This is a genomic window from Pseudomonas sp. NPDC090592 (genome assembly GCF_044769185.1).
GTDB lineage: Bacteria > Pseudomonadota > Gammaproteobacteria > Pseudomonadales > Pseudomonadaceae > Aquipseudomonas.
Genome location: NZ_JBIVXJ010000004.1, coordinates 134872 through 190335 on the forward strand (window position 1 = coordinate 134872; position 55464 = coordinate 190335).

60 protein-coding genes and 1 pseudogene (2 of these 61 cut by a window edge) are annotated in these 55464 nt (G+C 61.0%); 32 read left to right on the forward strand and 29 right to left on the reverse strand.

The window, feature by feature from the left end:
* The 4 genes from ACIQUI_RS04825 to choX form a co-directional block, all read left to right on the forward strand.
* A protein-coding gene (locus tag ACIQUI_RS04825) for a 3-hydroxyacyl-CoA dehydrogenase NAD-binding domain-containing protein (RefSeq protein ID WP_403195394.1) crosses the window boundary here: on the forward strand, nt 1–409 show its final stretch. The gene continues 524 nt to the left of window position 1, outside the view; only the last 409 of its 933 coding nucleotides appear in the window; the start codon falls outside the window, past its left edge; it ends in the stop codon at nt 407–409.
* 58 nt (nt 410–467) lie between these two features.
* A complete protein-coding gene (locus tag ACIQUI_RS04830; RefSeq protein WP_403195396.1) occupies nt 468–1421 on the forward strand; it encodes a PDR/VanB family oxidoreductase in 954 nt (317 codons plus the stop codon).
* A 32-nt stretch (nt 1422–1453) separates the two neighbouring features.
* Nucleotides 1454–1927: a thioesterase family protein gene (locus ACIQUI_RS04835; RefSeq protein ID WP_403195398.1), complete on the forward strand. Its 474-nt coding sequence runs from the start codon at nt 1454–1456 to the stop codon at nt 1925–1927.
* Nucleotides 1928–2025: 98 nt separating this feature from the next.
* Nucleotides 2026–2973, forward strand: coding sequence for a choline ABC transporter substrate-binding protein (choX, locus tag ACIQUI_RS04840; protein ID WP_403195400.1), 948 nt, complete (start codon nt 2026–2028; stop codon nt 2971–2973).
* Nucleotides 2974–3105: 132 nt separating this feature from the next.
* Here choX and ACIQUI_RS04845 read toward each other — a convergent pair whose 3' ends face one another.
* A complete protein-coding gene (locus ACIQUI_RS04845; RefSeq protein WP_403195402.1) occupies nt 3106–4224 on the reverse strand; it encodes a sensor histidine kinase in 1119 nt (372 codons plus the stop codon).
* Between the two features lie 176 nt (nt 4225–4400).
* Between ACIQUI_RS04845 and ACIQUI_RS04850 the strand changes: the two genes are divergently transcribed.
* Entirely contained in the window at nt 4401–5603 is a 1203-nt protein-coding gene (locus ACIQUI_RS04850) for a zinc-dependent alcohol dehydrogenase (protein WP_403195404.1), read from the forward strand.
* Between the two features lie 99 nt (nt 5604–5702).
* Here ACIQUI_RS04850 and ACIQUI_RS04855 read toward each other — a convergent pair whose 3' ends face one another.
* Entirely contained in the window at nt 5703–6227 is a 525-nt protein-coding gene (locus ACIQUI_RS04855; protein WP_403195406.1) for a cupin domain-containing protein, read from the reverse strand.
* A gap of 143 nt (nt 6228–6370) precedes the next feature.
* On the opposite strand from ACIQUI_RS04855, the gene ACIQUI_RS04860 reads away from it, so the two are divergent.
* Nucleotides 6371–8158, forward strand: a complete 1788-nt coding sequence (locus tag ACIQUI_RS04860) for a thiamine pyrophosphate-requiring protein (protein WP_403195408.1) — start codon at nt 6371–6373, stop codon at nt 8156–8158.
* A gap of 278 nt (nt 8159–8436) precedes the next feature.
* On the opposite strand, the gene ACIQUI_RS04865 is transcribed toward ACIQUI_RS04860, so the two are convergent.
* Together ACIQUI_RS04865 and ACIQUI_RS04870 are read right to left on the reverse strand one after the other, a co-directional pair.
* Nucleotides 8437–8727, reverse strand: coding sequence for a hypothetical protein (locus tag ACIQUI_RS04865; RefSeq protein WP_403195409.1), 291 nt, complete (start codon nt 8725–8727; stop codon nt 8437–8439).
* A 127-nt stretch (nt 8728–8854) separates the two neighbouring features.
* A complete protein-coding gene (locus tag ACIQUI_RS04870) occupies nt 8855–9235 on the reverse strand; it encodes an NUDIX domain-containing protein (RefSeq protein WP_403195411.1) in 381 nt (126 codons plus the stop codon).
* 227 nt (nt 9236–9462) lie between these two features.
* Here ACIQUI_RS04870 and ACIQUI_RS04875 point away from each other — a divergent pair, with 227 nt between their 5' ends.
* Entirely contained in the window at nt 9463–9843 is a 381-nt protein-coding gene (locus ACIQUI_RS04875) for an NUDIX domain-containing protein (RefSeq protein WP_403195412.1), read from the forward strand.
* 275 nt (nt 9844–10118) lie between these two features.
* On the opposite strand, the gene ACIQUI_RS04880 is transcribed toward ACIQUI_RS04875, so the two are convergent.
* Nucleotides 10119–10412 (reverse strand): DUF6555 family protein, encoded by a 294-nt coding sequence (locus tag ACIQUI_RS04880; protein WP_403195414.1) that lies wholly within the window; start codon nt 10410–10412, stop codon nt 10119–10121.
* 201 nt (nt 10413–10613) lie between these two features.
* On the opposite strand from ACIQUI_RS04880, the pseudogene ACIQUI_RS04885 reads away from it, so the two are divergent.
* Both ACIQUI_RS04885 and ACIQUI_RS04890 read left to right on the forward strand, forming a co-directional pair.
* Nucleotides 10614–10901: pseudogene (locus ACIQUI_RS04885) on the forward strand (short-chain dehydrogenase); the annotation flags it as partial.
* 246 nt (nt 10902–11147) lie between these two features.
* The gene (locus ACIQUI_RS04890; RefSeq protein ID WP_403195416.1) at nt 11148–11687 is read left to right on the forward strand and encodes a type 1 glutamine amidotransferase domain-containing protein; all 540 of its coding nucleotides are present in this window, start codon (nt 11148–11150) and stop codon (nt 11685–11687) included.
* A gap of 61 nt (nt 11688–11748) precedes the next feature.
* On the opposite strand, the gene ACIQUI_RS04895 is transcribed toward ACIQUI_RS04890, so the two are convergent.
* Nucleotides 11749–12273: a hypothetical protein gene (locus ACIQUI_RS04895; RefSeq protein ID WP_403195419.1), complete on the reverse strand. Its 525-nt coding sequence runs from the start codon at nt 12271–12273 to the stop codon at nt 11749–11751.
* Between the two features lie 196 nt (nt 12274–12469).
* Here ACIQUI_RS04895 and ACIQUI_RS04900 point away from each other — a divergent pair, with 196 nt between their 5' ends.
* Nucleotides 12470–13327, forward strand: coding sequence for an SDR family oxidoreductase (locus ACIQUI_RS04900; protein WP_403195421.1), 858 nt, complete (start codon nt 12470–12472; stop codon nt 13325–13327).
* Between the two features lie 459 nt (nt 13328–13786).
* Here ACIQUI_RS04900 and ACIQUI_RS04905 read toward each other — a convergent pair whose 3' ends face one another.
* Nucleotides 13787–13948: a hypothetical protein gene (locus ACIQUI_RS04905; protein ID WP_403195424.1), complete on the reverse strand. Its 162-nt coding sequence runs from the start codon at nt 13946–13948 to the stop codon at nt 13787–13789.
* Between the two features lie 9 nt (nt 13949–13957).
* Nucleotides 13958–14191 (reverse strand): PLD nuclease N-terminal domain-containing protein, encoded by a 234-nt coding sequence (locus ACIQUI_RS04910; protein ID WP_403195426.1) that lies wholly within the window; start codon nt 14189–14191, stop codon nt 13958–13960.
* A 196-nt stretch (nt 14192–14387) separates the two neighbouring features.
* Here ACIQUI_RS04910 and ACIQUI_RS04915 point away from each other — a divergent pair, with 196 nt between their 5' ends.
* Complete coding sequence (locus ACIQUI_RS04915; RefSeq protein WP_403195428.1) at nt 14388–14891, forward strand: CinA family protein; 504 nt, start codon at nt 14388–14390, stop codon at nt 14889–14891.
* A gap of 161 nt (nt 14892–15052) precedes the next feature.
* Here the strand turns inward: ACIQUI_RS04915 and ACIQUI_RS04920 are convergent, their stop codons facing one another.
* Nucleotides 15053–15304, reverse strand: a complete 252-nt coding sequence (locus ACIQUI_RS04920) for a hypothetical protein (RefSeq protein ID WP_403195431.1) — start codon at nt 15302–15304, stop codon at nt 15053–15055.
* An 88-nt stretch (nt 15305–15392) separates the two neighbouring features.
* Nucleotides 15393–16991: a histidine kinase famiy protein gene (locus tag ACIQUI_RS04925; RefSeq protein ID WP_403195433.1), complete on the reverse strand. Its 1599-nt coding sequence runs from the start codon at nt 16989–16991 to the stop codon at nt 15393–15395.
* A gap of 195 nt (nt 16992–17186) precedes the next feature.
* Here ACIQUI_RS04925 and ACIQUI_RS04930 point away from each other — a divergent pair, with 195 nt between their 5' ends.
* The 3 genes from ACIQUI_RS04930 to ACIQUI_RS04940 all read left to right on the forward strand — a co-directional run bounded on the left by ACIQUI_RS04930 (nt 17187) and on the right by ACIQUI_RS04940 (nt 19769).
* Entirely contained in the window at nt 17187–17999 is an 813-nt protein-coding gene (locus tag ACIQUI_RS04930; RefSeq protein ID WP_403195435.1) for an alpha/beta fold hydrolase, read from the forward strand.
* A complete protein-coding gene (locus tag ACIQUI_RS04935; protein ID WP_403195437.1) occupies nt 17992–19176 on the forward strand; it encodes an ATP-binding protein in 1185 nt (394 codons plus the stop codon). Before ACIQUI_RS04930 ends, ACIQUI_RS04935 begins: the two co-directional genes overlap by 8 nt.
* A 128-nt stretch (nt 19177–19304) precedes the next feature.
* Nucleotides 19305–19769: a hemerythrin domain-containing protein gene (locus ACIQUI_RS04940; protein ID WP_403195438.1), complete on the forward strand. Its 465-nt coding sequence runs from the start codon at nt 19305–19307 to the stop codon at nt 19767–19769.
* Between the two features lie 40 nt (nt 19770–19809).
* Here ACIQUI_RS04940 and ACIQUI_RS04945 read toward each other — a convergent pair whose 3' ends face one another.
* Nucleotides 19810–20919, reverse strand: a complete 1110-nt coding sequence (locus tag ACIQUI_RS04945) for a Gfo/Idh/MocA family protein (protein WP_403195441.1) — start codon at nt 20917–20919, stop codon at nt 19810–19812.
* Nucleotides 20920–21092: 173 nt separating this feature from the next.
* Between ACIQUI_RS04945 and ACIQUI_RS04950 the strand changes: the two genes are divergently transcribed.
* The gene (locus ACIQUI_RS04950; RefSeq protein ID WP_403195444.1) at nt 21093–21338 is read left to right on the forward strand and encodes a hypothetical protein; all 246 of its coding nucleotides are present in this window, start codon (nt 21093–21095) and stop codon (nt 21336–21338) included.
* 127 nt (nt 21339–21465) lie between these two features.
* Nucleotides 21466–21834, forward strand: a complete 369-nt coding sequence (locus ACIQUI_RS04955) for a hypothetical protein (RefSeq protein ID WP_403195447.1) — start codon at nt 21466–21468, stop codon at nt 21832–21834.
* A 144-nt stretch (nt 21835–21978) separates the two neighbouring features.
* Here the strand turns inward: ACIQUI_RS04955 and ACIQUI_RS04960 are convergent, their stop codons facing one another.
* The gene (locus tag ACIQUI_RS04960) at nt 21979–23307 is read right to left on the reverse strand and encodes an MFS transporter (RefSeq protein ID WP_403195449.1); all 1329 of its coding nucleotides are present in this window, start codon (nt 23305–23307) and stop codon (nt 21979–21981) included.
* Nucleotides 23308–23443: 136 nt separating this feature from the next.
* Nucleotides 23444–24343, reverse strand: coding sequence for a glycine betaine ABC transporter substrate-binding protein (locus tag ACIQUI_RS04965; RefSeq protein ID WP_403195452.1), 900 nt, complete (start codon nt 24341–24343; stop codon nt 23444–23446).
* Nucleotides 24344–24651: 308 nt separating this feature from the next.
* On the opposite strand from ACIQUI_RS04965, the gene ACIQUI_RS04970 reads away from it, so the two are divergent.
* Nucleotides 24652–25593 (forward strand): LysR substrate-binding domain-containing protein, encoded by a 942-nt coding sequence (locus ACIQUI_RS04970; protein WP_403195455.1) that lies wholly within the window; start codon nt 24652–24654, stop codon nt 25591–25593.
* Nucleotides 25594–25681: 88 nt separating this feature from the next.
* On the opposite strand, the gene betB is transcribed toward ACIQUI_RS04970, so the two are convergent.
* The 6 genes from betB to ACIQUI_RS05000 all read right to left on the reverse strand — a co-directional run bounded on the left by betB (nt 25682) and on the right by ACIQUI_RS05000 (nt 32019).
* Nucleotides 25682–27154: a betaine-aldehyde dehydrogenase gene (betB, locus tag ACIQUI_RS04975; RefSeq protein WP_403195458.1), complete on the reverse strand. Its 1473-nt coding sequence runs from the start codon at nt 27152–27154 to the stop codon at nt 25682–25684.
* A 68-nt stretch (nt 27155–27222) separates the two neighbouring features.
* Nucleotides 27223–28548, reverse strand: a complete 1326-nt coding sequence (locus ACIQUI_RS04980) for an MFS transporter (RefSeq protein WP_403195461.1) — start codon at nt 28546–28548, stop codon at nt 27223–27225.
* A 238-nt stretch (nt 28549–28786) separates the two neighbouring features.
* On the reverse strand, nt 28787–29056 hold the full coding sequence (locus ACIQUI_RS04985) for a hypothetical protein (protein WP_403195464.1): 270 nt from the start codon (nt 29054–29056) through the stop codon (nt 28787–28789).
* A 32-nt stretch (nt 29057–29088) separates the two neighbouring features.
* The gene (locus ACIQUI_RS04990) at nt 29089–30750 is read right to left on the reverse strand and encodes a choline dehydrogenase (RefSeq protein ID WP_403195466.1); all 1662 of its coding nucleotides are present in this window, start codon (nt 30748–30750) and stop codon (nt 29089–29091) included.
* Nucleotides 30751–30979: 229 nt separating this feature from the next.
* On the reverse strand, nt 30980–31780 hold the full coding sequence (gene xth / locus ACIQUI_RS04995; protein WP_403195468.1) for an exodeoxyribonuclease III: 801 nt from the start codon (nt 31778–31780) through the stop codon (nt 30980–30982).
* Nucleotides 31777–32019, reverse strand: a complete 243-nt coding sequence (locus tag ACIQUI_RS05000; RefSeq protein WP_016486338.1) for a hypothetical protein — start codon at nt 32017–32019, stop codon at nt 31777–31779. Before ACIQUI_RS05000 ends, xth begins: the two co-directional genes overlap by 4 nt.
* A gap of 222 nt (nt 32020–32241) precedes the next feature.
* Here ACIQUI_RS05000 and ACIQUI_RS05005 point away from each other — a divergent pair, with 222 nt between their 5' ends.
* The 3 genes from ACIQUI_RS05005 (at nt 32242) to ACIQUI_RS05015 (ending at nt 36284) form a co-directional block, all read left to right on the forward strand.
* Complete coding sequence (locus ACIQUI_RS05005) at nt 32242–32748, forward strand: sigma-70 family RNA polymerase sigma factor (RefSeq protein ID WP_403195470.1); 507 nt, start codon at nt 32242–32244, stop codon at nt 32746–32748.
* Complete coding sequence (locus ACIQUI_RS05010) at nt 32745–33701, forward strand: FecR domain-containing protein (protein WP_403195473.1); 957 nt, start codon at nt 32745–32747, stop codon at nt 33699–33701. The genes ACIQUI_RS05005 and ACIQUI_RS05010 overlap by 4 nt, the downstream gene beginning before the upstream one ends.
* Before the next feature lie 138 nt (nt 33702–33839).
* Nucleotides 33840–36284 (forward strand): TonB-dependent siderophore receptor, encoded by a 2445-nt coding sequence (locus ACIQUI_RS05015; RefSeq protein ID WP_403195475.1) that lies wholly within the window; start codon nt 33840–33842, stop codon nt 36282–36284.
* A gap of 85 nt (nt 36285–36369) precedes the next feature.
* Here ACIQUI_RS05015 and ACIQUI_RS05020 read toward each other — a convergent pair whose 3' ends face one another.
* Entirely contained in the window at nt 36370–36534 is a 165-nt protein-coding gene (locus ACIQUI_RS05020) for a DUF6021 family protein (RefSeq protein ID WP_403195714.1), read from the reverse strand.
* 82 nt (nt 36535–36616) lie between these two features.
* A complete protein-coding gene (locus tag ACIQUI_RS05025; protein ID WP_403195478.1) occupies nt 36617–36997 on the reverse strand; it encodes a low affinity iron permease family protein in 381 nt (126 codons plus the stop codon).
* A gap of 165 nt (nt 36998–37162) precedes the next feature.
* Here ACIQUI_RS05025 and ACIQUI_RS05030 point away from each other — a divergent pair, with 165 nt between their 5' ends.
* From ACIQUI_RS05030 to ACIQUI_RS05045, 4 genes are read left to right on the forward strand one after another with little or no spacing between them, the layout of a single operon-like run.
* Nucleotides 37163–38083, forward strand: a complete 921-nt coding sequence (locus ACIQUI_RS05030) for a DUF72 domain-containing protein (protein ID WP_403195480.1) — start codon at nt 37163–37165, stop codon at nt 38081–38083.
* Entirely contained in the window at nt 38080–38853 is a 774-nt protein-coding gene (locus ACIQUI_RS05035) for an endonuclease/exonuclease/phosphatase family protein (RefSeq protein ID WP_403195482.1), read from the forward strand. Before ACIQUI_RS05030 ends, ACIQUI_RS05035 begins: the two co-directional genes overlap by 4 nt.
* On the forward strand, nt 38850–40052 hold the full coding sequence (gene clsB / locus ACIQUI_RS05040; RefSeq protein ID WP_403195485.1) for a cardiolipin synthase ClsB: 1203 nt from the start codon (nt 38850–38852) through the stop codon (nt 40050–40052). The genes ACIQUI_RS05035 and clsB overlap by 4 nt, the downstream gene beginning before the upstream one ends.
* The gene (locus ACIQUI_RS05045) at nt 40052–41011 is read left to right on the forward strand and encodes a lysylphosphatidylglycerol synthase domain-containing protein (protein WP_403195487.1); all 960 of its coding nucleotides are present in this window, start codon (nt 40052–40054) and stop codon (nt 41009–41011) included. The genes clsB and ACIQUI_RS05045 overlap by 1 nt, the downstream gene beginning before the upstream one ends.
* 338 nt (nt 41012–41349) lie before the next feature.
* Here ACIQUI_RS05045 and ACIQUI_RS05050 read toward each other — a convergent pair whose 3' ends face one another.
* Together ACIQUI_RS05050 and ACIQUI_RS05055 are read right to left on the reverse strand one after the other, a co-directional pair.
* On the reverse strand, nt 41350–41580 hold the full coding sequence (locus ACIQUI_RS05050; RefSeq protein WP_403195490.1) for a metallothionein: 231 nt from the start codon (nt 41578–41580) through the stop codon (nt 41350–41352).
* Entirely contained in the window at nt 41580–42038 is a 459-nt protein-coding gene (locus ACIQUI_RS05055) for a phosphotransferase system, HPr-related protein (RefSeq protein WP_403195492.1), read from the reverse strand. The genes ACIQUI_RS05050 and ACIQUI_RS05055 overlap by 1 nt, the downstream gene beginning before the upstream one ends.
* A gap of 155 nt (nt 42039–42193) precedes the next feature.
* Here ACIQUI_RS05055 and ligD point away from each other — a divergent pair, with 155 nt between their 5' ends.
* From ligD to ACIQUI_RS05080, 5 genes are read left to right on the forward strand one after another with little or no spacing between them, the layout of a single operon-like run.
* Entirely contained in the window at nt 42194–44665 is a 2472-nt protein-coding gene (gene ligD / locus ACIQUI_RS05060; RefSeq protein WP_403195495.1) for a DNA ligase D, read from the forward strand.
* A complete protein-coding gene (locus ACIQUI_RS05065; RefSeq protein ID WP_403195498.1) occupies nt 44662–45687 on the forward strand; it encodes an acyl-CoA dehydrogenase in 1026 nt (341 codons plus the stop codon). Before ligD ends, ACIQUI_RS05065 begins: the two co-directional genes overlap by 4 nt.
* Nucleotides 45684–46454, forward strand: coding sequence for a PIG-L deacetylase family protein (locus ACIQUI_RS05070; protein ID WP_403195501.1), 771 nt, complete (start codon nt 45684–45686; stop codon nt 46452–46454). The genes ACIQUI_RS05065 and ACIQUI_RS05070 overlap by 4 nt, the downstream gene beginning before the upstream one ends.
* A complete protein-coding gene (locus tag ACIQUI_RS05075; protein ID WP_403195503.1) occupies nt 46451–47050 on the forward strand; it encodes a class I SAM-dependent methyltransferase in 600 nt (199 codons plus the stop codon). Before ACIQUI_RS05070 ends, ACIQUI_RS05075 begins: the two co-directional genes overlap by 4 nt.
* Nucleotides 47047–47709, forward strand: a complete 663-nt coding sequence (locus ACIQUI_RS05080) for a glycosyltransferase (RefSeq protein WP_403195505.1) — start codon at nt 47047–47049, stop codon at nt 47707–47709. The genes ACIQUI_RS05075 and ACIQUI_RS05080 overlap by 4 nt, the downstream gene beginning before the upstream one ends.
* Nucleotide 47710: 1 nt before the next feature.
* Here the strand turns inward: ACIQUI_RS05080 and ACIQUI_RS05085 are convergent, their stop codons facing one another.
* The 6 genes from ACIQUI_RS05085 to ACIQUI_RS05110 form a co-directional block, all read right to left on the reverse strand.
* Nucleotides 47711–48547 (reverse strand): Ku protein, encoded by an 837-nt coding sequence (locus ACIQUI_RS05085; protein WP_403195508.1) that lies wholly within the window; start codon nt 48545–48547, stop codon nt 47711–47713.
* A 9-nt stretch (nt 48548–48556) separates the two neighbouring features.
* Nucleotides 48557–48694 carry a PSPA7_2676 family Cys-rich small protein gene (locus ACIQUI_RS05090; protein ID WP_403195510.1) on the reverse strand — a complete coding sequence of 46 codons (138 nt, stop codon included), beginning with the start codon at nt 48692–48694 and terminating at the stop codon, nt 48557–48559.
* Between the two features lie 103 nt (nt 48695–48797).
* Entirely contained in the window at nt 48798–49904 is a 1107-nt protein-coding gene (locus ACIQUI_RS05095; protein ID WP_403195513.1) for a carboxylate-amine ligase, read from the reverse strand.
* Nucleotides 49905–49911: 7 nt separating this feature from the next.
* Complete coding sequence (locus ACIQUI_RS05100) at nt 49912–50865, reverse strand: methyltransferase (protein WP_403195516.1); 954 nt, start codon at nt 50863–50865, stop codon at nt 49912–49914.
* Nucleotides 50865–52190, reverse strand: coding sequence for an iron-containing redox enzyme family protein (locus ACIQUI_RS05105; RefSeq protein ID WP_403195517.1), 1326 nt, complete (start codon nt 52188–52190; stop codon nt 50865–50867). The genes ACIQUI_RS05100 and ACIQUI_RS05105 overlap by 1 nt, the downstream gene beginning before the upstream one ends.
* 14 nt (nt 52191–52204) lie before the next feature.
* Nucleotides 52205–52390 (reverse strand): hypothetical protein, encoded by a 186-nt coding sequence (locus ACIQUI_RS05110; RefSeq protein ID WP_403195518.1) that lies wholly within the window; start codon nt 52388–52390, stop codon nt 52205–52207.
* 214 nt (nt 52391–52604) lie between these two features.
* On the opposite strand from ACIQUI_RS05110, the gene ACIQUI_RS05115 reads away from it, so the two are divergent.
* The 3 genes from ACIQUI_RS05115 to ACIQUI_RS05125 all read left to right on the forward strand — a co-directional run.
* On the forward strand, nt 52605–53105 hold the full coding sequence (locus tag ACIQUI_RS05115; protein WP_403195520.1) for a DUF4142 domain-containing protein: 501 nt from the start codon (nt 52605–52607) through the stop codon (nt 53103–53105).
* 72 nt (nt 53106–53177) lie between these two features.
* Entirely contained in the window at nt 53178–54275 is a 1098-nt protein-coding gene (locus tag ACIQUI_RS05120; RefSeq protein WP_403195522.1) for a mechanosensitive ion channel family protein, read from the forward strand.
* Between the two features lie 121 nt (nt 54276–54396).
* Nucleotides 54397–55464: the start of a CheR family methyltransferase gene (locus tag ACIQUI_RS05125; protein ID WP_403195523.1), read on the forward strand. 3042 nt of this gene lie beyond the right edge of the window; the window shows 1068 of its 4110 coding nt (coding positions 1–1068); it begins with the start codon at nt 54397–54399; its stop codon lies beyond the right edge, outside the window.

Sequence of the window (55464 nt, forward strand, 5' to 3'; positions counted from 1 at the left end):
CATCCGAGTCAACCGTGAAGTGAAGGGGCATGTCGCCAACCGCCTTCAGGCCGCGCTGTGGCGAGAAGCCATTCACCTGGTCAAGAGCGGCGTCGCCAGCGTGGAAGACGTCGACAAGGCGGTATGGGCAGGCCCGGGCCTGCGTTGGGCTGCAATGGGCCCCACCCTGCTGTTCCACCTGGGTGGCGGACCGGACGGCCTGAGCGCTTTCTGCCAGAAATACACCGACAGTTTCAACGGTTGGTGGGACGACCTGGGTGATCCGCGTCTCGATGCCGATACAGCCAGCCTGTTGGTAGAGGGCGTTAACCAGCAGGCCGGTGCCAACAGCTGGGCATCGCTCGCAACTAATCGGGATGAATTGATTACGCACATGTTGAAGGCAACCGCACCACTGCGGCGCCGTTGAGTGTGGGCCCGGGACGCCTCCCCGTCCCGGACCGGTTTGCCGTTGCGTGAGGTGTGCCATGCCTGATGAAGTCTTGACCCTACAGATAACCGACCTGATAGCCGAAGCCAAAGGTGTCATGGTCATCGAGCTGCGCTCGCCGTCGGGTGAAGCGCTGCCGCCCTTCAAACCTGGCGCCCATACCGAGCTGCATTTGCCTGGCGATATCGTGCGCCAATACTCGCTGTGCAACGATGCACGCGAAAACCACCGCTACTGCGTGGGCGTTGGCTTGTCTGCGACCAGTCGTGGCGGGTCACGCCATGTACACCAGGCACTGCGTGTGGGTGACACGCTGAAAATCAGCCCGCCACGCAATCACTTCGCACTGCAAGAGGATGCACCAGGGTTCGTGTTCTTCGCCGGCGGTATCGGCATTACACCGGTGTGGTCGATGATCCAGTGGTGCGAAGCCAATCAGCGCCCCTGGCACCTGTTCTACCTGGTACGCAGCCGCCAGCGAGCAGCCTTCCTGGAGGAACTGCGTGGCTTTGGCGAGCGGGTCACCTTGCATGCCGATGATGAGGCAGGTGGCTTGTTCGATATTGCAGCAGCAGTCAGCCGGCAATCGCCCGATGTCCATTTCTATACCTGCGGCCCTACCCCGCTAATGCTTGCCGTCGAAGCAGCGGCGAGCAGCTTCCCCGATGAGCAGGTGCATTTCGAGTGGTTTACGCCCAAGGAACCGAAAAGCCAGGCAGTGGATAAACCTTTCACCGTGCAGCTGGCCAGGACCGGCAGGGCGTTTGAAGTGCCTGCGGACAAAAGCATTCTTCAGGTGCTCGAGGCGAACGGCCTTCGCGTTGAAAGCTCTTGCCGGGAGGGGACATGCGCCTCATGCGAAATTTGCGTCCTGGACGGTATCCCCGACCATCGCGACAGCGTGCTGACAGCAGCCGAACGCAAGAACAACGATGTGATGATGATCTGCGTTTCCCGGTCACTTTCAGAAAGCCTGGTTCTCGACCTCTGAAATGCCCCCACGACTTCTGCAAGGACATATTCGTGAATAATTTGCTGCTGATTCACCAGGCCACCATCGTCGAAGACTGGATCGACTACAACGGACATCTGCGCGATGCCTTCTACTTCCTGCTTTTCAGCCATGCCACCGATGCACTGATGGACCACATCGGTCTCGACGCGCAGGGCCGGGCAACCCATGGCCATACGTTGTACACGCTGGAAGCCCACATCAATTATCTGAGCGAAACCCGGCTGGGCGAGGACATCCAGGTGTTTACCCAAGTGATAGACCATGACAGCAAGCGGCTGCACATCGTCCATCACCTGTATCGCCCCCAGGACGGGGAGCTTTTGGCTGTGAGTGAACAAATGCTCATGAACATTGCCCGTGAAGCTGGGCGTGCGGCGAAATTCGCAACGTCTGTCGAAGCGCAGATCAGCGCTATCTACCAAGCCCATCGCTCACTGCCGCGCCCCGGTTACTGCGGGCGCGTGATCGGGATTCGTCGTTGAGCAGCCCGTTAGCGTACCGATAAAACAACAAGACTGCGTTGCCTCTGAATAACAAAAAACTGCCGCTTCCCGTAGCTGCTACAGAGAGGATTTGCGTCATGAAACATGTATTGCGCGCCGTGCTCTGCTCCGCCCTGGTTCTTTGTGCTGACACCTACGCAGCGGAACCTTCCCAGTGCCGTTTGGTGAGGATGTCCGATCCCGGCTGGACTGACATCCAGACCACAACAGCCATCGCCACAACCCTGTTGAAAAGCCTTGGCTATCAAACCAAGTCGACGCTCGTGGGTGTGCCCCTCACATTCAAAGCCTTGGCTGATGGCAAGAACATGGACGTCTTTCTAGGTACCTGGTTGCCCACCATGGAGCCAGATCTCAAACCTCATCGCGATGCCAACACCATCGATATCGTGCGGGTCAACCTGCAGCATGCAAAGTACACCTTGGCAGTACCACAGACGCTCTGGGACAGAGGGTTGAAAGACTTCGCCGACCTCGCCAGGTTCAAGGATGAGCTGGGCGGCAAGATATACGGCCTTGAGCCTGGTGATGGCGGCAACAACGCAGTGCTCAAGGCGATCAGCGAGAACGCCTTCGGCCTTGGAGATGCCGGGTTCTCTGTGGTCGCGTCGAGTGAGTCGGGCATGCTTGCCCAGGTCGAGCGGGCGAAGCGGCGTGATCAGGCGATCGTGTACCTCGGGTGGGAGCCACACCCGATGAACACGCGCTTCAAGATGAAGTTCCTGACCGGGGGCGACAAGTATTTCGGCCCCGACTTCGGCGATGCCACCGTCTATACCAGTACCCGCAAAGGTTATGCAGACGAGTGCCCGAACGTTGGGCAACTGCTGAAGAACTTGAGCTTCACCCTGGATATGGAGAACCACATCATGGGCTCCATCCTCTATGAAAAGATGGAGCCAGAGGCTGCGGCACGCGCCTGGTTGAAACAGAACCCCCAGGTGCTCGATGGCTGGCTCGCGGGCGTGACTACATGGGATGGCCAGCCTGGCCTTGAGACAGTGAAGGCGCAGGTGGCGCGATGAAAAAGCGCCTACATGCCGCGGGCTTCGTCGCCTGGTTAAAGGATAATAAAATGAAGATCGAAAAGCGCAGCATCGAGTTCGTACCGCACAGCGAGCGGTACGGCAGGCCCCGGCGGCTGTTTTCCGTCCGAATCAGGACAGGGTGACCAGGAAGGTCGTCCCCCGTTCAGCGCATGACTCGACCTCGATCCTGCCACCATGGCTGGCGACGATTTCCGCGGCGATGAACAGCCCCAGTCCCAGTCCGGCGGCTGAGCCCTTTTCTTCTGCCGCGTAGCTTGAATACCGCCCCTCAGGCTTGAACAGATAGGGCATGACTTCCTCGGGAATCGGCTCTCCTGAATTGTGCACGCTGAAGCGTGAAACGCCGGCTTCACTGAAGAGGGAAACATCGATGGGTAGCGTTGAGTCACCATGGCGCAGGGCATTGCCAATCAAGTTGGAGAAAACCTGAGCCATGCGATCAGGATCGTACTGACCACTGATACGCGCGGTTTCGTTGAAGATGATCGTCGCCTGTGGGGACGCCATGCGCAATTCCTCGATGACCGAGCTACAGATGAGGTTTAACTCCACGTGCTGCAGGTGCACCGGGATACCGGTGCCCAGATTACAGCGCGCCAGGTCCAGAAGATCGTTCACCATGTTGTTAGCCCGGCGTGCGCTGTTACACACCTGCGAGGCGAGCAGTTTTACCTTCTCACCCGGCGCTTCCTGCCGCAGTATGAGATCACCCGCCATGAGTACCGCCCCCAATGGGGAGCGCAAATCATGGCCAAGCACTGCCAGCACCATTTTTCGGGTTGATTCCACTGCTGCGCCATAAGCCGCTATGGATTCCACCAAGGCTTGGTCTATCGCCTCGTTAAAACGGATCATGTCCTGCACATGCTCTGCGTCCCGCAGGGTTTCTTTGGCCAGCCAGAGTGTCAGGACACTGGAGCGCAACGCCCGGTACTCAGAGACCATCTGGTCCATCGAAAAGCCCGCTATCAAGCGCGTAATCGCATGCGTCTGGGCCGCTGTATCACTGCTCTGTCGAGGGCCTCGGCCCTGCGCCTTCTCGGACTGCTGATACGCAGTCTGGGCAGTGCGCATATCAGCGGCAATGGTGCGCAGAATCTTCTCGGAGTGATTTCTAAGGCCGGCTGAATCCTGCGCGGGTAAGTCCGTCTCGACCGAACGAGCGAAATCCTCCCAAGCCTGGAGAATGCTCCCCATATCACACTCTATGAAGTCGTACAGTCTCATTGCGGCCCTCTTCCCGTCCCCAAGCGCCTAATCAGCCTAGCTCATTGAATGAAACGGGCAAAGAAACCACAGCCCCGCCTGCATCGCACCACCACTTGACCGGCTGGTCTAAACTTTGCCTGCCCAGAAGCCTTCCTTTGCATACCCCCACGTTTTTGTGATGCAGGAGCAAGACCATGAGAGCACTGACCTACCACGGCGCCAATGATGTCAGGGTCGACACTGTCCCTGACCCCACTCTCCAGGACGCAGACGACATCATTCTCCGGGTCACTGCGACCGCCATCTGCGGTTCGGACCTTCATCTGTATCGCGGCAAGATTCCGGAAACAGAACCCGGCGACATCTTCGGCCACGAGTTCATGGGCATCGTCGAAGACGTCGGCAGAGATGTAACGAACCTGCAGGTTGGCGACCGCGTCGTGATCCCGTTTGTGATTGCTTGTGGCAGCTGCTTCTTCTGCCAGCACGATCTGTTCGCTGCCTGCGAAACAACCAATACCGGTCGCGGATCGATCCTGAACAAAAAGCGCATCCCACCAGGCGCTGCCTTGTTCGGGTACAGCCATCTGTATGGCGGCATCCCTGGAGGCCAGGCTGATTACGTGAGGGTACCCAAAGGCAATGTCGGGCCATTCAAAGTGCCTACGACCCTCGCCGACGACAAAGTGCTGTTCCTCTCCGACATCCTGCCTACCGCTTGGCAAGCGGTCACCAATGCCCAGATCGGCCAAGGTTCATCGGTAGCGATCTACGGCGCGGGGCCAGTTGGCCTGCTGAGTGCCGCCTGCGCAACGATGTTGGGCGCTCACACCGTCTTCATGGTCGATGACAACGACTACCGGTTGGCCTACGCCCAGCAAGCCTACGGCGTGATCCCGATCAACTTTGAAAAGGATGATGATCCTGCCGACAGTATCATTCGCCATACACCGGGCATGCGTGGCGTAGACGCGGTCATCGATGCGGTCGGGTTCGAAGCCAAAGGCAGCACCACGGAAACCGTGATGACGGCCTTGAAACTGGAAGGCAGCAACGGCAAGGCCCTGCGCCAGAGCATCGCGGCTGTGCGACGTGGCGGCGTAGTCAGCGTGCCCGGCGTCTACGCAGGGTTCATGCATGGTTTCATGTTCGGTGATGCATTCGACAAAGGCCTGACCTTCAAGATGGGTCAAACCCATGTGCAGAAGTACCTGCCCGAGCTACTCGAACATATCGAAGCCGGGCGCCTGCAGCCCGAAATGATCGTGACCCACCGCCTTGCGTTGGAGGAGGCAGCGATGGGTTACAAGATGTTCGCTCAAAAAGAGGACAAGTGCCGCAAGGTGATCCTTGTTCCAGGGGCGGCATCCGGGACGATGGGCCCTGACAACGTATGAACCTCACAGGAGCTTGCACCCTGATGGATCAAGCGACAGGCATGAAGCCAGGCGAATGGTTTTGCGTTGAAAACCTTGAACGCGTCCATCAGTTGCTGATCACTGCCAGAGTCTCATCAGGGCACCGTAAGCTCCGCCTACCGGGTCCTGCTCAGGGTGTGGCACTCGGGCGATACGTGCCAACGCCTGCTGGTGAGCGGCAAGTTCTGGTCGCTGGATGTCGTAATCTTCCTGGCCTTGGGGATAGGCGCCCACGACCAGAAAGTCGTCGCTGGACGCCATGCAGCGATGCCCCGTCCCTGCTGGCAACACCAGAACATCACCCGCCTTGACCGTCAGCGCCTGGCCCGCTGCGCCACCCAGCATTATCCGGGCATGGCCGCGGGCAACGCCAAGCACCTCGTGCGCGTTGGGGTGGAAATGGTGGTAATCGAAAATCCCGGCACGCCACAGCGGGGTCCACTGGTGGGCGGCGAACAAGGCCTCGAACGCGCCGGCAATGTCATGCGCAGGCGCCAGTTGCAGGCGGTAGAGCAACACGGGAAAGCGGCTATTGGGCGTTGCGCCGTCATCCTCGAACCGCAAGGCCTGCAGGGGCTGGGTGTTGCTGTCGATGGCATACATGAAGGCATCCTGATCAGGTGGGCATGTCCTTGAGAAGCCATGCCTGTCCCGAGGTTCCTGCGGGCTGACCATGTACAACCTGTTGAAACTTTCCCCTTCGCGGCCCAGTCCAGACCCTATCGATCACAGACAGGGAAAAGACGATGACAACGACAGTAGGCGACTTCCTGGTCGAGCGTTTGTACCAGTGGGGCGTTCGACGCATCTTCGGCTACCCGGGGGATGGCATCAATGGCGTGTTTGGTGCATTGAGCCGAGCCAACGGCAAGATTGAATTCATCCAGGCCCGCCATGAAGAGATGGCCGCATTCATGGCCAGCGCTCACGCCAAGTTCACCGGAGAGCTCGGCGTGTGCATCGCCACTTCCGGCCCCGGCGCCTCGCACCTGCTGACCGGCCTGTACGATGCACGCATGGATCACCAACCGGTACTGGCCATAGTCGGCCAACAGGCGCGCGCGGCGCTGGGCGGGCATTACCAGCAAGAACTGGACCTGTTGTCGATGTTCAAGGATGTTGCCGGCGCCTTCGTACAGCAGGCGTCGACCCCGGAGCAGGTGCGGCACCTGCTCGACCGCGCAGTGCGTACTGCCGTCGGCGAACGCCGGGTCACCGCCATCATCCTGCCCAATGACTTACAGGACCTGCCCTACCAGGAGCCGGCAAGGGCACACGGCACGGTGCATTCGGGCATTGGCTACAGCAAGCCCAAGGTCGTGCCGTTCGACGCTGACCTGCAAAGGGCGGCCGAGGTACTCAATGCCGGGAAAAAGGTTGCGATTCTGGTCGGTGCCGGCGCCTTGCAGGCGACCGAGCAAGTCATCGCCGTGGCCGAAAAGCTCGGTGCCGGCGTGGCCAAGGCGCTGCTGGGCAAGGCCGTGCTGCCTGACGATTTGCCCTGGGTCACCGGTTCCATCGGCCTGCTCGGTACTGAACCGAGCTACCAGTTGATGAACGAGTGCGACACCTTGATGATGATCGGCTCCGGCTTCCCCTATGCCGAGTTCCTGCCCAAGGAAGGCCAGGCCCGTGGCGTGCAGATCGACCTGCAACCGGACATGCTCAGCCTGCGCTATCCAATGGAAGTCAACCTGGTCGGCGATGCCAGCGAAACCCTGCGCGCCCTGTTGCCGCTGCTCGAGCACAAAAGCGAGCGCCGCTGGCGCGACAAGGTCGAAAGCTGGCGCGCGCACTGGGACAAGACCCTGGAAAAACGCGCACTGGTCAAAGCCGACCCGATCAACCCGCAGCGCGTGGTGCATGAACTCTCCCCTCGCCTGCCTGACCAGGCCATCATCACCAGCGACTCGGGATCATGCGCCAACTGGTTTGCCCGCGATCTGCAGATCCGCCAGGGCATGCAGTGCTCGCTGTCCGGCGGCCTGGCCAGCATGGGCGCGGCGGTGCCCTATGCCATCGCCGCCAAATTCGCTCACCCGCAGCGCAGTGTGGTGGCACTGGTGGGCGACGGCGCAATGCAGATGAACAACCTGGCCGAGCTGATCACCGTTGCCAAGTACTGGCGCCAGTGGGAGAACCCGCAGTGGATCTGTGCGGTGTTCAACAACGAAGACCTCAACCAGGTAACCTGGGAGCAACGTGTGATGGAAGGCGACCCAAAGTTCGAGGCTTCACAGTCGATCCCTGACGTGCCCTATCACTTGTTCGCCATTTCCATCGGTTTGCAGGGCATCTATGTGGAGCGGGAAGAAGACATTGCCGGCGCCTGGGAGCGCGCGCTGGCGGCGGACAGGCCGGTGTTGATCGAATTCAAGACCGACCCGGATGTGCCTCCCCTTCCCCCGCACATCAAGCTGGAACAGGCTAAGAAATTCGCCAGCACCTTGATCAAGGGCGACCCGGATCAAGCCGGGGTCATCGTGCAGACCGCCAAGCAGGTCCTGAGCTCAGTACTGCCCGGCAAAAAATAGTGTTGGCTGGAACCCGCGCGCAGGCGCGGGTTGCGCTTATGAGAGAGGAGCAGCAGACATCTCCTGTACAGAACTGGAAAAACTCCGCATCCGGGCCGAGTTTCAGTTCAATGCGTTTAAAGCACTGGATGATTGTTTGCCGTTCAATGACCCTGACGATGCCAAGTGGGCCTGGCTTTTAGAAAAATCTCAGTAACGCCTAAGTGGTCACGTTTCGGGATGGGCGGTCGAGAGCAGTTTGGTGCAACGACCACCGGGTGAAGCGTCTAGCTGCGGTTCTACACAATCTGCTTCACGGCAAGCTGCTGGTCAGTTGCCAAACACCTTGCACGCTCCACTCCCCAGGCGAGCGCCCGAGTCATGGATTCGCCAGGTCGCGAGTCGAAGGCCTCTTCATGACGGGCCATTCCACAGCCGGCATAAATCCCGATGAACATCTGAGTCTGGCCAACCCGTGAAAGCCTGACTTGCACATCTATTGAAGTGCCGTCATCCATTTTTTCGCCGTGAGACCGATGATGAAGCACCGGATCCGCCCAATCCCAAAAAACACCACCGCGAATACGCATGCCGGCCTCCTACGACTTTAGTCTTATGGTTGTGAGACTTAACCATAGCTCATCAAAATGACTGTAGAAATTATTTTGCTGGCAGATTATGGGGCAGCGGCCAGGCCCGGACATGCCGAACCTGCTTTCAGGCGCAGCGCTTCAGGATGCTCCTGATCGGGCGACGCACACGGCGCTTCGAGACATCTGCGGCCTTGATCCAGCGGCAGGCGACGATTTCACTCCGGGCGCGAGGCTTGTCATCTGCTTTACGGGCTTCGAACAGATAGTGGATGACCTTATCCTCGCGGTACATCGTGAGGTAGCGCAGCTCATCGAACGCTAGCCCGGTTTCTTCGGCCATCTCGCGTATCGCCGCCTGTAGCGGTGTCTCGTCTCGCTCGACACGCCCCCCTGGCAGGTTCCATTTGGCGTTGCGTTTGCGCACAAAAAGGACTTCTCCGTTCTTGCGATAAATCACCGTGGCGCGCAGCTTGATGCCTTTGCGCCTGGCTGTAGCAGTATCCATTCCCTTCACGCGTTGACCCCTATTCCTGTCTGGACGGGATCCCGCAGGCTCCCACCGGGACTAAATCGTGCCTGTGTCGCTTATGATGACCATCGCGGCGCAGGAAGGGTTCAGGTCGGTCATCACACCGCGGCTTTGGGTAGGCGCTGGGCTAGTCAAGCCGTTCACCTTGCGACATGAACTTTTGCGTGTGGTTCTGGCCTTCCGTTCATATCGGAGGAACCGCCATGAGCCAATCGAGAGAGTTGCATTCGACTGTCATTTGCCTGCAAGCCGGAAAAATTCTGATGGTGCGTAAGGAAGCCCCTGAGTGGTCACTGCCCGGCGGGAAGATTGATCCCGGCGAGACCCAGCTCGAAGCGGCCTGTCGAGAGTTGCGTGAAGAAACCAGCCTCCAACTTACCGACGCTCAGTTTCTCGGGCACAGCGTGCTACCTGGAGAGGAGCACTGGCTCTATCGCATGAATGTTGCAGCGTCCATGCAGCCTCGACCATCACACGAGATCGTGGAATGCCGATGGTTTTCTGTCGCAGAACTCAGTCACGTGGCGGTAAAACCTACGAATGTGGAATTACTTAGGCGAGAAGGCTTCCTGGAGCTCAGATAAGTGAGGCCCTACCGTCATCAAGCCGCAATCCAGCTCACCCTCGGCCCTGAAAGCTCAGCACTGAGGGCTTGCTGCCAAGAGTTCAGGATGACGCGCTTTTACACAGCGACTCGATGGTACCCACCAGGTCGTCATACTGCACGGGTTGGGTGAGGTGTCGGTCGAACTGCATGTCCTTGCCTTTGTGAGGATCCGTCGCCACGCCCACTGGACTGGGCGACATCAAGCTGCAGGAAGCTCAGCCCGGGCGAGCCCAGCGCAATGCTGACAGGCCGCTAATCGCCCACACTCGTGCCGGAAAATGTTTCGACAGCGATAGGCGGCGCAATGAACTCTGGGCCATCGCCTGCCAATCGCCATTTCACATTCGCGATGCCGTAGCGCTCGGCCATGGGCCGGCTGACCCTCTTGATGTTCTGCTGACAGAATCTGGGAATGATGCCGACCCCTGCATCGCAGCTTGCCCAATGCCAGGCAACGGCGTTGTCCATTTTTTCCAAACGGATGATGAACGTTCGGCTTCTGCCATGGAGCGTGTAGTCGATTACATATAGTTGCTGTCCAGCCACGTGAGTCTCTCCCTTTAGTTCATGCGTCTGTGAGGGTAGATGGACGAGAAAAATTCAATCGAAAAGCCAGGCGGCAAAATACGACGTGAAATCAGCGAGTACACCCGCGAGTGTCTGGAAGGCTGCCCACTGGTCAGCCTGTCGGAACAGGCCAGTTTTATCCAACCTCCATCGCTTTACCAGCAAATGGAGGTCGTGCTCATGATTGATCCCATAACCGGCATGAAAGCCGGTGAGCGTTATTCCGTAGAGAACGTCGAACGCGCTCACCAGTTTCCAGGCTTCTTCCTTGACGGAAAATACTTCCTCGGCCCCGAGCTACTCACTGCCGTTGGCTGGCTGGAGGGCAAGCGCTTCATATACGACAACCTCGATGCTACAGGCGAACCGATATTCCCGGATCGGGCGGCAGGCGACATCGAAGACCTGACGCTGACCTTGGTGGATGGCACGGCATTGAAGTTGTCCAAACTGGACGTGAATGCCGTGGCCGACGACATCCATGCAGAGCATCAACCGCCTACGGGATTCAACCGTAAACCCGAGACGGTGGGCAGCCTCGCTTTAACCCGCAAAGACAGGATACCGCTCTTGCTGAGCGCGGCCGTCATCGGCTTCCTCGCCGGGTTTGTGATCACCCATGCGCAACGCAGACGCCACTGAGGCCTGATCTTTTGAACTTTGCGTCTGGCACTGGCCTCCCCTTTCATGTCTATCGAAAACGGAGATTCAACGATGAGTGAACAATTGAGCGGCAAGCGTGTGGCCTTCCTGGTCACCGATGGCTTTGAACAGATCGAGCTGACCGGCCCGCGTGAAGCCCTGGAAAAAAATGGCGCCGTGGTCGACATTCTGAGTGACAAGGAAGGGACGGTACGCGGCTGGAACCACGACAAGCCCGCCGACGAATTTGCCGTGGATGCAACGTTCGACAGTGCCCACCTGGATCTCTATGACGCCATCGTGCTGCCGGGCGGCGTGCAGAATTCCGACAGCATCCGCCTAATACCCGGCGCTCAGAAGCTGGTGAAAAGCCACAACTCGGCAAGCAAGCCATTGGCGGTCATCTGCCACGGTGCCTGGCTGCTGGTGTCGACCGGTCTGGCCCAGGGCAAGCGCATGACCAGTTACAAGACGTTGCAGGACGATATTCGCAACGCGGGCGGTAACTGGGTTGATGAAGAAGTAGTGGTGGATGGCAACCTGATCACCAGCCGCAAACCGGACGATATTCCGGCCTTCAATGAGCAGTTGATCAAGGCGCTGACTGGCTGACCCTTTTCTCTGCACATCGGCCCCCTTTCCAGGGGGCCATACTTTGCCGGGTGAGGCGTTATCACACCAATTGGATGTACACGGAATAGATCCCCAACAGCAACCAGAACACTAGAAAAATCCATGGTGTACGCAGCGAAAACAGCAGCGACTTTCGATGCCCTGCTCGGGAAGTCTCCGCTTCGCAGAACAGCGGCGATTCGTCGTAAGCCAACCCCATCATGGGCTCGCTCTGTAGCAAGTTGCTTTGCTTTAGCTGCCAGTGATCGATGATGTTGTACGCCGCCCGGATCCCAGGCCAAGCATTGAGCGAGCTCAGCACACCCAGCAAGGCGAGGAACGCTGGCACGATCAGCGTGAACATCTCTCCCCATCCTTGATTGAGGTTGCCCATGGAGGACACGAAGGCGATGACCAGAAAGGATTGGGCAGCCAGGTAGGCGTCGGTACGGTTGGCCAGAATGCTGGTTTCGTACTGGATCTCACGCCGGTAGAAGTCCAGACGCTCTTTGGGGGAGCCGAACATCCTGGCGTTGTGTTCGCTGATTTCATGCTCCGGGGTCGCGGGGGTAATGATTCGAGGCACTTGTTCCTCCTGCAATACGGCTCCCGGCGAGAAGAGCGCGAGGAGGTCAGCTCAGTAGAACAAACGATGCAACCTGAAATTCAATTCGCATTCGAGTAGGGCACCGCTCGTCGTGCCGGGTGCATATTCAACCCAACGCACAGGCATCCGATGCTTCGAAACGGTAAGAGCGTTCTCAACTGCAGGAGCTTCTATCATGCGCGATTTCCCTACTCCGCCCTTCCCGTCCCAGCCGCAAAGCGTTCCCGGTTCACAACGCAAGATGGAGCCTTACCCAGACTGTGGTGAGCAGTCGTATACCGGCCACAATCGCCTGGAAGGCAAGATTGCACTGATCACCGGTGCTGACAGCGGCATCGGGCGAGCGGTCGCCATCGCCTATGCCCGCGAGGGTGCTGACGTCGCCATCGCCTACCTCAATGAACATGAAGACGCTCGGGAGACTGCACGCTGGGTCGAAGCTGCAGGCCGACAATGTCTTCTGCTACCCGGTGACCTGGCCCAGAAACAGCACTGCCAAGATATCGTCGAAAAGACCGTAAAACAGTTTGGGCGCATCGATATCCTGGTCAACAACGCCGCCTTCCAGATGACCCATGAGACCCTGGAAGAAATCGACGATGATGAATGGGTGAAAACCTTCGACACCAACATCACGGCCATCTTCAGGATCTGCAAGGCAGCACTACCTTCCATGCCAAAGGGCAGCTCGATCATCAATACGAGCTCGGTGAACTCCGACGATCCCTCTCCAAGCCTGCTGGCCTATGCAACGACCAAAGGTGCCATTGCCAACTTCACGGCGGGTTTGGCCCAGTTGCTAGGGAAGAAGGGAGTCAGGGTCAATTGCGTTGCGCCTGGACCTATCTGGACGCCTTTGATCCCGGCCACCATGCCCGACGAGGCGGTAAAAAACTTCGGTTCCAGCTATCCCATGGGACGCCCAGGGCAGCCGGTGGAAGTCGCGCCAATCTATGTGCTGCTGGGCTCCGATGAGGCCAGTTACATCAGTGGGTCACGGTACGCCGTCACCGGCGGTAAACCCATCCTTTGACGAAAAAGCGGCTCGCCCAAAAAGGCGAGCCTCAGCCCTGATGCCAGTCAGTTAAGCAATTTGAGGCCGCGTTGCGGACCATCGCCGGCAAGCCAGCTCCCACAGAGAGCACATCAGGGCTGAGAGGTGTTGGCCACAAGGTATGCAGCGCCTGTGAGATCGAGCGCCGCCCGCGCGGCGCATCGCGAGCTGGCGCTGAAGATGCCGTGGCGAGCACCTGGCAACCCTGATGCCATTGCCAGAAACCATAGAATCTCCCACAGTGATCGCATCAAGGCTGACAGGTGTTGTGGGGTGCATCTGGCAGCCCTGCTGCCATAGAATCTCCCACAGGTACGGCGCTTGGCTTGAATTCAATGCAATCGGTGTGGGAGCTGGCTTGCCTGCGATGGGCTGCGCAGCAGCCCCGGGAGCCTTAACTGCCTGGCATGAGCCTCAGCCCTGATTGTCGAGAAGAAATCAGGGTTTTTGTTGCCCGTGCTCACGCGCTGTTTTTTGCGCCGTAGAGTCATGAGATGTACCGGACGAACCATCCGGACGATGAGCATCGTTATCGCGCTCCTCTTCGCCATCAGGCTTCGATCGTGAGCCTGCCTTTTGCTGTTGGACTTCTTTCCTCATGCTGCTCTCCTACCCTTTACTGTGTTCCGGTGAGGTCGGCCCGGTGCCGCGCTTGATGCCACGAGGCCCAGCCACGCCCCAGATGGCCAGCCCGACGATGGGCAGTACCACCAGTATCAACGACCACATCACTTTGGTTGCGTCAGACTTGTCGCTACGGAAAACGCTAACGATTGCCCATAAGTCAACCAACAAGATGATTGCCACTACAGCGATCCAGAAGTACGTGACAGGATCATTCATGATCGATTCTTCCTCTTCCCAGGTGAATGGGCCGCATCGCCGACACGATCACTCCTGGCCCTATACTCAAGGGAAGCCAGAGTGATGAGCAAAGTTCAGGCTAGGTTTACTGCATGGGATGGGCGGACAAAGATGCGCTGAACCAATCACTGCTCGATTGCGTCCACCGCACAAGAACAAGCGAGTCGACTCCCTAATGGCAAGCGAACCGGTACTGGCCGCCCTCGGTTATCTCAAAGACAACCAGTTGATCCTGACGACTGCGGAGTCGTGCACGGCAGGCTGCATGGTGGCTCTTCTGGCAGCGGTGCCCGGTACCGGAGAGGTGCTGGAAAGTGGCTATGTAGTCTACTCTCCCAGCGCCAAGAAACGCTTGCTTGGAGTCAGCGCCGAAACCATCGAACGCTACGGTCTGACCAGCGAGGCAGTAGCGTGGGAAATGGCCCTGGGAGCGTTGCGAGACAGCGATGCCAATGTCGTGATCGCTACCACTGGCGTAGCTGGGCCCGCGCCCGAGTCTGGTGTACCGCCAGGCACAATGTGCTTTGCCTGGGCTTTTGCCGGGGAGCCAGTAGCCGTCTTTACCCGTACCCAACGGTTCTTCGGTGAGCGGGCCGATGTCATGCGCCAAGGGGCGTTGTTCGGGCTGACGCGGCTTGCCCACTACCATCAACGCTGGCTTCGCGGCGAGCGTGCCTGAGGGGAAGTGATCATGCCGGAAGACGAATGGGCGTCCAGGCGCAACGGCCAATACCTGGGCAATCTTCCACAGGGCCTGACCCACCGGGCTGCCCTTCAGGCGGCGCTGGCCATTGGAGGTTGCCACCCTGATGCGAGCGTTGTCGTCGATATGGGAGGGCGTCAAACGCGATGGTAGTCCGCGCCGGCTATGGCTCTGAGAAAGCCGCGGTCGGCGAGCCGTCGCAGGTCTCGCCATTCCCTCCAGTCAATGAGCGCCAGGCGGTCCATCTCGTCGACCTGGCGAAGCAACTCTTCGTGGTGGCTACTGGGGCAATCACGCCTGCGTTCGAAATCGTCATACAGCGCAAACCAACGGTTCACAGCAGCCAGACGACGCTGCTCCTGGGTGATCTGCCGGGTGATCGCGTTCATGTCGCCAGCCCTCGCACTTTGACTGTCGAGCCCGCAGCCGTGGCTAGGTTCACTCGCAAAAGGTCAGCGGTAGGACAACCTCGCAGCCTCAACCCACACCGGTCGGGCCATCGAGAACTTGCCTCACCCTGCGAGCCAGGTCGTGGGGTTGGCAGGGTTTGGAAATGACCTCGAACTCAGAACCGCCGATATCCGTGCGTTCTATCGAGTTTTCCGCATAACCGGTGGTCAGCAGCACCTTGATCTGAGGTTGCAGGCGACGCACCTCTCGGGCAAGCATGACCCCATTCATCCCGCCTGGCATGATCAGGTCGGTGAACAACAGGTCGTAGCGCTCCCCTGCCTGTATCAGCTTCAAGGCCTCACGCGCGTTGAGCACCATGTCGGCGGCATAGCCGTAGTCCTCCAGTACCATCTTGGCCAGCTCCGCGACATCCGGTCGGTCTTCGACGATGAGGATGCGCTCGGTACCGGCGCTACGCTCAGCCACCTTCATGGGCTTCTGCTGGACGATGTTTGCCTCGTCTACCGGGAAGTACAGGCGCAGCGTCGTGCCCTCGCCTTCTTCGGTGTAGATGCGCGCAGCCCCTCCGGACTGCTTGGCAAAGCCGTACACCATCGACAAGCCCAGGCCGGAGCCTTTGCCCTCCTCCTTGGTGGTGAAGAAAGGATCCATTACCCGGTCACGGATACTGGCCGGCATGCCAATACCATTGTCGGTGACCGACAAGCTCACATAGCTCCCAGGCAGCAGACCATCGAAAGAAAGGTTGATGTCCTTGACCTGGACATTACGGGTTTGAAGGAACACGTGCGGGCGCTTGCGTCCGATGAGCGCGTCCCGCGCATTCATGAAAATATTGAGTAACGCCACTTCGGCCTGTGTTGCATCGATGCGGCAATTTCGCAGGCTTTTTTCAAGATCGAACTCCACTACCACCTCGGCACCAAAGGTGCGCTCCATCAACGGCCGCACATCATCGATCAGGTGATTAAGATTAAGGACCCGCCCATGCAGCTTCTGCTTGCGGGCAAAAGCCAGCAACTGCTTGGTCAAGGTACTGGCGCGCTCAACCGCTGCCTGGGCGTGGCCGACACTGCGCCGGACCCGGTTGAGATCGGGCTGGGTCTTGTCTGTTTCGCTCGCGATCAAACCCAGGTACCCGCCCATGACCTGCAGTAGATTGTTGAAATCGTGGGCAATCCCCCCCGTCAATTGCCCCAACGCTTCCATCTTCTGCGCCTGGCGCAGTGCGTCTTCGGCGTCACGCCGACGGCTGACGTCCAATTGCGAGGCGAAGTAGTAAACAAGGTCGCCCCGCTCGTTGAAAATGGGAGAGATGAACAGCGCATTCCAGAAACTGGAGCCGTCCTTGCGATAGTTTAGAATTTCGGTGGCAATATCGACACGTTGTGCGATGGAATCGCGTAGGGTGCCTACGATCGAAGCATCGGTCTCGGGGCCCTGCAAGAACCGACAATTGCGTCCGATGATCTCCGCAAGGTCATAGCCAGTCATTTCCAGGAACGCCCGATTGGCAAAAATGATAGGGTTGTCGTCACGGTTGGGGTCGGTGACGATCATTGGCATGCGGGTAGTTTCCACGGCTGCGAAAAACATGTCGTGCGGCAGCTGAGTGATGTCGCCTGATGCCTGGTTACTGACGCGCGCCTTCTTGCTGGTCACGCAGACCTCCTTGATAACTGTAATACTGACCGATCTGCACAGCGGTAACAGATAAAGGGCTCGCCCATCACCGTTGCGCTTGAAACTTTGATTGGCGCATTACTGTCGACTCGCTCTCGCTTCGCTTAGTTTCACCCTCTGTTAATTGCCTTTGATTTTTTGCCTGGCAGGCTGCTGCACACCAACGGGACGGGTATGGATATCGGAAAGCGCAACAACGTGAACCTTTCGGGCAACGGCAGTGCGACACTGATTTTTTCGCACGGTTTTGGCTGTGACCAATCCATGTGGAATTACCTGCTGCCCCATTTTCAAACGCGTTTCCGGCAGGTGACCTACGATCTTGTGGGTGCTGGCCGCTCGGACCTCACGGCCTATGATCGCGAAAAGTACGCTACGCTCTCAGGTTACGCTGCTGATCTGAACGAAGTCATCACCGCGTTCGCAGAAGGCGCCGTCATCCTGGTGAGCCACTCGGTCAGCGCCATGATCGGGGTACTGGCCGACCGTTTGCACCCTGGGCGCATCGCCGCGCACGTCATGGTCGGCCCCTCGCCGTGTTATATCGACTCGGGTGACTACCAGGGCGGCTTCAAGGAGCAAGACATCCACGCCCTGCTCGACACCCTCGACAGCAACTACCTGGGCTGGTCCAGCAGCATGGCCCCAGTCATCATGGGTTCCCCCGGGCAGCCAGCGCTCAGCGAGGAACTGACCAACAGCTTCTGCCGCACAGACCCGGAAATTGCCCGGCAATTCGCCCGGGTGACCTTTCTGTCGGACAACCGCCGGGACGTCAGCGGCCTGCAGACACCGACGTTGATCCTGCAATCCAGTGAAGACCTGATCGCACCCCTGGCGGTGGGCCAGTACCTGCACAGGGTGCTGCCGCACAGCCAGCTGTGCCTGATCGACAATATCGGCCACTGCCCGCACATGAGTGCGCCCAGCGCCTGCGCAGCCGCCATGGACGCGTTCCTGGCAACCTTGGTTGACAGCCATGAGTAAAGCGGCGCTGCCCGATGCCGACGCGCTGTTCGAGCAGGCGCCCTGCGGGCTGGTGATCACCACCGAAGAGGGGACCATCCTGCGCAGCAACCAGACGTTCGGCGACTGGCTCGGCCATGCACCGACACAACTGCTGGCAAGGCGCTTCCAGGACCTGCTCACCGTTGGCGGTCGGATCTTTCATCAGACGCACTGGGCGCCGCTGATGAAAATGCAAGGTTCGGTCGCGGAAGTTAAGCTTGATCTGCTGCACAGCCAAGGTCATGTCATCACCATGCTGCTCAATGGGGTTCGCCGCGAGCGACCTGAAGGCGTGTATTACGAGCTGGCACTGTTTGGCACGATCGAGCGGGATCGCTATGAACGCGAGTTGCTTGCCGCGCGCCGCCGTGCCGAAGAGCTGCTGACCCAGACAACCGCTGCCGAGGCCGCGTTGAAACAGGCCAAGGTCGAATTGGCAGTTGCTTACAAAGACGCCCAACGACGTGCGGCATTTGCCGAGCAAATGGTGGCCGTTGCCAGCCACGATCTGAAAAATCCGCTGACCGCGATCAGGATGGCCGCGCAGTTGCTGGAGCGCGGTGAGCGTAGTGACAAGGAGCGGCGCTTGCTGGGGAGTATCAACAGTTCCTCCGAACGCGCCCAACGCATGATCGCCGACCTGCTCGACTTTGCCTCGGTGCGCATCGGCCAGGGCATCGCCATTCGTCAGCGTTCGGTGGACCTGTTGAAGACAGTGGATCAATGCGTGAGTGAACTCCGGGTTGCCTTTCCCCACGCCCCTATTCGTCACTTGTCCCGATGCTCTGGCTCGGTCGAGGTCGATCCGGACCGTTTGCAACAGATGATCGGCAACCTGGTGGCCAATAGCGTCGCCTACGGCGATCTGCATCACCCCATCACGCTGACTACCGAGCGAGTAGATGGCGCGGCGCACATTGCCGTGCACAATCATGGCACTTGCATCCCCGAGTCGTTGATCCCCAAGCTGTTCGAGCCCATGATTCGCGCCAGCGACCGTGATGACCCGGTACGGTCGGTGGGGCTCGGCCTGTTCATAGTGCGGGAAATCACCGAGGCTCACGGAGGCACGATCACCGTCGTTTCAAATACGGCCTGCGGAACCACCTTCACACTGCGGCTACCTGACAACCAGGCCGACGATAGGTATCGGTAACAGCAGTCATCTTCGAAGCACCCTCCTCGTCACTGCAGAACACACATCATCTGCATTGAACCCTTGCGTTTGAAGCCTACTCCACACAGAGCAACCGTGATTTTCCCCAGCCCCTGAGGAGGTGTCCCATGAACGCAATCGAACTGCTGATCCAGGACCATCAACTGGTGAAGAAACTGCTCGAGGAACTGTCGTCTACTACCGAGCGCGCCGTGAAAAAACGCGCCGAACTGCTCGACCGCATCAAGCAGGAGGTGAGCATCCATACGACGCTGGAAGAACAGATCCTGTACCCCGCGATCAAGCAGGCCGGCGGTAAGGAAGAAGCGAAGATGTATTACGAGGCCAAGGAAGAGCATCGCACGGTGGACTCGCTGGTCATTCCCGACCTGCTGCACACCGAGACCGGCACCGTGGAGTTCGCCGGTCGGGTCAAGGTGATGAAGGAGTTGCTGGAGCACCATATCGAGGAAGAAGAAACCGAGCTGTTCCCCACTGCCCGCAAGTTGCTGGGCAAGCAGGAACTTGAAGACATGGGCAAGGCTATGGAAGCTCAGAAGAAACTGCTCAAGGGCGAGCAGCGCGCCGCTTGATAAGTGCCAGCGCGCCCATCCGGGCGCGCTGGACCAGGCGTTACCAGGTAGGCGACTCGGTGTTGACCATCGGCGGCACTGCCGCCAGCGGGAATGCCCTGCGCTGCTCGCGGCGCCGGGCAAAAGGCCTTGCCGCCAGTGGCTCCAGGCGCTGCGGTTGGCCGGTTTCCAACGCCCGCTGGATCGCCACTATGACCCGCACATCACGCCAACCCTCCTCGCCATCCGGCTCCGGTGCCTCGTTGCGCATTATGCAGTCGGAAAAGTAAGCCGTTTCTCCGGCGAACTGATCGACCACCGGGTTCACGTGCACGCGGGTTTCGCCGTCAATGGTCGCCCGGTAACTGACCGCCACCCCTTCCCCGTAACCGAAGCAGGGAGAGGCTTCGATCTCGCCCTTGCTCCCCAGCAACTGGAAGCGCTCGGTATCTGGCAGGGTATAGCTGACGGTGAACTGTGCCAGGCGCTCATCGGGGAAGCGCAGGCTGACGGTGACCGTGTCCCAGGTGTCTATGCTGCTACCCGGCGAGCGCACGCCCACTGCTACCACCTCGACAGGCTCGGCATTGAACAGCTGGCGCACCATGTTCAGCGGGTACGGCCCCATGTCTGCGACCGGGCCTGCGCCGAAGCCGCTCTGCGCCCGGTGGTTGCCGGGCTTGACCCGCTGGGTGAAGATCGAAGTGAATAGCCGCGGCTCACCGAAATTGCCGGCATGCACCCGCTCGATCATGTCCAGGGTGCCGGGTTCGGAGTGAAGGCGGTAGGCGATCATCAGCCTGGCGCCTGTTCGCCGTGAAGCCTCGATCATCGCTTGGCAGTCGGTTTCGTTGGTGGCCATGGGTTTTTCCAACAACACATGGATGCCGGCCTCCAGCGCCGGGATCACGAACTCGCGGTGGCGAAAGTTCGGCGTGGCAACGTACACCGCATCCACCTCGCCCGAGCCGAGCAGCTTCGCGTAATCTTCGTAAGCATAGGCCTTGAGCCCGTACCGATCGGCCAGTGCCGCCGCCTTCTGCGGGTCGCCCGTGACCAGCGCGGTCATCACCGAATTGTCGGTCTGGCCGATACCGGGCATGAACGCGCCCTGGGAAATCGAGCCGCCGGCCACTACGCCATAGCGGATCTTGCCTGCTGCATTGGGCATGAAACCCCTCCTTGTGGTGACGATGATTGGTCATGTCGGTTACAAGAGTGGGCAGGTCTTACTGCCGTGAGGTTCCATAAATCTGGCCACCGTAAGTGTCGGCCAAGCGTTGTGAACCCGGGTGTGCGCTCGCCAGTCCCACATCGAAACGCAATCAGTTTGGGAATCGCTGGATGAAAGACTGGATCGACTTTCTCGAATGGCCCGCCATGGTCCTGACCGTATTGGCCGCCTGGTGCATCGGTTCCAGGCGCCCGGGCAGACGCAAGCTGGGCTTCTGCTGCTTCATCGCCAGCAATGTGCTGTGGGGGGTGTGGGGATGGCAGGCACAAGCGTGGGCGTTGATCATCCTGCAGGTGTGTCTTTGCGTCATGAACCTGCGTGGCTGGAAGAAAAACACCGCCATGGAACTGGGCTGAATGGCTCGTGCTTATGTGCGCCGCACTATATGGCGCCCATGCCGTTCGTTCCGCCCGTCAGCACAATCGCACACGTGGCCGGGCGGGCAAGACAAAGAAAGGGTGAACATCCCAAAGGAGCTACACCATGATGATCATCAAGCCCCAATCGTTGTTGTTGGCCTTGTGCCTTGGCGCCAGTGCGCCGCTTGTACTGGCGGCCACCGACATGAACGACCAACGCGCTCCAGGCACTCAAACGCAAGACAGCGGCCACATGAGCGGCAATGGCGGACCCACAGGCTCAGGCACGCCTGGAGATGGCATGGGTACCGGTTCTGGCGGTACCGGGAGCAATGGCACTGACAATACCGGCGGTGATGGCACCACCAACGGCTCAGGGACCGGCGCCGGAAGCGGCAACGGCAGCGGTACCGGGACGAACTCAGGGGGTGGCACCGGCGGTTCGAGCGGTTCCGGCGCTGGTGGCTCCGGTGGTGGCAGTTCCGGTGGTTGAAGGCCGAGTCCCCCATTCTACCGGAGCAAGTGCCATGGGCGCCTCATGACCATGGCACTACACTGAAGTCCGGGATGCGCCACCTCGTCAGCTGTCAGAAATCGCCATTCTCGATCTCGCATCCTGCTGCGGCCGGCCCGGCACTCAGCTGAGCGCCGAAGCTTCATCCAGGCTCATGGAATTGGTTTCAGGGGCGTACATCCAGGACACCACAAGGCCGATCAGGGTAATCATCGCAGCGGCATACATTGTGTTGGCCACTCCGATACTGCTGAGCGAAACCGGCACCAGATAGGTGCCCGCAGCAGCCCCGATGCGTGAGAACGACGTGCCGATGCCCACCGCGACAGAACGCATTTGCGTCGGGAAAATCTCGTTCGGGTACACCAGGGTCAGCACCTGGGCACCACCGATAAACAAGGCATACAGCGAGAAGAACAGCAGAATCATATTGCCGTGACCGGCGTCAGAGAAACCCAGCCCCAGCAACGCCAAGCCTGACAACAGGAAGCTGTAGATCAGCATCTTGCGCCGACCGATTACATTGATCAGGCGGGTTGCCAACAGGCAGCCCAGCACGAAGAACAGCGTGATGACAATCGAGCCTATCGAGCCGTAGTCACCCGTGAGGTGCAGCGCCGCCAGCACTTTCGGGGCGAAGGCATACACCGCAAAGACCGGGATGATCGAACAAGTCCAGAACACCACGACGAAGAACATGCGCCTGCCGTAGCCCGAGCGCAGCAGGCTGCTTAGCGGCAGCTTCTGATCATTCGGCTGTTCTGGCAGGTTGGCGATGGAAAAGTGTTGACCGTAGATGCGCTTGATCACCGCGTCCGCCTCACCAACGCGCCCCTTGCCCAACAACCAACGCGGTGACTCGGGGGTGCCGAGCCTGACAATCAGCAATAACACGCCCAGTACGGCACCACTGGCCAGCGCCAGCTGCCAGGCATCAGGCCGGCCACTGCGCAGCACCACCTCACCTACTACATAGGCGAACGCGGCACCCACGAACCACAGCAACGCCAGTGCCGCGAGCCTGGGTCCCCGGCATTTCCTGGGCAGGAACTCCACCAGCAGCGAAGTGGCAACCGGGTATTCGATCCCCACGGCCACACCGATCAGCAGCCGCAGCACAAACACCGCCACGATCGAATCGGTCCACAAATGGCAGAGAGACGCGGCAATGAAGATGACCGGCCCAACGAAGAAAATCCGCTTTCTGCCAATGATGTTGGTTAGCCAACCGCCGATAAAGCCGCCAAAGAAAATACCGATCAATGCCGATGCGGCGATCATGCCTTCCCAGAAACTGTCGAGTTGCAAGGTAGAGGACATTTGCAGCATGACCACGCCGACAATACTCAGCACATAGCCATCGACAAATGATCCTCCGACAGAACGTACGGTCAATAACTGATGGAAACGACTGAGTGCCACATCTTCAATCGAAGTGCCATTACTCTTCATCTGGATTCCCTGAAACGATATCGGGCCGACAGTAAAAGGCCCTAACAGCCACCGTCCGCCCACTGGGCACCGGCGGTTGGATAATTGAAAGGGGGCCGTTCAGCAAATCACGGCCCTTGCAGAATCTGGCTTAAGTTCAGGGTTGCTGGGCAGTGCGCGCAGCGACTTCCTTGAACATGGCGGCGATGGTGTCTTTGTGCGCGGCATAGTACTGCGCGACCACTTCATCGGCCGAAGTGTCCCGCGCCTGTTTCATCATGGTTTCCAGGTCTTTCACCGGAATGCTGTAGTGCGCAAAGAAGTTGGCAACTTTGGGGAAGTCCTGGGTAAAGCCCTTGCGACCAACCGCATGGATCTGTTCGGCTTTGCCGAACACTTCCTTGGGGTCATCCAGATAGCGCAGTGACCAGGTGGAAAACATCCAGTGCGGGCTCCAGGCATTCAATAGCGACCATTTGTCACGCTTGAGATTGCGGTCGAACTCGTTAAGCATGCCGGTCTCGGAAGACGCAACCAGTTTGTAGCCGTCCAGTTTGTAGGCCTCAATCGCCCGGGTGGCGGTTTTGTATTGGCCATTACCCACTTCGGAGGTGAGAATTTTACCCTCCAGCCTGGCCTTGACCTCCGGTTTGTTGAGGTCCTCGATACTGGCCACCTCGTTCTCGGGAATACTGGCAGGTACTGCCAGGCCCAGCCGTCCTTCGTAAAGCACGCCAAGGTCTTCGAGGCGGTCTTTGTACTTCTCCCAGAACGGCTTGTGGCTATAGGTCAGCCAGGCCATGGGGATCATGTCGACTTTACCGACCGAGAGCGCCTGGAACTGAATACCAATATCCGCCATGACCAGTTTCACAGGTTGTTTCAGCTGGTCTTCCAAAGCGAGCTTGGCAAGTTTCGTGGTGATTTCGGCGTCCGCCCAGTTCACCCACCCCACCACGACAGGTTTTGTTTCAGCTGCGTGGCTGAAGGTAGTGGCCAACGCGAGGCCGGCCAGTAGCAAGCGGGCTTTGCTGAAACCATGTTTGATTGTACTCATCGGACATCTCCATTCTTATAGTCTTGTTTCTGGCAGATTTGATGATCAAGCAGTGGCTGGTTTATTGGTTTTGTAAAGTTCAACCCAGCCGTTGCACAGGGTGAAGCACTGACGCTCCTGAACGAGGTAAAGGCTTCCAGAAAAGAGGGGACGTCGCCGCTTGACGCGGTGATCGTTCAAGCCGGGTGGCAAGTCAATTTATCGGACGCTGGTCATGCCGGATATCGAATAAAAAATAAGCCCGTCATTAAAAAAATTAAAACCCGGTGCGAGCGTCGCGGATCGCCATGCCAAGGACGGCATGGCATTTGACAACATCAAACCAAGCTCGCCTAATGCGGCCAAGGGCAATCGGGACGTCAATGTTCGACCCTCCCTGCCAAGAGGAAAATGTCGTGCGCCATTTAGACCTTGCGTTGCTGTACAGCTTCAAAGTCATCGCGGAATGCAAGAACATTTCGGTTGCTTCACAACGCCTGAACAAGACCCAAGGGGCAGTCAGCATCCAGCTGAAAAAGCTTGAGGACCTGGTCGGCCACCGGCTCATCGAGCGCGGGCATCAGGTCGCCGTGCTCACAAGCCACGGCGAAAGCATGTTGCAGTACGCGCGTAAAATGCTCGCCCTCAGTGAAGAGGCGCTGGATTTCTTCGTCAAAGGCGATGTCTGCGGCAGTATCAGGTTTGGCATTCCCGACGATTACGCGGGGGCCTTCCTGCCTGCGGTACTCAAGGAGTTCACTCAACGGTATCCAAAGGTCAATCTCAAGATTCGCAATGACATCAGCCATAACCTGTTCACTGCCCTTGAAGATGGCGAGCTCGACCTGGCACTGGTGACGCAGCGTGTTGCCGATGGCCATGGTGAGATATTGCGCTGCGATCACCTGCAATGGGTCAGCGCAGCGGGTTTCAAGGTAGACAGAAACGCTCCGATCCCCTTGGCGCTCTACCCCCATGGCTGCGGCTATCGAAGGCAAATCCTGTCAGCGCTCAGTGGCTGCCAGCTGGATTACGACATCGCTTTCGAATGCACAGGGGTGGCCGGCGTGCAGCTGGCGGTGGACAGTGGCTTGGCGATTGCGGCGACTTCCGCCCCGCTGACCAAACCCACCTGGCAGATTCTGGATGGCCCCAGTAATGGGCTGCCAGCACTGGGGAATGTCACTATCGAACTGCGCCAGCATCCTGGCGAATGCAATCCCGCAGCAGCGTTCTTTGCCGACGAACTCAGAAAACATGTACCGGCGTAGAACGAAGCGCGCTTGATAGCCGTGCACTTCACCGGGCGACAAGGGCCTGCGGAACCTGACGAGGGTATGCAGGCCCTACCCCCAGATGCTAGAACACCGAACTATAGTCACCCAGTTCGACCTGGACGGACTTGATGCGCGTGTACTGGGCTAGCGAAGCGATGCCGTTTTCACGGCCGACCCCCGACTGTTTATAGCCCCCTACTGGCATCTGCGCAGGCGACTCACCCCATGCATTGACCCAGCAGATACCGGCTTCGAGCTGGTGAATCACGCGGTGCGCCCTTGCCAGGTTTTCGGTGACGACACCGGCGGCGAGGCCGTACTCGGTATCGTTGGCACGGCGGATCACTTCCTCTTCGGTCTCGTAACTCAGAATGCTCATCACAGGGCCGAAGATTTCCTCGCGCACAATGGCCATGTCGTCGTGGCAATCGGTGAACACGGTAGGCGCCACGTATGCGCCTTTAGCCAGTGCGCCCTCCTCCAGGCGGCTACCGCCGCAGAGCACGCGGGCCCCCTCGGCCTTGCCTTGCTCGATATGCCCCAGCACGCTTTCCATGTGCTGGAAGCTCACCAGTGGGCCAAAGTTGGTGTTTTCATCAGCCGGATCGCCGACACGGATACGCCCGACACGCTCGGCAATCCTGGCCTCGAATGCGGCCTTCAACGACACGGGCACAAAGACCCGCGTGCCGTTGGTGCAGACCTGACCCGAACTGTAGAAGTTGGCCATCATCGCCACGTCAGCTGCCTTGTCGAGGTCTGCATCGCTGAAGATGATCAGCGGCGACTTGCCGCCCAGCTCCATGGTCACTTCCTTGAGGGTGGACGCCGATGCACTGGCCATGACTTTCTTGCCGGTGCTGGTACCGCCGGTGAAGGAAATTTTCTCGATGCCCGGGTGTTCGGTGAGTGCAGTACCGATTTCCCGCCCACTGCCGGTAAGTACGTTGAACACACCAGCAGGCAACCCGGCCTCGGTGAAGATCTCGGCGAGCTTCAGCGTGGTCAGCGATGTCACCTCGCTTGGCTTGAAGATCATGGCGTTGCCAGCTGCCAGCGCCGGGGCGGACTTCCACAGGGCGATCTGAATCGGGTAGTTCCAGGCGCCGATGCCGGCCGTGACGCCTAACGGCTCGCGGCGAGTGTAAACGAACGACGTGTCGCGCAGCGGGATCTGCTCACCCTCGATGGCCACCGCCAGGCCTGCGTAGTACTCGAGCACATCAGCACCGGTGACGATATCGACATGACGTGTCTCGGAATAGGCCTTGCCGGTGTCCTGTGTTTCCAGCATGGCCAGCTCGTCGTTGCGCTCGCGCAGGATTTCAACCGCGCGGCGCAGCACCCGGGAGCGCTCCATGGCGGTCATCGCGGCCCAGACTTTCTGCCCGCGCTGAGCGCTTTCGACCGCACGCTCGACGTCCGCTGCGCCGGCGCGTTGAACCAGGGCAATCACCTCCCCCGTTGCCGGGTTGATGGCTTCGAAGGTAGCGCCAGTGCTGGCGTCCACGTAGCCGCCGTCAATGTAGAGTTTATGTATACCTAGTGCTTGCATGAGTTTCTCCTGGCGTTTTCAATTTCGATCCGCAACGTGGCCCCTGAGGATGCATGAGGGCCAATCGATCACAGCGCCGCAGCCTCTTCCAGGCTGAGCGACTTGGTTTCAGGGGCATACATCCACGTCACCACCAGACCGATCAAGGTGATGAACGCGGCTGCATACATGGTGTTGGCGACGCCGATGCTGTTCAGCGACAGCGGTACCAGGTAGGTCCCGGCGGCAGCCCCTACCCGGGAGAACGAAGTACCGATACCGACAGCGACCGAGCGCATTTCAATAGGGAAGATTTCGTTGGGGTAAACCAGGGTCAGCACCTGGGCTCCACCAATGAACAAGGCATAAAGCGAGAAGAACATCAGGATCAGGTTGCCGCTGCTGGCGCTGAACGCGCCCAGGCCGAGCAACGACAGCCCCGAAAACGTGAAACTGAACAGCAACAGGCTTCTGCGCCCCAGCACGTTGATCAAACGCATCGCCAGGTAACACCCGACCACGAAGAACAGCGTGATGGCGATCGAACCCATGGCGCTGTAGTCACCGGTAAGATTGAGCGCAGCCAGTACCTTGGGGGCGAATGCGTAGACGGCGAACACCGGGATGATCCCGCAGGTCCAGAACATGACGACAAAAAACATCCGCTTGCCATAGCCCGAACGCAGCAGGCTGCTCAGGGGCAGCCTCTTGCCTTCGCCCTGTCTAGGCAAGTTGGCCGTGGAGAAATCTGGCCCGTAGATATGCTTGATGAGCGCATCGGCTTGCGCGGTGCGGCCTTTGCTCAGCAACCAGCCTGGAGATTCATGGGTGCCCAGGCGCATCACAAAAAGGATGGCCCCCAGCACCGCGCTGCTGGCCAAGGTGTATTTCCAGCCATCGGGGTGTCCACTGTGCAGGATGACCTCGCCCACCACATAGGCCAGCGCCGCGCCGATGAACCAGAGGAGCGCCAGCGCCGCAAGGCGCGGGCCACGGTATTGGCGGGGCAACAATTCGACCAGCAGTGAAGATGCCACCGGGTATTCGAACCCGACTGCAATACCGATCAGCAACCGAAGCAGGAAGGTCAGCGCCGCGGAATCCGTCCACATATGCCCCAGCGAGGCCATCACGAACAGCGCCGGTGCCACCAGAAACATACAGCGCCGGCCCAGCAGGTCTGTCAGCCAGCCACCGATGAAGCCACCACAGAAAATCCCGATCAGGGCAGAGGCAGCAATCATCCCTTCCCAGAACGCATCCAGTTGCAGTGTCGATGACATCTGCAACATCACTACCCCGACGATACTCAGCACATAACCTGCAACCAGTGAGCCTGACCACGCCCGCAGCGTCAGTAACTGGTGAAAGCGGCTCAGCGATACATCTTCAATCGAAACAGCACTGTTGTTCATCTGGCTTTCCTCGGGCAGCATGCTGCGGCGATCGAATAAACGGCCGCCGACACCGCCCTTCACTACGTGTGGCACGTCATTGAAATGTTGAAATGAGCGGCTGCGCACATGCAGCGCTCATGTACTATTTATATGGAAACCTGAAACAAGACCGTCAGTAACTTGCAGCACTCGCGCACGCAGGTCCGTTCACTCAACCCAACAGGTTGAATGAACGGCAACAGTGCTGGCTGGTGTATTACAGGTACTGGTAGCGATTGACGATCGCAGAGGAAATAGCCCAGTCACCGTCGACGCCTTTACGGATGGTTACATGGGTACCTGGAACAATCGCCACCGGCGGGTTGGTTGCGCTGTTGATCACGGCTTCACCGCTTTGCACGATAAACTGCACATCCTGATCGTATTGATAGACAAAACGATCGGTGTCACCGCTCTCCCAAAGTTCCCAACTCTGGCAGCTCGCCAGCTCTTCCGGTGTTGCCTGACGCTTGGTAATAGTGGTCATTTTCATATTCCCGATCATGTCTGGACGCCGAGTCAGGCGAAGGCTTTGTGTTCGGCCACTTGAACCTGGCTGTAATACGGCAGCGCTTCAGGTTGCAGTGCAGGTTTGCCCAGCAGCAGATCGCTGGCCTTCTCAGCCAGCATGATCGTTGCTGCGTTGATGTTGGCACTCGGCACTGTCGGGAATACCGACGCATCGATCACTCGCAGGTTTTCCACGCCGCGCACCCGCAGCTGGCTGTCGACCACGGCCATCGGGTCGCTGTCGCTGCCCATCTTGCAGGTGCCGCACGGGTGGTAGGCGCTCGCTGCATCCTCGCGGATGAACGCATCCAGCGCCTTGCCCGAACGAATGTGCTTGCCTGGGGTGTCTTCGTGGTAGTTGTAGCGCTTGAACGCCGCCTGCTCGGAAAACTCGATACCCAGGCGCATCGCCTCACGCATCACCCGCCAGTCTTCCTCGGTGGCCATGTAGTTGGGGTCGATGCGCAGCGGGTCGGAGACCTTGTTGCTGCGCAGGCGCACATTGCCGCGGCTGGTCGGGCGCATCGGGCCCACGCCGATACGGTAGCCATACGTCGTGCTCACCGGGATCCAGTTCTTGTCGAAGAACACCGGGAAGAAGTGGAACTGGATGTCCGGGTGCGGTGTGGTCGGCGAACTGTTGAGGAACGCGCCGACGTGGCACTGGTTGACCGCGGCCACGCCCTTCTTGAAGCCGAACCACTGCATGCCCGCCCACAGCATGCGGTGCGGTTGCAGCTCCTTGTTCAGCGACACCGGCTCTTTGGTTTCGATCTGGATATGACATTCCAGGTGATCCTGCAGGTTCTCGCCAACGCCAGGCAGGTTCACCTTGGTGGCGATGCCGTGCTCGCGCAGGTGCTGCGCCGAACCGACGCCCGACAGCATCAGCAGTTGCGCCGAGCCGAACACGCCGCACGACACGATGGTTTCGCGACGGGCGCGCACCTCGACCATGCTGCCCTTGTACATCACCCGGAACCCGGTGGCCTGCGGCCCTTCGAAGTTGATCTTCTGCACCTCGCAGCCAAGCCATATGGTCAGATTGGGGTGCTCGCCCATGCTATGGATATAGCCGTAGGCCGCGCTGTTGCGGATGCCATCGCGCACGCTCATCTCGAAGCGTGAGACGCCCTCCTGGCGGTAGCCATTGACGTCTTCGGTAAGGTGGAAACCAGCCTGCTGTCCGGCCTCGAGGAAGGCGGCATTGAGCGGGCTGAGCTGTTCCTGGCGCTGGGCGCGGATCGGCCCGTCGTGGCCACGGTGCAGCCCGCCGATCTTGCTGCTTTCGATCTTCTTGAAGTACGGCGCGCAGTCGGCCCAGCTCCAGCCGCTGGCGCCGGCAGCTTGCCAGGCGTCGTAGTCCATGGGGTGGCCGCGCAGCCAGGTCATGCCGTTGATCGAGGACGAGCCGCCGAGCACGCGGCCTCGGGGCTGCTGGATCTGGCGGTTATCGAGGTGCTTTTGCTGTTCGGTGTAGTACCACCAGTTGTACTTCGAGGTCGGCTTGAAGGCCGACCGCAACCCGGCGGGCATGCGGATGATCCAGGACTTGTCGGAGGGGCCGACTTCCAGCAGCAATACTTCATGCCCGGCATCGGACAGCCGACGTGCAAGGACACAACCCGCAGAGCCGGCACCAGCGATCACATAATCAAACTCAACCTTCAATTGCTTATCTCCACCACGCTCAACCAGAGCAGTTCTGAACAGTCACGGGTGAGCGGGCTCTCGCGACAGTTTGTCGCACGCAATCTATCCAAGGTCGCCGCTGAGGGGTATCGAATAAAAAATAAGCCAAGTATTAAAAATAATTAAGCCCGGTAAGTTTCGCCAAACCCTGGCCTGACTACGCCCACTATCATTGAATCACTGTTTAAACTTGCCTGACCGAAGCACTTCACGTACGTCGCTGGCGGCGGCTGCCCAACTCGATCCAGACCGGCGCATGATCGCTGGGCTTGGGTTCATTGCGCACCCAGGCATCCACCCCCGCCTGCTTCAGACAAGGTTCGAGGCCTGGACTGAGCAACAGGTGATCGATACGTAGCCCGGCATTGCGTGCCCAGTGATTGCGAAAGTAGTCCCAGAACGTGTAAATGCGCTGCTCCGGGTACAGGTGGCGAACAGCGTCGACCCAGCCCTGGGCCAGCAACCGTTCGAAGCACGCCCGCGCCTCAGGTTGCAGCAGCGCGTCCTTGAGCCACGAGCGCGGGTTGTAGATGTCCAGATCGGTGGGCACCACGTTGAAATCGCCCGCCAGCACCGTGGGATGGCTGCTCTCCAGCAGCATTTGCGCATGGTTGAGCAGGCACTCGAACCAGCGCAGTTTGTAATCGAACTTTGGCCCGGGTTGCGGGTTGCCATTGGGCAGGTATAAACAACCCACCAGCACACCGTGCGCCGCAGCTTCGAGGTAGCGGCTTTGCGGGTCGTCCTGCATGCCGGGCAGCCCGCGGCGAACCTCCAGAGGCTCGCTATCGCGCGCCAGAATGGCCACACCATTCCAGGAGGGTTGCCCTTGGTAAAGGCAGCCATAACCTGCCGCTTCCAATGCCTCGCGAGGAAACTGCGCGTCGGCCGCCTTCAGTTCTTGCAGGCAGGCAATGTCCGGCTGCTCCCGCGCCAGCCAGGCCAACAGCGCGGGCAGGCGGCTGCGGATGCCATTGATGTTGAAAGTGGCGATCTTCAGCGCTTTCATGCGTCAGGGTCGCTCACGTGAGCCTGTACCGCATCTTCCAGTGCCCGTATATGTGCCTCGTCGGCCAGTGCCTTCAGCGCCAACCAGTCATCCCAGTCGATGGCACCGTCGTCCCGCAGCGCCTCAGCAGTGCGAACCAGTTCGTGGTGGTAGGCATCCGGCGATTCGCGCCGGTAGCTGATGTCGTCGTACTGCGCGTACCAGGCTTCAAGTTCAGGAATGCTGCGTTCGATGCTCATGACGGCCGCCTCGTTCTATCCCTGCTAGTGAGAGCCCAAGCTCCGCGCAATGTTCAACTGCAACGGTCAGCCGGTCAGCCTCCTTTCCTGGTTTGCCAGATCAACACGCCAGCGCCATTTGCACGCGACAACCTGACGTCTGCTGCAACGGTTTGCAAAATCAGCACATCACCTTACAATCGAGATCAATTCCCATATGCATTTGATTAGCGGAAAGGTGAAGTGCCCATCGACACCACACTGCAACCCATCGACAGCCTGTATCGCGACCATCATGGCTGGCTGCAAGGCTGGCTGCGCCACCGCCTGGGTGATCGCGAGCGGGCGGCGGATATCGCTCAAGACACTTTCCTGCGCCTGCTGGTAACCCGCCGCCTGCCGGAACAGCGTGACGGCCGTCGATTCCTGGTGCAGATCGCCCGCAACCTGGTCATAGACCAGTGGCGTCGCCAGCGTATCCACCAAGCTTATCTGGAAAGCCTCGCCGCCCTGCCCGAGCCAGAAACTCCGTCACTGGAAACCCGCGCGATCGTGATCGAAACCCTGATGCAGATCGACGCCATGCTCGACAACATGCCTGCGAAGGTACGCGAAGCATTCCTGCTGTCGCAATTTGAAGGGCTGACCTACACACAGGTCGCAGCTCGGCTGAACGTCAGCGTCAGCTCGGTGCAAAAGTACATGCTCCGCGCCATCACTGCCTGCTATCAGGTCCTGTACGCTGAATGAAAACCGTCAGCGAAGCACCACTCTCCCCCGCAATCGTCGAGCAGGCCAGTCATTGGTTGATGCTGCAATGGAGCGGTGAGTTCGAAGCGGCACAACAGCAGCGGTTTCTTGAATGGCGCGCCGCGGACCCGGAGCACGATCGCGCATGGCGACGCCTGGAGCGCCTGCAAAGTACCCTGAGCGGTGTCCCTGCGGATACAGCACTCGGGGTGCTGCGCGAGCTGCCCGATGCGCGTCGTCGGCAGGCGCTCAAGCTGCTCGGCACGCTGCTGTTGGCCGGCGGCAGCGGCTATCTGGTTCATTCGCAATCCCCTTGGCGCGAAGCCATGGCAGACCTGCGCAGCGGCACTGGCGAACGTTTGAAACGCTCGCTGGAGGATGGCAGCCAACTTAGCCTGAACAGTGGCACTGCGGTTGATATCCGGTTCAACGCGTCGGAACGGCGCATTTGCCTGATCACCGGGGAGTTGCTGCTGGAAAGTGGTCATGACCCGACGCAGCGCCCGCTGGTCGTTCAAACTGCAGAGGGGGAAATCCAGGCGTTGGGCACACGCTTTTCCGTGTACCAGCGTGAGCATGGCAGCCATGTCGAGCTGTTTGAAGGCGAGCTGGAGTTGCGTCCACGGCAGGCGCCCGCCAGCCGCCTTCAAGCAGGACAAAGTCGCTGGTTTTCCGCCAATCGCCTCGGCGACCTCGGGCCAGCCAACCTCAACACCATCGCCTGGCTAGACGGCCGCTTGATCGCCGAGCGCATGCCGTTGGGGCACTTCGTCGCCGAGCTGGCTCGCCATCGTCCCGGTGTGCTTCGCTGCGACCCCGCTGTAGCGCAGTTGCCGCTCACGGGGGTGTTCCCCTTGGCAGACACCGACCGCGTGCTGATGGCAGTTCAGCAGTCGCTACCCGTAAAAATACAGAGATTGACGCGCTTCTGGGTCAACGTCAGCCCGGTTTAGAAACGCACAAGATTGCTGGCCGTCTGCTGCCAGCCTGGAATGGCAAAAAATAGTTTGTGCAGTGTTGTCGTTTTGGTCGAGTTGTACGGGATACCTCTTGAACCCAATCAACAAGCCTTCTCAAGAGGATCGTTCAGAGTGTCGCACCTGCCCACGCCCACCCGTTCACGGCTGACCCACCACATCCTGCTTGCCAGCTTGCTCGGCGGCGCCCCGTTACTGCTTGCCATGCCTGCAGCACTGGCCTACGCAAGCGAACAGACACGCCACTACGCCATCCCGGCTGGGGGCCTTGATCAGGCGCTGAACCGTTTCGCGAGCCAGTCCGGCATCTTGCTGTCCGCAGACGCACAATTGACCGCCGGCAAGCATACCCCGGGGCTCAGCGGCACCTACTCAGTGAGTGATGGCCTCGCCCAACTGCTGGCCGGCACCGGCCTGCGCGTACTCAAGCGTGCGGACAGCTACATAATAGAAGTGGCAGCGGACAGCGAAGGTGCCCTGGAACTGGGGGCAACTACCGTAACCGGTGCACTGCTGTCTGGCACCACCGAAGGCACAGGTTCGTACACCTCACGATCAGCGCAGACGGCAACCAAACTGCCATTGTCCCTGCGCGAGACGCCACAATCGGTCACAGTCATCACGCGCCAACGCCTCGAAGACCAGAACCTCGCCAACCTCAACGAGGTGGTGCAGAACACACCTGGGCTCACCCTGCGCCGGACCGGCCCGGAACGATCCTCGTACTACGCCCGGGGGTTTTCCCTCGATAACATCATGTACGACGGCCTGCCCACCAGCCTGGACAGCTCACAGGTGTCCCAAGACCTGCTGTCGGCCGACATGGCCATGTATGACCGGGTCGAAGTCGTGCGCGGTGCCACCGGCCTGATGCAGGGTGCGGGCAACCCTGCGGCGTCGATCAACCTGATCCGCAAGCGGCCGACGCACGAGTTTCAGGCCAGCATCGAAGGAAGCATGGGCAGCTGGGACCGTTACCGCACCGAGGTCGATGTCTCCGGCGCGCTCAACGACAGCGGAACCGTTCGCGGCAGAATGGTGACGGCGTATCAGACCGGCAACAGCTACCGAGACACGCTGGAAAACCAACGCAACCTGTTCTACGGCATCCTGGAAGCCGACCTGGACGACAGCACCACCTTGACCCTGAGTGCATCGCGCCAGCAAGACAACAACAATGGCAACGGCTGGACCGGCCTGCCGGTGGGCTTCGACGGCAGTGACCTGCATTTGTCACGCTCTACTTCGCTGAGCAGTGACTGGGAGTATTGGGACAAGACCAGCACCTCTGCCTACGCGGCACTGGAACACCTCCTGGACAACGGCTGGAAGCTCAACCTCTCGGCCACCAGGACCTGGGCCGACCTCGACATGCTGGGCACCTATCTGGTCGCCAACACCACCACCCCTGCCTATAACCAGTTCGTCGGCGCGGGGCACTATCGGGAAACCCAGAACAGCTTCGACGCCTATGCCAGCGGCCCGTTTCGCCTGATGGACCGAGACCACGAAGTGGTGGTCGGCGCCAGTCACCGGCGGGTGGTGTTCAACGGTGACGTGCCCTACAACATCTTGCTGAACAGCAACATCGACCTCTACAACTGGGACGCGGGCGCCACACCAAAACCGCCGAGCCAGGACAAGTACGGCTGGCAGAACACCAACGCCAAGCTCAACAGCGTTTACGCCACCACACGCCTGAGCCTGGCCGACCCGCTGAAGCTGATTCTGGGCAGCCGCCTGGACTGGTATGACAACACCACCACCTCGCCCTACAAAGGGACCGCCCCGAGCGAGCTGAAAGTCACTCGGCATGTCACCAAGTACGCCGGCCTGATCTATGACATCGACGAGCATCACAGCGTGTATGTCAGCTACACCGATATCTTCAAACCCCAGAACTACAAGGATGCTTCCGACAACATCATTGCGCCGATCACCGGGAAAAACCATGAACTGGGCATCAAGGGTGAGTACTTCGACGGGGCACTGAACGCATCGGCTGCCCTCTTCCAGATCGACCAGGAAAACCGTGCGAAGTCTTTTACCGACGGTTGCCCTACTGCTCCGACTACCCCGTGCTACGAGGCGGCAGGCAAAGTGCGCAGCAAGGGCATAGAACTGGAGGTACAGGGCCAATTGACCCCTGATTGGCAACTGGCTGCCGGTTATACCTTTGCCGAGGCCAAGTATGTCAAAGATACCAAGAAAGAAAACGAGGGCCGTCTGTTCGACACCGACATACCCCGCCATCTGTTCAAGATGAGCACGTCCTATACACTGCCGGGGCAGTTCAACCAGTGGCGTGTCGGCGCCTCCCTTTATCACCAGAATCGAATCTACAACAAGAACACCACCTACATGATCGAGCAGGATGGCTACACCCTGGTGGACTTCATGTTGGGGTTCAAGCCGACCGACCACATCGATGCGCGCGTCAACCTCAACAACGCGTTCAACAAGAAGTACTACAACGCCCTCAGCAACTCTGTCGCGGTACCGAGCAACGTTTACGGTGAGCCACGCAACCTGATGCTGTCGCTGAAGTACACATTCTGATAGCTGTGCTGCCCCCCGGCTTTTGAACAGCCGGGGTAACAGATGAATGCCATGTGCGGCAGACATGCGGCCACGGAAGCTTCGCTCACGGTTTCTTTTCCACGTCCCTTGGTGCTTTCGCGGGGCCTTGGGGGTCCACTTGAGGGTCGTCCAGATCCGGAGAGTCCGGGTCGAAACCCAGGTCCTGATCAGTCGTTGCATGATCGGAAGAATGGGGGCCTTTCTGCTGCTGTTCGTCGTATTTTTTCATCATTTGGTCTCCGAAGTGTGAGTTGTTCACCGTCACGGTCCTGGCCTTTTCTGAACAACGCCATGGCGGGTTCATGAACACGTCAGTGAGAGTCCTCCCTGTCTGGCCCCGCTTCGTCGCGCTCCCCCAGTTGCTGGTATCGCTTTCGAAGCGCATGGAGTTCAGCTGGCCCCATGTCTTCAAGGTCGAGCAACGCCTTGTGCGCCCGTTGGGTAGTGCGCAACAGTTCGTCAAGTTTGATGTGCAATTCGTCGCTGTCACGGTTTTGGGTGTTCTGGATCAGGAACACCATCAGGAAGGTGATGATCGTGGTCGACGTATTGATGACCAACTGCCACGTGTCGTTGAAATGAAACAAGGGCCCGCTTACGCCCCAGGCAATGATCAGCAGCAAGGCAATAACGAAGGTCAAAGGCCGCCCGCTATGGTTGGCCAGCCATTGTGCAAACCGATCAAACTTCATGGCTGAGCCTCCTTCATGGTGTACCTCAGTGGAACCCAGGCATCCGGTGGAGGATTGCAACGCCGGTAAAGTTCCCTTTTTGCATGGCCATCCACTCGTCAATCGCACTGAACAATCTGGTCCCTGTCCCTGTCGCTACTGATACGTACAGGAGCGCAGGGACTTATGGTGAGCGAGATCCGCATCGGTATTTCCGGTTGGCGCTATGGCCCATGGCGCAAGGACTTCTACCCCGAGGGGCTGCGCCAGGACGACGAGCTGGCGTTCGCCTCGCGGGCGGTCAACAGTATCGAAATCAACGGTTCCTTCTATGCGCTGCAAACCCCGGAGCGTTATGGCAAGTGGCGTGACCAGACACCGCAGGGCTTCGTGTTCTCGGTCAAGGCGCCGCGCTATATCACCCACGTACGCAGGCTTCGTGAGGTCGACGAGGCGCTCGCCAATTTCTTCGCATCGGGCCCGTTGCTGCTGGGTGACAAACTGGGCCCCTTCCTTTGGCAGTTCCCTCCAAACCTGAAGTTCGACGCGCCGCGCTTCAGCGACTTTCTGGCCAAGCTACCACGCGACCGCAAAGCCGCCCGCAGCCTTGCGCGCCACGCCGCAGAACGCCTGCAAGGCAACGGCGGCATTGCCGTGCCGGGTAATGCGCGCCTGCGCCACGCCGTGGAGATCCGCCACCCCAGCTTCCTTTGCGACACCTTCATCAATCTGTTGCGCAAGCACAAGGTTGCCCTGGTGGTCGCCGACAGCGCCGGTAAATGGCCCTGTGTCGAAGAGCTCACAGCCGATTTCGTGTACCTGCGCCTGCATGGCGATGTCGAGCTGTACAGCAGCGGCTACACGGCCAGCGCGCTGCGCCGCTGGCGCTTGCGCATCCAGGCCTGGGCTGCGGGCGGCCAGCCGGAGGATGCCCAACGCGTGGTGCACCGCGCCCCGGCAAGACGCGCCTCCCGTGACGTGTACTGCTACTTCGACAACGACCAGAAAGTCCATGCCCCTTACGATGCACGCCGCCTGCTGGACAAGCTGGGCCTTGGCGGCGAGCTGGCTACCGAACCAGGCGTCGAACCGCAGGAGCCGCTATGAACCGGACACTGCCCGCCCCCCGCTGCATCATCGACAAGGTCACCGCCGTACATCGCCTGACGGTACTGACCCTGAATGTGCACAAAGGCTTCACCCTGTTCAACCGCCGCTTCATTTTGCCGGAGCTGCGCGAGGCGGTACGCTCGACCGGGGCCGACCTGGTGTTTCTCCAGGAGGTACACGGCAGCCATCAGCAACATGCCGAGCGCCACCCCATGTGGCCGAAAGCGCCCCAGTACGAGTTTCTCGCCGACAGCATGTGGCCGCAGTTCGCCTATGGCCGCAATGCGGTCTACCCCCATGGTGACCATGGCAACGCGCTGCTGTCCAAATTCCCCATCCGTGCCCATGACAACCTGGACGTTTCGGTCCATGGCAACGAAGAACGAGGCCTGCTGCACTGCCAGCTTGAAGTGCAGGGCCATGAACAGGTGCACACCGTCTGTGTACACCTGGGCCTGCGTGAAGAGCATCGTCAGCGTCAGGTCGGCCTGCTGCTGGCATTGCTTGACAGCCTGCCAGCGGACGAGCCGGTCATTGTCGCCGGCGACTTCAACGACTGGCGCCTGAAAGCGGATGCGCGGCTGTCGGGCCACTTGGTGGAAGCCTTCGGCAAGCCGGCACGCAGCTTCCCCGCGCGCCTGCCGATGCTGCGCCTGGACCGCATCTACCTGCGCAATGCCCACGCGAGCCAGGCACGGGTGTTATCCAGATACCCGTGGTCACATCTCTCCGACCATGCCCCGCTGGTGGCGCAGGTGACGCTATGAAACAGCCTTGGTGCGATGGCAACCGCGTCGAGTTGCTGATAAACGGCGAGCAATACTATCCCCGCGTCTTCGAGGCCATGGCCCAGGCACGGGAAGAGATCCTCCTGGAAACCTTCATCATCTACGACGACAAGGTCGGCCAACCCTTGCGCCACGCCCTGATCGATGCCGCACGGCGCGGTGTGCGGGTCGAGGTGGCGGTGGACGGCTACGGCACCGCGGACCTGCCTGACGAATTCGTCACCTCGATGACCGAGGCCGGCGTGCGGTTCCATGCCTTCGACCCACAACCACGGCTGGTGGGCATGCGCACCAACCTGTTTCGCCGCTTGCACCGCAAGATCGTGGTGATCGACGGGCAACGCGCCTTCATTGGCGGCATCAATTACAGTGCCGACCACCTGGGGGACTTCGGCCCGCAGGCCAAGCAGGACTACGCCGTGGAGGTCGTCGGCCCGGTGGTGGCCCAGGTGCATGCTTCTTCGTGTCGCATGCTCGCACCGGTGCTGGGTGCTGCCAGTAGCGTCAAGCCGGGCGGCATTGCTTCAGGCCCGGCCAGCGCCGTGCTGGTGGAACGCGACAACCAGCGCCATCGCAACGATATCGAAGCCTGCTACCTGCAGGTTTTCCGCGAAGCAAGGCAACGTATCGTCGTGGCCAACGCCTACTTCTTCCCCGGCTACCGCTTGCTGCGCGAGCTGCGCAACGCCGCCCGGCGCGGGGTCGAGGTGACGCTGATCCTCCAGGGGCAACCGGACATGCGCTGGGTTCGCGCGCTCTCGCGGCTGCTCTACAACTACCTGCTGCGCGACGACGTGCGCATCCATGAGTACTGCCAACGGCCGCTTCACGGCAAGGTTGCGTTGGTGGATAACGACTGGTCCACCGTAGGCTCAAGCAACCTCGACCCGCTGAGCCTGTCGTTCAACCTTGAGGCCAACCTGCTGATTCGCGACCCCGCGTTCAACGAACAGCTGTACCAGCACTTGACCGAACTGAGCCGGCAGCACTGCAAGACCGTGACGCTGGAGCGCATGGTGCGTGGTTACTGGTGGCGTGCCCCGTTGATCTTCCTGGGTTTCCACATCACGCGCTATTTCCCGCGGATTGCCGGCTGGTTTCCGGCGCACCGGCAGCGCCTGCAGTCGCTGCAAGCCGACGACCAGGCCCCGGCCGACTACCACGGGGGCAAGACCTGATGGCCACTACATCCTGGACGACCTGGGCCAAACGCTTGCTGACCGTGCTGTTTTTGCTGTTGATACCGGTACTGCTGGTAACCCTGGCGCGTAACCTGGACTGGAACGAAGTACGCCAGTCGCTGCTGGCCTACCGGCCCTCGACCCTGGCCTTGGGGCTGCTGCTGGCGCTGTGCAGCTACCTGGTATTCGCCAGTTACGACCTGCTCGCCCGCGCCTACACCGGCCACCGCCTGCCGGCCCGTCAGGTACTGCCGGTAGCGTTCGTCTGCTATGCGTTCAACCTCAACTTCACCACCTGGGTTGGTGGTGTGGCCCTGCGTTATCGCCTGTACAGCCGGCTGGGCCTGGATACCCCGACCATCACCCGCATCCTCACCCTGGGGCTGTTGACCAACTGGATGGGCTACCTGCTGCTGGCCGGCACGGTATTCGCCCTGGGCCTGGTCAAGCTGCCGGAAAGCTGGGCAGTGGGTGCCAGCGGCCTGCGCTTGATCGGCGTACTGATGGTGGCGGTGGCGTTGGCTTACCTGTGCGCCTGCGCCTTCGCCAAGCGGCGCACATGGACGCTGCGTCAGCACGAAGTCACCCTGCCGAGCCTGCGAATGGCGCTGTGCCAAGTGGTTCTGGGCGCAAGCAACTGGGCGCTGATGGCAGCGCTGATTCACCTGCTGCTGCCGCCCGAGCTGTTTTATCCCTCGGTGCTGGGTGTGTTGTTGATCAGTTGCGTCGCCGGGGTGGTCGCCCACATTCCAGCCGGGCTCGGCGTGCTGGAAGCCGTATTCCTGGCGCTGCTCCACGGCCAGCTAGGCCAAGGCACCCTGATCGCCGCGCTGCTGGGGTATCGAACGTTGTACTACCTGATCCCGCTGCTGTTGGCGGTGGTTACCTACCTGATACTCGAGAAGCGCGCCAAGGCCTTGCGCAGACAGGCCGGGGCAGCGCTCAACAAGCGCTGAGGGGCATGATGAACCCGGCACCCGTCCTACCCTCCCAACAGATACCTGTTTTCACAGAACTGCACATCACTTACTGATTCAGCAGGGACCCTGACTTACTGATTCAGCAGGGACGCTGTGGGAGCGGGCAAGCCCGCGAACACCGGCGCAGCCGGTGCCATCCACCGCGTTGCATTCTTCGCGGGCACGCCCGCTCCCACAGGGTACGCGGTGCGCCCGGCATCAGTTTTCTGCGCGACAGCGCAGCCCAATGGGCTTGGCAATCCCCCACAGGGTATGCGCAGAGCCCAGCCTCAGTACTCTGCGCGACGGCGCGGCCAATTGGGCTGGGCAACCTCTTACGGCGAAATCGGATCACTGGCCGGGAACGTCTCATCCAGCGCATTATCGACAGTGCTCTCGGTCGGCCGAGCACGCTCGCCACATTTGCAGTCGTTCATGCGACAGGGTTCGCCATTGCGGTGGCCCTTGGCACAGGCTTCGCAGCAATAGGCCTTGCCATCCTGGACCACGGCATTGGCATCCACGGTGCAAGAACAATGGTTGCAAGAACAGCGTTGCTCATCCATCACGGCTCTCTCCTTTCATCATCGGGCACCACGTCATCACTCCACGGCTCGCCGTCCAGCGGCGCGGAGCGTGCCAGTTCGGCCTCGTCCAGGCCGATACCGCCGCCGATTTCGTGGGCCTCCACCTGGCGCAAGGCCTTGTCCGCCGGGCCGCCCGTACCGGGCTCGTCCGGGTCGCGGGCACCGGTTTCATCGAACAGCGTATCGGGGCTCAGGTCATCGTAAGTGACATTGTCCTCATGCAAGCTGTCACTCAGCGCCTCGCCGCCAGTCATGCCGCTTTCAGCCACACGCCGCGGCGGGTAGGCCTCGGCAATCTCCCGCTCTGGGCGCTCATCGCCGACACGCCCCTGGCGTTCATCGCGGCGCTCGCTGAAATCCAGTTCGTGCACGCTGCCCATGCGGTCCTCGGTGTCGTCGATCTCAATCTGCGGTCTTGGGTCATCGGATGTGGACATGAACGTTCTCCGTTTGTGGGCTTCACCCGGTCGACTCTCGCCAGGGGTAAATGATTCAGAGTTTCGCCAAGCACCCACTCCTCGCCTTTTTTTGAACTCCTCGCTGCACCACCACCTCCCAATCCTGAGACCTGCAAACCTTTTCGGAGCCCGTCATGGCCAAGCCCCTGCAGGAGTACCAGCGCAAGCGCGACTTTGATGCCACCCCCGAGCCAGCCGGTGAACGCGCCCGCTCACGCTCGGCTCACGCGCTGCGGTACTGCATCCAGAAACATGATGCCAGTCACCTGCACTACGATTTTCGCCTGGAGCTCGACGGCACGCTCAAAAGCTGGGCTATCCCCAAAGGCCCCTCGCTGGACCCCAAGGTTCGGCGCCTGGCCGTGCACGTGGAGGATCACCCGCTGGACTACGCCGACTTTGAAGGGCGCATCCCCGAAGGGCACTACGGCGCTGGCGATGTGATCGTCTGGGACCGGGGTGCCTGGGAGCCCGAAGGCGACCCGCGCGAAGCCTATGCCAAGGGCAAGCTGCGCTTTCGCCTGCAGGGCGAGAAGCTTTCGGGGGTGTGGAACCTGTTCCGCACCCACCTGGCTGGCAAGAAAGAGCAGTGGATGCTGGTCAAATCCCATGACGCACAAGCGCGCAGCGAAACCGACTACAGCATCGTCGAGGCCCTGCCAGACAGCGTGCTGAGCGAGCGCACCCTGCCGCCGCGGCGACCCGCCAAGGCAACCACTGCTGCCCCACGCAAGCGCAAGGCCGGCGGCAAAGCCATGCCGAACCTGCTCCAGCCGCAATTGGCTACCTTGGTAGATTCCCCACCCAGTGGCGACTGGCGCTACGAAGTCAAGTTCGATGGCTACCGGATCCTGGCGCGCATCGAGGGTGAAGACGTGCGCCTGTTCACCCGCAATGGCCACGACTGGAGCGCCAAAATGCCTCGTCAGGTCGAGGCGCTCAAGGCCCTTGGCCTCGACGCGGCGTGGCTGGACGGTGAGATGGTGGTAGTCGACGAGAACGGCGTGGCCGACTTTCAGGCCTTGCAGAATGCCTTCGATACCGAGCAAGACGAACGCATTGCCTACTACCTGTTCGACTTGCCCTGGCTAGGTGGCGAAGACCTGCGAGACCTGCCGCTGCAACAGCGTCGCGCCACCCTGGCCCGGCTGCTGGAGGGCAATGCATCGCAGGTACTCAGGTATTCCGCCGATTTTGCGGAGCCTGTCGAATCACTGCTCGACAGCGCCTGCCGGCTGCAACTCGAAGGCCTGATCGGCAAGCGTACCGACAGCCCCTATGGTGGCCGGCGCAGTAGCGACTGGGTCAAGCTCAAGTGCACGCAGCGCCAGGAATTCGTGATCGTGGGCTTCACCGACCCCAAAGGCAGCCGCAACGGCTTCGGCGCCCTGCTGCTCGGCCTGCACGACGGCGCCAGCGGCCAACTGCGCTACGCCGGCAAGGTCGGCACCGGGTTCAGCGCTGCGACCCTGGATAGCATCCACGCCCGCCTCAAGCCGTTGCAAACCGACAGGCCGCCCTTGCCCAAGCCGCCCACCGGCTCCGAAGCCCGCGGGGTGCATTGGCTCAAGCCACAGCTGCTGGCAGAAGTTGCCTATGCCCAGATGACCCGTGAAGGCATCGTGCGCCACTCGGTGTTCCACGGCCTGCGCGACGACAAACCCGCCACCGCCATCGACCTGGAGCGAGCAATGCCCGCCAAGCGCGCAGCACAGACACAACACGAGGACGCGGGCACCCTGCGCCTGACCCACCCCGACCGCGTGGTCGACGCAACCAGCGGTACCACCAAGCGCCAGGTCGCACAGTACTACGCTCAGGTCGCCGACTGGCTGCTACCACAGCTCAAGGGTCGGCCTGTCGCCCTGGTACGCGCGCCGGATGGCCTGGGCGGCGAGCTGTTCTTCCAGAAAAACGCCGACCAGTTGCATATCCCCCACCTGCTCAGCTACAGCAAGGCCCAGGCCGGCCAGGCGGCCATGGTGCTCAACCGCGCCGACAGCCTGCTGGGCGCGGTGCAGATGAACACGCTTGAACTGCACACCTGGAATGCCACCACCAGGGACTTCGACAAGCCCGACCGCTTTGTCCTCGACCTGGACCCCGACCCGGCGTTGCCCTGGAAAGCCATGCTCGAGGCCACCCAACTGACCCTGACCTTGCTCGACGAACTGGGCCTGAAGGTGTTTCTCAAGACCAGCGGCGGCAAGGGCATGCACCTCGTCGTGCCGTTGACCCGTCGCGCTGGCTGGGACGAGGTGAAGGACTTCAGCCATGCCCTGGTCAAGCACATGGCCGGGCTGTTCCCCGACCGCCTAAGCGCAGTGTCCGGGCCGAAAAACCGGGTCGGGCGCATCTTCATCGACTACCTGCGTAACGGCAAGGGCGCCACCACCGTTGCCGCCTACTCGCTGCGGGCCCGTGAGGGCCTGCCGGTTTCGGTACCCATCTGGCGTGAGGAACTGAGCCAGCTCAAGGGCGCGAACCAGTGGCACATCGGCAACCTTCACGAGCGGCTTGCAGAAGTCGACGACCCGTGGGCCGAAATGGGCAAGATCCGCCAGTCAATCACGGTGCGTATGCGCAAACAGTTGGGAATTGCATGATGGAATTGACCCACTTCGATTCGTTGCTCCACCTCTTTACTCACCGTTCGCAGGCCATCCATCGCGACACTGCGCTCATGGAACTGATGCAGGCCTTGAAGGGCGAACAGCTCGACATGCTCCCGTTGCCCGGCCAGGGCTGCACTGTGGAGCGCTGGCGGGCTTTGGCCCGGGTCGCCGGGTGCGATCTCAGCCTGGCCAAGCTCTACGAAGGCCATACCGACGCCCTGGCGATTCTCGCCGAATGTGGTGCCGCCCAGCATGCCAGCGACGGCATCTGGGGCGTGTGGGCCGCCGAGCCGCCGGATGCCCGGACCTACATCGTCGAACGGGACGGTGAACGCGTATCCTTGCAAGGCCGCAAGGCCTGGTGTTCGGGTGCGTTGCACATCAACCGTGCGCTGCTCACCGCCTGGGAGAATGACCAGCCCCAACTGGTGGCCATCGAATTGCCTCATCCCAGCCAACGCACTCAGGCCGATCACTGGCAGGCAGTTGGCATGGCTGGCAGTGTCACAGTCGCCATTGAATTCGATCACTCGCCTGGGCTGGCCATCGGTGGCCCCGGCCAGTACCTTTCGCGCCCGGGCTTCTGGCACGGCGGCGCCGGCATCGCTGCTTGCTGGTATGGCGCCGCCGAGGCCCTGGCAGACTACCTGCGCGAAAACTGCCGCAAGCCCCGGCGCGACCCGCACGCCGATGCGCACCTGGGCGCAGTCGATGCCGCCTTGTACGGAGCCCGCGCTGCCCTTCACCAATGCGCCACGTGGATCGACCGCCACCCTCAGGCCGACGCCAGCTTCGAAGTGCGGCGTACCCGCGCCCAGGTAGAGCACGCGGCCGAGCAGGTCATACAGCATGTCGGCCGGGCGCTGGGCGCCACACCGTTCTGTCGCAGCAGCCATTTTGCCCGGCTCAGTGCCGACCTGCCGGTGTACCTGCGCCAGAGCCACGCCGAACGCGACCTGGCCGAGTTGGGCCGACAACTGGCCGGCATGCCGGCGGGAGCATGGCAACTATGAACCAGAACCTGATACAGGCTGCGCAAGGGACGCCATGGAGCGCCTGGCAGCATTCTGCTCAGCTGGCACGCGCCAGCTGGACGCTGCCCGAGCAGTTGTGCCCACCCGGAAGGCGCCTGGTACTGCTGGCGCCGCACCCGGACGACGAAATCCTCATGGCCGGCGGGCTGCTGGCCAGCTTCCAGGGGCGAGAACAGGACGTGCTGCTTGTTTCTGCAACCAATGGCGAGGGTAGCCACCCGCATTCCTCGCAATGGCCCGAGCGCCGCCTGCGTCATCAGCGCCCATTGGAAAGCCGCCATGCCTTGCAACTGCTTGGCCTGGACCTCAACCGCCTCGACTGGCGACGACTCAACCTCAAGGACGGCGCGCTGCCCCATGACGAAGCCTTCCTGGTCAACCACCTCAACCACTTGCTCAAACCTGGCGACCTGCTGCTGACCACATGGCGCGGCGACGGCCATTGCGACCACGAGGCAGCGGGTCGCGCCTGTGCCCAGGCAGCACAGGCCTGCCGGGCACAACTGGGGGAGATCCCGGTCTGGGCCTGGCACTGGGCAAGCCCCGACGACCAGCGCCTGCCTTGGCCACGCGCCCAGCGCCTGCAGCTCAGTGATGCGCACCTGGCGCTAAAGCGCCAAGCCCTCGCCGCGCATGCCAGCCAGTTGCAGCCCGATGGTGATCGTCCGCCGGTAGTTCCAGAGCAGTTGCGGGCTTGCCTGTTGCAACCGTTCGAGCTGATTTTCCTGTCAACGGAGGCAACATGAGCCTAAACGCACAGTATTTCGCCGACTTGTATGCCGGCAACGAGGACCCGTGGGCCTTCCGTACCCGCTGGTACGAACGGCGCAAGCGCGAGCTGACACTGGCCAGCCTGCCGCGGCAATGCTATGAGCGCGGATTCGAGCCCGCCTGCGCCAACGGCGAGCTGAGCGTGCTGCTAGCCGAGCGCTGCGCCAGCCTGTTGTGCCAGGACATCGACGCAACGGCCGTGGCCCTGGCCCGCCAGCGGCTTGCGGGCGTGGGCCACGCCCACGTCGAACAGGGCCACCTGCCGGGCGACTGGCCGGGCGGGCAGTTTGACCTGATCGTGCTCAGCGAAATCGGTTATTACCTGGACCCCACCGATTGGCTACAGGTCATCGAGCAGTCGGTGGCCAGCCTGGCGTATGACGGTGGTCTGTTGGCCTGCCACTGGCGCCACCCCATCGCCGGTTGCCCGCAGGATGGCCGCGCAGTGCATGCCCTGCTGGCCCGGCATCTGCCACTCTACCCAGTTCTGCGCCACGAAGAGGCGGACTTTCTGCTCGAATACTGGTCGTGTCAGCCCAGCGTGGTTGACCTCGACGAGACCTGCCCATGATCGCCGTCATCATCCCCGCCCACAACGAAGCACGTCGGCTTGGGCACTGCCTGGCCGCCGTCAAGCAGGCCGTGGCACAAGCCGAGGCGGCGGGCCTGGCAGTCGAGGTACTGGTGGTGCTGGATCGCTGTGTCGACGCCAGCGCGCGCATCGCCCGCCACCATGGCGTGCATACCCTGGAACTGGAGGCCGGGAACGTCGGTATCGCCCGGCGCCTGGGCGCGGCGTGGATGATCGAGCGCGGCGCCCGGTGGCTGGCCTTCACCGACGCCGACAGCCGCGTGCCTGGGCACTGGCTGGTGTCGCAGCTGCAATGGCACGCCGACGCGGTCTGCGGCACGGTGCACATCGAGCGCTGGCAGCCTTGGCAGAACGCTGCGTTGCGCCAGTTGTACCGCAGCCGTTACCAGCCAAGGGATGGGCACCGGCATATCCATGGCGCCAACCTCGGGGTGTGCGCAAAGGCCTACGAGCGTGTCGGCGGGTTCCAGCCATTGCCGGCGCACGAAGATGTGCAATTGGTGCTGGCCCTCGAGGCCAGCGGCGCACAGATCGTCTGGACCGCGGCGCACAGCGTGGCCACCAGCAGCCGGGTGGACAGCCGCGCCCGCCAGGGCTTCGGCGACTATCTCAAGTGGCTGGAGGGGGAGCTTGGATAACTCATGAAGCCTTGCGCGGTCGTTTGGCCGCCGGTTTTTTCGGCTTGGCCTTGCCACCGAGGCTACGCTTGAGCAACTCGGTAAGGTCGATGATGTCGGCGCCTTTCTCCGCCGTCGCGCCCTCGCCTTTGTCCACGGTCTCGATCTTGCCTTTGCTGGCTTTCTCCTCCACCAGGTCGAGGATGGTCTGGCGAAACGCATCATGGTAGTCGTCGGGCGTCCATTGCCCGCTCATGTCCTCCACCAGGCGCCTGGCCATCTCCAGCTCACGCTTGTCGACCTTGCTGTCGGTCACGCTCTTGTCCAGTTCCAGCGTGTCCAGCCCGCGCACCTCTTCGGGCCAGCGCAGGGTGATCAACACCAGGGCATCTTCCAGCGGGCGCAGCAGGGCCAGGTGCTGGCGGGTGTGCAGCACCACGGTGGCCAGGGCCACCTTGCCGGTGCTGTGCAGGGTCTCGCGCAGCAAGGCATAGACCTTGCCGCCACGACGGTCGGGGCTCAGGTAGTAGGGGGTATCAAACTGTTGCAGCGGAATGTCGCCAGCGTCGACGAACGAAAAAATATCGATGGTCTGGGTAGCCTCGGGCCTGGCCTTGCGAATTTCTTCCTCGCTGATCACCACATAACGGCCCTTCTCGTACTCCACGCCTTTGACGACGTGCTCCTTGTCGATGTCCTTGCCGGTGACCTTGTTCACCCGCTTGTAGCCAACCGGCTCCATGCTGCGCTTGTCCAGCCAGTCAAAATCCACGCGCTCGCTGCGCACGGCGGTATTCAGCGAGACGGGGATGTGCACCAAGCCGAAGCTGATCGCGCCTTTCCAGATTGACCGGGCCATGGTCCGCTCCTACGCATTGAAGGGTTGGCCGGGCTGGCTGTAGCGCAGCGCGCCACAGCGTTCGCAACACTGGCAGTGAAGCCCGGCGACGTCACACACCAGCAGGCTGCGCCATTGGCAGCCACGCAGCAGGCAGAAGAATTTCATCAGCCACCTCCCTGGCCTGGGGATATCCGGGCCCTTACTGAAACTGACTACGCGGCGCCGCGAAGGTTTAGCCGGCCGTCAGGGCAGCGGCTTGCAACCAGCCCTATCGGGAGTCGCTCATCACCTGCCCGACCACTGCGCGCACCGCCTGGCGGTTATCCAGGCCTTGTTCACGGGCCAGCGCGCAGGCTTGGCGCTGGCGATCGGCACTGCTGCCCTCGCGCAGGATGTGCCGGGCCTGAATGAACGAACGCTCGGCATCGGCGGTGTCCGCCGGGCACTGCCCTTGCAACTGCGTCAGCCAGCCCTCGGCGCTGACAGGCTGTTGCTCGTGGGCGCCGATGAAGGTGGCCAGGCGGCCCTGACGCATGGCACGCCAGTAGTTTTCCTGGGTGACCCAGCGCATCTCGCGGCTGGCGGGGTCATCGTGACGGGCCAGCGCCTGCTCGACGAGGTGGCGAAACAGGCCGGCGACGGCCAGGGCATCTTCCAGCCGCGGGCAGCCATCACAGATACGCAGCTCGACCGTCGGAAACCGCCGCGAGGGCCTGATCGCCCACCAGAAGTCGCCGTCCTCGGCCAGGCTGCCGGTACGTTGCAGCAATGCCCGGTAGCGCTGGTAAGCACTCCAGTCCGGCAACGGCTCTGGCAGCCCCATGTGCGGCCATTCCCCGCACACTGCGCGGCGGTAGCTCATGTAGCCGGTATCCTCACCTCCCCAATACGCAGACGAAGTGCTGAGCGCCAACAACAAGGGCAGCCAGTACAGCACCCGGTTGATCACCCGCATCCGGTCGATGCCCACTGGTACGCCGACGTGCACGTGCAGGCCATTCAACAGGCTGCGCCGGGCCACCAGTTGGTAATCGTCGAACAACTGCCGATAGTGCGGGGTGCCACGTGGGCGCTGGCGCAGCCACTGCACGCTTGGGTGGCTTGCCGCGCCGTACAGGCCGGCGCCTTCGTCGGCCAGCGCCTGGGCCAGGCGCTGGCGCCGCTCGCCAAAAAAATCACGCGCCTGGTGCAGTGCGTCGAATACCGGCGAAGCGATCTCTATCTGGCTGTGGAACATTTCTTCGGCGAACCACGGGCCCAACACATCCCGACAACAGCGGGCCACGGCTGCTGACGGCGCCGCCATGACCTGCCCGGTGGCAAGCTTCACCAGCAGGTATTCTTCCTCGATGCCAAACGTGCACTGCCGCGCCACAACGCTATCAGCCGCGACGGGTGACAGTCAGGGCCACGGCGGCAATGCGCTCGACCTGCTCGTAACCGGGCTCAAGCAATTGCTCACCGAATACGTCTGGGTCCAGCTCGCGATAGAACCAGCTGAACGCAGGGCCTGCCAGGCGCAAGCGCATGGCTTCGAGCAGCGCGTCGCGCCCCTCGACAATGGCAACACCGGTGTACAGCAGCAACGTGCCCCCGGGCGACAGGCGCTCACGGGCCTGCTCGACAATGCGCAGCGACAACTCGGCACCCAGTGCGCCGCCACCGTGGCGGTAGGCGCGCTGGCCGGCGTCAAGCATGTACGGCGGGTTGGCGACGATCAGGTCGAACGTACCTGCGATGTCATCGAGCAGGTCGCTGCGTTCCACCGAGACATTGGCCACACCGGCCAAGGCAGCATTGATGGCAGTATGGCGCAAGGCCATGGGGTTGATGTCCACCGCGCAGACCTGCGCATGCTGCGCGGCGCGCGCGATCAGCAATGCCCCGACACCGCTGCCGCAGCCGATGTCGACGGCATGCTGCACGCGCTCGGGAGTGCTTCTGAGGTGATCGTGGATCAGCTGGGCGAACCGGTAGCTGTCCGGGCCGAAAAACACGGCATCGCGGCTGTCCGTAGGCCAGGCGGAATGTACCAGCAGCAGGTCGTCCAGGCTGGACCAGCGCACGTTGCTGCGCCATAGCGCCCCCTGGGCTTGCAGCACGCCAGCGAGGCGCAGCTGCTCCAGTTGGTCGGGGCTGAGCAGTGGCCCGGCGAACGGCCTGCTCCAGCCGAACACATCCCGCAAGGTGCGGGCTTGCTGCGCCTCGGCTCGGGCATTGACCCTGGCTTGGGTCGCGGGGGTTACACAGGTGAAGCGATAGCCGTCGGCGCGCAAGCGATGCCCCAGCTGCAGTAACGCCTCATCCGCACGGATCTGGTCCTGGTCGAGCAGCATCAATGGAGCCCTCCTTGCATCAAGCCCGTGGCCTGGATAAACGCCTGGGTGGCGCGCAGGCCCTGAGGGGTGGCGTGGCGATTGCCGGCCATTGCCTCGATCAGCGCAGGCATGGCCGCTGCCTGGGGTGCGATCATGGGTTCATCGTCCAGTTGCAAGGCGTGCTCCCACTGCCCGGGCGGTACCCGGCGCATGCCGGCGCCTTGCCAGGTTCCGGCGATCCAGTCATGCCAAAGCTGCTTCTCACAGGCATCGAACACACCGAACATGGCCGCTAGCGGGCCATCGATCAGCGACCAGAAGCGGCTCTGCCTGGGGTCGGCGTTACGCGTGATCCAACCTTGGGCCTGCAGGGCATCCAGAAATGCGGGCATCGCCCCGGGTTCAGCGAGCCACTGGTTGATGGTGCGTCCTTGCAGGCGACAGCGGTCCGAATGCATGCATTGCCCATAAGTGCGCTTGCGTTCCAGCACCCTCAGCAATTCGGCCTGCACGTCGAACGAGGCGATCAACGCGGGCGTGTCGCCCCCCAGGTCATTCAGCCGGTAGCCGTGCCTGACCCGCTCATAGAACGCTGGCCCCTCATCACGCGCCATCTCCAGCACACTTTCGACAGCGCGCCGCGCATGGCCGCTGCCGGCATTGTCGATGGTTACATGCAACTGGAAGTAATGGGCGTCGATACCGAGCTCGGCCAGCTCGTGGGTGGTGATCAGCAAGTGCAGGGGCGGCTGCTCGTAGCCCAGGTTGTAACCGATCACTTCCGGCAGGAAACGCTCGCAATGCTGCCCCAGCGCCAGTTGCAACGTGCCCTGCAGGTAGCGCGCGGGGTCAAGCGGCGGCTCATGCAAGCAACCAAGACGACTGAGCAGGCGCTGGTAGATCAACACATGATTGCAGCGCGGGTCACCGTCCCCGAGTTCTTCGAGGAAGGTGCGGATCAGCCCGTGAAAGCGTGGATCCTGCCAGTGCCATAGGGTGCCATGCAGCCATGCGCCGTCTACCGCCTTGGTCGGCGCAACCTGCTGCAGGAACCACATGGCATGGGCACGGTTGGCGAAATAGCGGCGCGCCCCGCCCTCACGCCGGTGCTTAAGGTAGGCCGCATGCTCGCTCGCGACCCGCACCGCATGGGTATCGGCCCACTGCGGCAGCAGCCTTGGATCGTCCGGCATATCGTCAGTCAGCACACGGGCATGGCGCAGTTGCTCCGCCAGCCAGGCCTCGGTGGTCGGTTCAGGGCCCTCAAGCAACGCTCGATAGCGATGCTCCAGCCCCTCGTTTGCCTTGTGGGTTGCGGTACCTGCCTGTGTCATCGCCACCATGCCCTTTACCTCGCTCACTGATTCTGCGGTTTGGTCTCAGGTGCAGGGTTGCTAGCGGGAGGGCTGGGTTGCTGCATCTGCAACGAAGGTTTGCTGGGGTCGGCATCCTTCGCGGGGTGATCGTTATCCCGGTCGAAGCAGCCTGCGACCAGCGCAAAGCTGGCAGTCAACAGCAGTGTGGCGAACAAGTTGGTTTTCATGACGGGCTCTCGCTTTTTGTGAAGACCTAAACCAACGAGTTCCACCGGCCCGCGGGAATTCGTTCTGTTTGCGCCATTGCAGATGAGCGGTGCCCCGCAACGCAGGTTGCTGCGTCACGGGGCCTTTTACCCAAGAAAAAATAAACCTTCACCGGCCAAAGCGGCTCAACCGAGTGCGACATAGAGGTCGCGCCCTCAAGCGAAGGAGTCAGACATGAACAAACCATTCTGGAAAATCGCCGGTGTTACCCTGTTGATGGGGCTGGCCTCAGTGCAGGTACAGGCCGCCTCTTCGGACGACTTCGTCGATGCCGCGACCGAAGCTGGCATCGCCGAAGTCGTCACCGCCAACCTGGCGCAGGAAAAGAGCCAGAGCGCAGACATCAAGCAATTCGCCCAGCAAATGGTCACAGACCACACCAAAGCCAACCAGGAACTCGGTGATATCGCCCGCAAGCTGGACATCAGCGTGCCCGACGAAGCGGCGCTGACCGACAAGGTCAAGAAAATGATCCTCGAATGGCGCGAGGAGTCGTTCGACAGGTCGTATGTGAATAACCAGGTCGATGCGCACGAAAAGGCCGTGGAACTGTTCAAGAAAGAGGCCGCCTCCTCCGACAAGCCGGAGCTGAAAGCGTTCGCCAGCGACAAGTTGCCAACGCTGCAACACCATCTGGAACAGGCCAAGGCGCTGCAAGCCACCCACGGCAAGTAACCCATACGTCACCAGTCAATCCCCGGGGCCGCCCTGCGGCCCTGTCTCGAGCCATCTGGAGGTGGGCTCCCCATGAACGATCGAATCATCGAACTGTTCACCAACACCACATTCTTCGGCATATCCATTCTCAACCTGCTGCTGGCGCTGTGCGTTGCCGTGCTGACGTTCCTGGTTGCCAGGGCTGCCATCGGCCTGCTGCTGCGCCGGGTGCAGCGCTGGTCCGAACATGACGGGGCACTGAGCCAGGTGCTGGCCAAGGTACTGGCCGGCACCAGCAACAGCCTGCTGCTGCTCGCCTCGCTGCTGGTGGGTTTGAGCATGCTGGACCTGCCCGAACGCTGGTTGGGCCGGGTCAGTAGCTTGTGGTTCGTGGTCGCCGCCCTGCAGATCGGCCTGTGGGTCAATCGCGCGATCGCGCTGGGCCTGACCCGCTACTTCAGCAGGCACAGTGCCGACGGCCTGTATCAAGCCAGTGCATTGGCCACGCTTTCGGCCTGGGGTGCACGCGTGCTGCTGTGGTCGGTGGTGTTGCTGGCCATGCTGTCCAACCTCGGCGTCAACATCACTGCATTCGTGGCCAGCCTAGGTGTGGGCGGTATCGCCGTGGCACTGGCCGTGCAGAACATTCTGGGCGACCTGTTCGCGTCATTGTCGATCGCCGTCGACAAACCCTTCGAGGTCGGCGATTTCATCGTCATCGGCCCACTGGCCGGCACCGTGGAACATGTCGGGTTGAAGACCACACGCATCCGCAGCCTGGGCGGCGAGCAGATCGTCATGGCCAATGCCAGCATGATCAGCAGCACCATCCAGAACTACAAACGCTTGCAGGAGCGACGCATCGTGTTCGAGTTCGGCTTGTCTTATGACACACCCACCGATGCGGTAAAAAAGGCACCCGCCATCGTCGAGGAGGCCATCAAGGCCCAGCAGCAGGTGCGCTTCGACCGCGCTCACCTACGAGGCTTTGGCAAAGAGGCGCTGGAGTTCGAATGCGTTTATATCGTCAGAGACCCAGGCTACAACCTCTACATGGATATCCAGCAGGCCATCAACTTCCACCTGCTCGAGCGGTTCACCCGCATCGGTGCCAAATTTGCCGTGCCGGTACGTGCCATCAAGGTCACCGCGCTGCCGCAGCCGCCTGCTGAACCTCAGGCCCACTGACAAATAGCGGCACTTTGGGCAGCGAGGGCTGTCCTAACGTGAACCCCGCTCGTCGGCTGAAGGGTGTCGGGCCTATAATCGCTGCCAAAGCTCACTCCCGGTTCGCACAAGGCTCGTGCCAATGAAATCGTCCAGCAAGACTGCCCTCGCCTCGCCGCACAACCCTGCGCTCAGCCCCAGCCACCTGGACTTCCCGGTGGTGGGCATCGGTGCATCGGCCGGCGGGCTGGAGGCTGTGCAGGCGTTTTTCCAGCACGCCCCTGCGGATGCCGGCATGGCCTTCGTCGTGGTGCTGCACTTGTCACCGGACCACCAGAGCCAGGCCGACCGCCTGATCCAGCGCGTCACGCGCATGCCGGTGTGCCAGGTGAGCGAGCCGGTACCGATCGAGCGTAACCACGTGTATGTGATTTCGCCGGCCAACCGCCTGTCCACCAATGACGGCTACCTGCGGGTCAGCCCGGCCAGGCGCAGCCGCGGCGACCACGTCGCCATTGACCTGTTCTTCCGCGACCTGGCTGACGTGCACAAGGACCATGCGTTCTGCGTGATCCTTTCGGGCAGCGGCAGCGATGGCGCGGTGGGCCTGTCGCGCATCAAGGAACAAGGTGGCGTGACCCTGGTGCAGTCGCCCGACGACGCCCAGTACCCCGATATGCCCAAGGCCGCCATTGCCACCGGCATGGTGGATCTGGTGCTGCCGGTGGCCGACATTCCGGGCAAACTGGTGCAGCTGTGGCGTTCGGCACAAGAGGTGAAACTGCCGGAAATAGAAGACGATAGCCTGCCGCCGCCCCTGGGCGAACGCTCAGGCGACCCAGCCCGCTGCGACCCACTGCTCGACGACATCCTCGCCCACCTTCATGCCAGTACCGGTCACGACTTCCAGCACTACAAGCGCGCGACCGTGCTGCGCCGGCTTGAACGGCGCCTGCATGTCACCGCACAGACTGACCTGGCCGGTTACCGCGAATACCTCGAGCGGCACCCTGAGGAATGCCATGCATTGCTGGCTGACATGCTGATCGGGGTCACCAACTTCTTCCGCGACCGGGACGCCTTCGAAGCGTTGCAACAACAGGTCATGCCGGGGCTTGCCATCGACGACGGCGAGGATCAACAACGGGAAATACGCATCTGGTCGGCCGGTTGCTCATCCGGAGAGGAAGCCTACAGCCTGGCAATGATG

Coding starts and splice junctions, on each gene's coding strand:
- ACIQUI_RS04830 (WP_403195396.1), top strand. CDS start 468: ATGCCTGATGAAGTCTTGACCCTACAGATAACCGACCTGATAGCCGAA.
- choX (WP_403195400.1), top strand. CDS start 2,026: ATGAAACATGTATTGCGCGCCGTGCTCTGCTCCGCCCTGGTTCTTTGT.
- ACIQUI_RS04845 (WP_403195402.1), bottom strand. CDS start 4,224: ATGAGACTGTACGACTTCATAGAGTGTGATATGGGGAGCATTCTCCAG.
- ACIQUI_RS04850 (WP_403195404.1), top strand. CDS start 4,401: ATGAGAGCACTGACCTACCACGGCGCCAATGATGTCAGGGTCGACACT.
- ACIQUI_RS04855 (WP_403195406.1), bottom strand. CDS start 6,227: ATGTATGCCATCGACAGCAACACCCAGCCCCTGCAGGCCTTGCGGTTC.
- ACIQUI_RS04860 (WP_403195408.1), top strand. CDS start 6,371: ATGACAACGACAGTAGGCGACTTCCTGGTCGAGCGTTTGTACCAGTGG.
- ACIQUI_RS04865 (WP_403195409.1), bottom strand. CDS start 8,727: ATGCGTATTCGCGGTGGTGTTTTTTGGGATTGGGCGGATCCGGTGCTT.
- ACIQUI_RS04870 (WP_403195411.1), bottom strand. CDS start 9,235: ATGGATACTGCTACAGCCAGGCGCAAAGGCATCAAGCTGCGCGCCACG.
- ACIQUI_RS04875 (WP_403195412.1), top strand. CDS start 9,463: ATGAGCCAATCGAGAGAGTTGCATTCGACTGTCATTTGCCTGCAAGCC.
- ACIQUI_RS04890 (WP_403195416.1), top strand. CDS start 11,148: ATGAGTGAACAATTGAGCGGCAAGCGTGTGGCCTTCCTGGTCACCGAT.
- ACIQUI_RS04900 (WP_403195421.1), top strand. CDS start 12,470: ATGCGCGATTTCCCTACTCCGCCCTTCCCGTCCCAGCCGCAAAGCGTT.
- ACIQUI_RS04905 (WP_403195424.1), bottom strand. CDS start 13,948: ATGAGGAAAGAAGTCCAACAGCAAAAGGCAGGCTCACGATCGAAGCCT.
- ACIQUI_RS04910 (WP_403195426.1), bottom strand. CDS start 14,191: ATGAATGATCCTGTCACGTACTTCTGGATCGCTGTAGTGGCAATCATC.
- ACIQUI_RS04915 (WP_403195428.1), top strand. CDS start 14,388: ATGGCAAGCGAACCGGTACTGGCCGCCCTCGGTTATCTCAAAGACAAC.
- ACIQUI_RS04920 (WP_403195431.1), bottom strand. CDS start 15,304: ATGAACGCGATCACCCGGCAGATCACCCAGGAGCAGCGTCGTCTGGCT.
- ACIQUI_RS04930 (WP_403195435.1), top strand. CDS start 17,187: ATGGATATCGGAAAGCGCAACAACGTGAACCTTTCGGGCAACGGCAGT.
- ACIQUI_RS04935 (WP_403195437.1), top strand. CDS start 17,992: ATGAGTAAAGCGGCGCTGCCCGATGCCGACGCGCTGTTCGAGCAGGCG.
- ACIQUI_RS04940 (WP_403195438.1), top strand. CDS start 19,305: ATGAACGCAATCGAACTGCTGATCCAGGACCATCAACTGGTGAAGAAA.
- ACIQUI_RS04945 (WP_403195441.1), bottom strand. CDS start 20,919: ATGCCCAATGCAGCAGGCAAGATCCGCTATGGCGTAGTGGCCGGCGGC.
- ACIQUI_RS04950 (WP_403195444.1), top strand. CDS start 21,093: ATGAAAGACTGGATCGACTTTCTCGAATGGCCCGCCATGGTCCTGACC.
- ACIQUI_RS04955 (WP_403195447.1), top strand. CDS start 21,466: ATGATGATCATCAAGCCCCAATCGTTGTTGTTGGCCTTGTGCCTTGGC.
- ACIQUI_RS04960 (WP_403195449.1), bottom strand. CDS start 23,307: ATGAAGAGTAATGGCACTTCGATTGAAGATGTGGCACTCAGTCGTTTC.
- ACIQUI_RS04965 (WP_403195452.1), bottom strand. CDS start 24,343: ATGAGTACAATCAAACATGGTTTCAGCAAAGCCCGCTTGCTACTGGCC.
- betB (WP_403195458.1), bottom strand. CDS start 27,154: ATGCAAGCACTAGGTATACATAAACTCTACATTGACGGCGGCTACGTG.
- ACIQUI_RS04980 (WP_403195461.1), bottom strand. CDS start 28,548: ATGAACAACAGTGCTGTTTCGATTGAAGATGTATCGCTGAGCCGCTTT.
- ACIQUI_RS04985 (WP_403195464.1), bottom strand. CDS start 29,056: ATGACCACTATTACCAAGCGTCAGGCAACACCGGAAGAGCTGGCGAGC.
- xth (WP_403195468.1), bottom strand. CDS start 31,780: ATGAAAGCGCTGAAGATCGCCACTTTCAACATCAATGGCATCCGCAGC.
- ACIQUI_RS05000 (WP_016486338.1), bottom strand. CDS start 32,019: ATGAGCATCGAACGCAGCATTCCTGAACTTGAAGCCTGGTACGCGCAG.
- ACIQUI_RS05010 (WP_403195473.1), top strand. CDS start 32,745: ATGAAAACCGTCAGCGAAGCACCACTCTCCCCCGCAATCGTCGAGCAG.
- ACIQUI_RS05020 (WP_403195714.1), bottom strand. CDS start 36,534: ATGAAAAAATACGACGAACAGCAGCAGAAAGGCCCCCATTCTTCCGAT.
- ACIQUI_RS05025 (WP_403195478.1), bottom strand. CDS start 36,997: ATGAAGTTTGATCGGTTTGCACAATGGCTGGCCAACCATAGCGGGCGG.
- ACIQUI_RS05030 (WP_403195480.1), top strand. CDS start 37,163: ATGGTGAGCGAGATCCGCATCGGTATTTCCGGTTGGCGCTATGGCCCA.
- ACIQUI_RS05035 (WP_403195482.1), top strand. CDS start 38,080: ATGAACCGGACACTGCCCGCCCCCCGCTGCATCATCGACAAGGTCACC.
- clsB (WP_403195485.1), top strand. CDS start 38,850: ATGAAACAGCCTTGGTGCGATGGCAACCGCGTCGAGTTGCTGATAAAC.
- ACIQUI_RS05045 (WP_403195487.1), top strand. CDS start 40,052: ATGGCCACTACATCCTGGACGACCTGGGCCAAACGCTTGCTGACCGTG.
- ACIQUI_RS05050 (WP_403195490.1), bottom strand. CDS start 41,580: ATGGATGAGCAACGCTGTTCTTGCAACCATTGTTCTTGCACCGTGGAT.
- ACIQUI_RS05055 (WP_403195492.1), bottom strand. CDS start 42,038: ATGTCCACATCCGATGACCCAAGACCGCAGATTGAGATCGACGACACC.
- ligD (WP_403195495.1), top strand. CDS start 42,194: ATGGCCAAGCCCCTGCAGGAGTACCAGCGCAAGCGCGACTTTGATGCC.
- ACIQUI_RS05065 (WP_403195498.1), top strand. CDS start 44,662: ATGATGGAATTGACCCACTTCGATTCGTTGCTCCACCTCTTTACTCAC.
- ACIQUI_RS05070 (WP_403195501.1), top strand. CDS start 45,684: ATGAACCAGAACCTGATACAGGCTGCGCAAGGGACGCCATGGAGCGCC.
- ACIQUI_RS05075 (WP_403195503.1), top strand. CDS start 46,451: ATGAGCCTAAACGCACAGTATTTCGCCGACTTGTATGCCGGCAACGAG.
- ACIQUI_RS05080 (WP_403195505.1), top strand. CDS start 47,047: ATGATCGCCGTCATCATCCCCGCCCACAACGAAGCACGTCGGCTTGGG.
- ACIQUI_RS05085 (WP_403195508.1), bottom strand. CDS start 48,547: ATGGCCCGGTCAATCTGGAAAGGCGCGATCAGCTTCGGCTTGGTGCAC.
- ACIQUI_RS05090 (WP_403195510.1), bottom strand. CDS start 48,694: ATGAAATTCTTCTGCCTGCTGCGTGGCTGCCAATGGCGCAGCCTGCTG.
- ACIQUI_RS05100 (WP_403195516.1), bottom strand. CDS start 50,865: ATGCTGCTCGACCAGGACCAGATCCGTGCGGATGAGGCGTTACTGCAG.
- ACIQUI_RS05105 (WP_403195517.1), bottom strand. CDS start 52,190: ATGGTGGCGATGACACAGGCAGGTACCGCAACCCACAAGGCAAACGAG.
- ACIQUI_RS05110 (WP_403195518.1), bottom strand. CDS start 52,390: ATGAAAACCAACTTGTTCGCCACACTGCTGTTGACTGCCAGCTTTGCG.
- ACIQUI_RS05115 (WP_403195520.1), top strand. CDS start 52,605: ATGAACAAACCATTCTGGAAAATCGCCGGTGTTACCCTGTTGATGGGG.
- ACIQUI_RS05120 (WP_403195522.1), top strand. CDS start 53,178: ATGAACGATCGAATCATCGAACTGTTCACCAACACCACATTCTTCGGC.